Genomic DNA, 57,671 nt, shown 5'->3' with positions numbered 1-57,671 from the left:
TTAAAAAGTCTTATTTATAATTTGATATACGGATTACCGGCAACTTTTGGCGCCAATGGGCAGTGACGGACCGGTAATGACACAGCGGACAGGGCCGGGGAAAACCGGGCTCTGTCCTGTTTCCGCGTTTTGGGATGGGAGCTGCCGTAAGATTGCTTGGAGGGAGGATGGACAGCAGTGATATTCATAGGAGGAATCAGCCAGGGACAGAAAATCCTGGATTATGTAAAAACGGTTATCTGCGACAGGTGCGGGGCATACGGCCGCTACCAGGTCATGATGACCTATATGTATTTCAGCTTTTTCTTCATACCGCTGTTTAAGTGGAATAAGAAGTTTTATGTGAAAATGTCCTGCTGTGAAGCTGTCTATGAGCTGGATCCGGAAAAGGGAAAGGCGTTGGCCCGCGGGCAGCAGGCGGACATCACCCAGGCGGACCTGACCCTGGTCCAGGAGGGGAACAGAAGAAGTTCCTATGAAAACGGATCCTACAAGGTATGGAAGAAATGTGTGCGCTGCGGCTATGAGACAGAAGAGGATTTTGAGTACTGTCCAAAGTGCGGTGGCAGGCTCTAGGGGTTCCAGGCAGTATAGAATGAATGTGTGAGAGGAAGCAGGTATGAAAGCCAGTATCAGATACATAAGTGAATTAACGGGATTCTCACCGGCCACGGTGTCCAATGCCCTGAACCATAAAAAGGGCGTCAATGCCAAGACAGCGGCCGAGGTATTCAGGGTGGCAAAGGAAGTGGGATATATAAACGAAAATTCCATTTCCAAAATCAAGCTGGTGACCTTTAAGAAAAATGGTTCCATTATTGACGATACCCCCTTTTTCCCTACCTTGATCAGCGGTTTTGAGCAGGAATGCCGCCAATGCGGTTATGAGATGGTGCTGTGCAACCTGGATGAAAGGGATTCTGATTATGAACACCAGGTGAAGAATCTGGTCCAGGACAGTGAGTCTGCTTCGGTCATCCTGGGTACTGAGATGATGGGAGGGGAACTGAACCCGTTCCGCTACGCCAGAAGTCCTGTGGTCATACTGGATTACTGGCAGGACAGCATGGATTTCAGCGGTGTCCTGATCAATAACTTTGACTCGGCCAAAAAGGCAGTGGAGTATCTGATTGAGCAGGGACACAGGGAAATCGGCTATATCAGGGGAGCTTACCGCATCAATGGGTTCAAGGTAAGGGGACAGGGATACCAGTCCGCCATGCGCAAGTATAAGCTGGAGGTAAAGAATCATTACATCATCACCTTGTCCACTACGCTGAACGGGGCGTATCAGGACATGCTTGCCTATCTGGATAAGGAGCCAGGGCTTCCAACCGCATTTTTCGTGGACAACGACATGATTGCCCTGGGGGCCATGAAAGCGCTGCAGGAACGGGGGTATAAGGTTCCGGACGACGTGTCAATCATTGGATTTGACGACCTGCCCTTCAGTGAGATTTCATATCCTCCCCTGACCACGCTCAGGGTGCCCAATAAGGAGATGGGGCGGCTGGCCGTGAGAAGGCTGATTGATATGATCCAGAATCCGGGAGAGGTGGTTGTGACCAAGACAGAGGTATGTACGAAATTCATTGAACGGCAGACCGTGAAGAAACTGGTACAGACCGTGATATGACCCATATGGATTGATTAAGGATCTTGCATGCAGATTGAATCTGCAGGGCAGGGTCCTTTTTTGAGTTTTTTAATGCATTAAGAAATAAATTATTTATATAAAGTTTTATATATACGTTTATATGAATATTTACATGGAAGCAAGGAAAAAGTGCAAAATTGTAGCTCATATATGGTAATATTGTACATAAAATAATGAAATAAATCATCTAAATTATACAAAGAAACGTCGATTTCTATAAAAAATATTGCAAAATTATTTAAAATGTTTATAATAATGTTTATACAATCGGACAGGCAAAAAACAAAGGGACTTGAATCTATGAAAACAACAATCAGGCGAATCAGCGAAGCAACAGGGTTTTCAGCGGCAACCATATCCAATGCCCTGAACAGGAAAAAAGGAGTAAATCCCAGGACGGCAGAGGAAATCTTTAAGACTGCCAGCGAGATGGGATATCTGCAGGCGGCCCAGCAGAGGAAGATTCATTTTGTCATGTACCGCACCAATGGCCTGATTACGGATGACACCCCCTTTTTTACCATGATGATGGACGGATTCCAAAGCGAATGCCGGCGCCGTGGATATGATATGGTCATCAATTATCTGGACAGGAGGGCGGCTGATTTTAAGAGTCAGCTGGATGTCCTGCTGGAGGATAGGGATTCCCTGGTGGCCCTGATGGGGGCCGAGCTTATGGACCAGGACCTGCACTATTTTTCCAGGGCCAGATGCAGGATAGTGACACTGGACTACTGGAGTGAGGACCTGCCGTACAGCGGAATCATTACCAATAATTCGGAGTCGGCCAGGACTGCCGTGAATTATCTGGTTGAAAAGGGACACAGGCGCCTGGGATATCTGAGGGGGGATTTTCGGATTAAGGCATTTAAGCTCAGGGAGGCTGGGTACAGGGCGGCTCTGGCGGAACAGGGGATTCCCTATGACCCCGGATATACGGTAACAGTAAGCACCACCATGGACGGTGCTTACCGGGATATGCTGGCCTATCTGAAGAAAAAGCCGGGGCTTGCGGACGCTTATTTTGCGGATAATGACATGATTGCCCTTGGATGCATGAAGGCCCTTCAGGAATGCGGCATACAGATTCCCGGGGACGTATCGCTGATTGGGTTTGACGACCTACCCTTCTGCGATATCGTATCGCCCGGGCTTACAAGCCTTAGGGTCCCCAAACAGGAGTTGGGGCAGATGGCTGTCAGACGGCTTTTGGACATTGTGGAGGAGGGAATGGATACCAAGACCCAGACACTGGTCAGCACCCGGTTTGTGGAGCGGGACAGTGTAAGTGATGCAAACGGGTCAGACACCATACAATACGGTGCTGCCATGGGCAGCAGCTGATATATAAAAACCAATGGAGGAGAAAAAGATGGATAAGATTAAACTTGGATTTGCGCCAACCAGAAGAAGCATTTTCAGTGCGCCGGATGCAATTAAGTACAGAGGGCTTACAGCAGACCGCCTGACAGAACTGGGCATTGATTATGTGGATATCACGGATATAAATGAAGAAGGACTTCTCTACGATGACAGTGACATGAAGAGGATTGCAGAGAAGTTCAGGCAGGAGAAAATCGACGGACTGTTCCTTCCCCACTGCAACTTCGGCACCGAGTATGAATGTGCAAGGCTTGCCAAGGAACTGGGGGTCCCGGTGCTTTTATGGGGGCCGTTAGATGAAAGGCCCGATGAGGACGGGGTCCGTTTAAGGGATACGCAGTGCGGGCTTTTCGCCACGGGCAAGGTGCTCAGGCGGTTCCGGGTCCCATTTACATATATGACCAACTGCCGGCTGGATGACCCGGTATTCGAACGGGGCATAAGGGATTTCATGGCGGTGTGCAATGTGGTGAAGAAATTCAGGAACATGCGTATCCTTCAGATTTCCACCCGCCCATTTGACTTCTGGACCACCATGTGCAATGAGGGCGAACTCCTTGAGAAATTCAACATCCAGCTGTCACCCATTCCCATGCCGGAGCTGACCGACGCGGTGAAGGCTGCCAAGGAGGCGGGCACAGAGGTTGCGGCCGTGATGCAGTACTGCCGGGAGCACATGGACATCAAGATAAAGGATGATGAGCTGGAAAATGTGGCTGCCCTCAAGGTTGCCATGAAGGGACTGGTGGAAAAGTACGGCTGCCAGGCAGCTGCCATCCAGTGCTGGAACCAGCTGCAGTGCGAACTGGGAATCATGCCGTGTGCTGCCAACGCACTGATGAATGAGGAGGGAATCCCGGTTGTATGTGAGACCGACATCCACGGCGCCATCACCGCCCTTATGGTGGAGGCAGCGGGCATGGGTGAGACAAGAGGGTTTTTTGCGGACTGGACCATCCGCCATCCTGATATTGAAAACGGCGAACTGCTTCAGCACTGCGGTCCATGGCCCATCTCGGTTGCAAAGGAAAGGCCGGCCATCACCTATCCGCTGGCATTTGACCATCCCGGCAGCATCACGGCGGAGGCAAAGCACGGCAGCGTGACCCTGTGCCGGTTTGATGGGGACAATGGGGAGTATTCGCTGCTTCTTGGCAATGCAAAGGGAGTGGACGGCCCAAAGGGGATGGGCACCTATCTGTGGGTAGAGGTGGAGAACATCAAACGCCTGGAAGAAAAGATAGTGACCGGCCCGTATATCCACCACTGTGTGGGAATCCACAAGGATGTGGTCCCGGTATTATACGAGGCATGCAAATATATCGGTATTAAACCAGACCTGTACGACCCCATTGAGGAGGACGTGAAAGCATACCTGAGAGGGGAATGACCCTGTGGGAAGCGTTTTAATACATAGAACTGTGCCATGTGTTTGTAACGAGGAGGAAATTATGGACGATTTGAAAGTCAAGTCATTTGAGCTGCGCCGCCATGTGCTGGACATGATCATGAAAGCCAGGACAGGGCATATCGGCGGGGATTTCAGTGTGATGGATATACTGGTAAACCTGTATTTTAGGCAGATGGATATAGGACCTGGGAATATGGATGACCCGGACCGGGACATGTTTGTGCTGAGCAAGGGGCATTCGGTTGAAAGCTATTATGCGGTGCTGGCCGCTAAGGGATTTTTCCCAATAGAAAAGGTGATGGATGAGTTTTCAGCCTTTGGCTCTAAATTCATCGGACATCCCAACAATAAGCTTCCTGGGATTGAAATGAACTCAGGCTCCCTTGGGCATGGGCTTCCGGTGTGTATCGGCATGGCCTTAGCCAGCAGGATGGACGGCAGGAAGAACCGGATATATGTGGTCATGGGGGACGGCGAGCTGGCGGAAGGTTCGGTCTGGGAAGGTTTCATGGCAGGAGGACATTATAAACTGGATAACCTGTGCGCGATTATTGACAGGAACCGGCTCCAGATATCAGGCAGCACCGAGGATGTGATGCACCATGAGGACCTTGAGGATAGGATTAAAAGCTTTGGCTGGCATGTGGTACAGGTAAACGGCAATGACATGGATGAACTCGACCGGGCGTTTGAGGAGGCCAGGAATACATTGGGCCGGCCCACCGCGGTCATTGCCAACACAACAAAGGGCTTTGGCGGAGGCCCCGCCATGGAGGACAAGGCGGCATGGCATCACAAGGTCCCGACCGTGGAGGAGTATGAAGCCATTGCGGCAGAGCTGGACAGGAGAAGGGAGGAAGCGCTTCATGAATAAGATTGCAAACCGTCAGGTTATCTGTGAGGTACTTATGGAACACGCAAAGGAGGACAGGGATGTGGTTGTGTTATGCAGCGACTCCAGAGGCTCCGCATCCCTGGCGCCATTTGCATCTGCATTTCCGGAGCAGTTCGTGGAGGTTGGGATTGCGGAACAGAACCTGGTAAGCATTTCAGCGGGCATGGCCAAATGCGGCAAGAAACCATACGCTGCCTCACCGGCCAGCTTCATTTCCACCAGAAGCTTTGAACAGGCCAAGGTGGATGTGGCCTATTCCAATACCAATGTGAAATTAATCGGAATCAGCGGAGGGGTAAGCTACGGCGCCCTGGGCATGAGCCACCATTCCGCACAGGATATTGCTGCTTTTGCATCTGTTCCCAATATGAGGGTATATCTGCCCAGCGACCGGTTCCAGACAAGGCACCTCATGGAGGCGCTGTTAGAGGATGAAAAGCCTGCCTATATCCGGGTGGGGCGCAACCCGGTAGAGGATGTATATGAAGAGGGAAATGTTCCCTTTGTCATGGATAAGGCAACCGTAATTACCCAGGGGACGGATGTGGCAATCATTGCCTGCGGCGAAATGGTAAAACCTGCCATGGATGCGGCCAAAATCCTGAAGGAAAAGGGAATCAGCGCCTCTGTGGTGGATATGTACTGTGTAAAGCCTTTGGACGTGGAAACGGTAATCCAGGCAGCATCCGGGGCAAAGGCCGTCGTCACCGTGGAGGAACATGCGCCCTACGGCGGCCTGGGTTCCATGGTAAGCCAGGTGGTTGCAGGGGAATGCCCGAAAAAAGTGGTTAATATGTCCCTTCCGGACGCGCCTGTCATCACCGGGACATCCAGGGAAGTATTTGATTATTACGGACTGAATGCAGAAGGAATAGCCGGGACGGCTGAAAAAGCGCTGGGGCGTGGGTAGGAGGCCGGGATGGACTACATATTGGGGATAGACCAGAGCACCCAGGGAACCAAGGCATTGCTGTTTGACAATAGGGGGGAATTAATCTGCAGGACAGACCTTTCCCACCGCCAGATAGTGAATGGGAAAGGCTGGGTGGAGCATGACGGGGAAGAGATTTACAGGAATACGGTACAGGCGGTAAAGGACCTGGTGGAGAAAGCCGGGATTGACAAATCCCGGATTGCGGGCCTGGGTATCAGCAACCAGAGGGAAACCGCCATTGCCTGGAACCGGGAGACAGGAAGGCCCATATACAATGCAGTGGTATGGCAGTGCGCCAGAGGCGCGTACATTACCGATAGGGTGGAACAGGAAGGCCTGGCCGAGATGATACGGCTTCGCACGGGACTTAAGCTTTCGCCCTACTTCTCAGCCGCCAAGCTGGGCTGGGTGATGGAGCATGTGCCGGACGCCGCCCCTTTGGCAGCAGAGGGAAAACTGTGCTGCGGCACCATGGACAGCTGGCTGGTATGGCATCTGACCGGGGGAAAGGAATTCAGGACAGACTATTCCAATGCCTCCAGGACACAGCTTTTTAACATTGAAACCCTTGCATGGGACGTGGAGGTATGCGGGCTGTTCGGTATTCCGGTGGAAAGCCTGCCCCAGGTCACTGGCTCGGATGGATGTTACGGATATACGGATTTTGACGGATTCCTTCAGAAACCTATTCCCATCCACGGGGTGCTGGGGGACAGCCACGGCGCGCTGTTCGGCCAGGGGTGCCTGGAAAAGGGAATGATAAAGACCACCTACGGCACCGGATCGTCCGTGATGATGAATATCGGTGAAAAGCCTGTGCTCAGTGAAAAGGTGGTAACCTCGCTTGCATGGCATATGGATGGAAAGGCCGTCTACGTGCTGGAGGGCAATATCAATTACACGGGAGCAGTGATTACCTGGCTGAAGGACAGCCTTAAGCTGATTGAATCGCCAGGTGATACAGAGGAACTGGCAGAGGAAGCCAACCCGGACGACACCACCTATCTGATACCTGGTTTTACAGGACTGGGAGCACCTTACTGGGACAGCAGGGCGGTGGGGATGTACTATGGAATGACAAGACTGACCGGGAAGGCGGAGCTGGTAAAGGCGGGGCTGGAGAGCATTGCCTACCAGATTACAGATGTGGTCCTTGCCATGGAAGAGGAATCCGGTATCCCCATTGGGGAACTGAGGGCGGACGGAGGACCCACAAGGAACCGGTACCTGATGCAGTTCCAGAGCGATATGGCAGGGATTCCTGTCAGCGTCCCTCCGGCAGAAGAACTGTCCGGCATCGGGGCAGCCTATGCGGCCGGGATTGCCATGGGGATATATGACCGGGAGCAGTTATTTGCCAGGATGGGAAGAAGGACCTTCAGGCCGGCCATGGATCCGGGAACCAGGGATATGAAGTACGGCGGCTGGAAGCATGCGGTAGCAAAGGTACTGAATTAAACAGGGATTTACCGGGCAACCCGGTTATCTATACAAAACTATATAATTCATTTAAGGAGGAAACAAAAATGAAAAAAAGAATGATGAGTATGTTATTATGTACGGCCATGGCAGCCGGTCTGCTGATGGGATGCGGCTCCAAGCCTGCGGAAACCACGGCAGCAGCCACGGCAGCAACCGAGGCAGCTACTACGGCGGCAGCCGAGGCAGCATCAACGGAAGCAGCAACGGAGGCAGCGGCAACCGAAGCAGTTGCAGCAGCGGCGGAAGCACTTCCCGGAGGCGGTTCCAAAATCATGTATATCATTACCCCATCCCACTCAAATCCATTCTTTAAGACCGAGGCTGACCAGGCTGAGAAAAAGGCGGTTGAACTGGGCTATGAGGTTAAGAAGGTTTCCCATGACGATGATGCCACCAAGCAGTCCGAGCTGTTTGACAATGCCATTGCAGACAAGGCAGCAGCCATTATCTGTGACAATGCAGGGGCCGACGCAACCGTTGCAGCCGTACAGAAGGCAAGGGATGCAGGAATCCCCACATTCTTAATTGACCGTGAGATCAATGCAGAGGGCGTTGCCATTTCCCAGATTGTTGCCAATAACTATCAGGGCGCCAAGGCAATTGCGGAAGTATTTGTTGAGGCCATGGGCGAGGAAGGCAAGTACGCAGAGCTTTTAGGCAAGGAAAGCGATACCAACGCAGGTGTGCGCTCCAGCGCGTTCCATGAGGTCATTGACCAGTACGAGGACCTGGAGATGGTTGCACAGCAGACCGCGAACTGGGAGCAGACTGAGGCTTATGAAAAGGTTGAGACCATCTTACAGTCCAATCCTGACATCAAGGGTATTGTATGCGGCAACGACACCATGGCAGTGGGCGCAGCGGCAGCAATCAAGGCAGCAGGCTTAAAGGATATCTGCATCATTGGCGTGGATGGTTCTGACGAGGCCGCGGCTGAGATCAAGTCCGGTTACATGACAGGTACCGCGCTTCAGCAGTGTGCGCTGATTGCAGAGATGGCGGTTGAGCAGGCTGACAAGTACTTAAAGGAAGGCACCACGGGACTGGAAGAGAAACAGCTGGTTGACTGTGTGGCCATTACTTCTGAGAATGTTGACAAATTAAGCGCGTTCGTTTACAGCGAATAAGAAAATCCGGTTGCAGGAGGCCTTAAAACCTCCTGCAATTCCATAAGGGTAACGGTTAATGGAGTATTCCCCCAAGAATGAAGGTAGTTTTGAAGTGAAGTCAGGAACATATAAGTATGGAGATAGGAGTGTACTATGAAAAAACGTGTGATAAGTCTGGTAACAGCTCTTATATTGGCAGCATCTGCGTTAAGCATGACCGGATGTGTGAAGGTAGTTAAGATTGGTGAAGAAGGAAAATTAACAGGAGATGTGGAATTTAACGCCGGAGACAATGTGGCTAATATCTGGGATTCCAAGGCGCTTCCCGAACTGGAAGGCAAGGCCGTGGACATAACCCGGTTTTTGGAAGAATCCGGCGGGGATTTGAAGTCCCTGGTTGATAAATATGGAAAATACTCCATGGGCACATCGGGAGAGATTAACTATGTGGTAAAGGGCACGGCCGTGGTGGAGGAAGTCAACCAGGAAAAGAAGGCCGGGTACATGGTGGTGAAGCCTGAGGGTTATGACGGGGATGTGACCGTAAAGCTTCAGATCGGCAGTGTATATAAGGGGTCATCGGTCAGGGATTCCCTGGATTTCATCAAATTCGGGGATTACAAGAACCAGCAGGAGTGGGCCGCTGTTTCCCAGAGCCTTCATGACATTATTGATACCACCGTGGTAAAGGCGGCGGCGCCTGAGACCCTGCAGGGCAGGACCATTGAATTTACTGGAACATTTACCGCGAATAAGGATGATGAGATCCTCATCACGCCTGTGAAGCTGACTGTAAACTAGGAGGTGGCTTTATGGAGTCAACAGTTAAATGCCGGGAGGGCGTCTGCCTTCACGCAGAGCAGATTGACAAGATTTATCCGGGAACCAAGGCCCTGGACCACGTTTCCTTCGATGTGCTTGCCGGCAAGGTAAATGTGCTGATTGGGGAAAATGGGGCGGGCAAGTCTACCTTGATGAAAATCATTGCCGGAATTGAACAGCCCAGCGCAGGCACCCTGTATATGGGGGACAAGGAAGTGGCTTTTAAGAATACCACGGAAGCCAGGAAGCACGGTATCGGTATCATCCATCAGGAACTGAGCCTGTTTCCCAACCTGAACGTGTATCAGAACATTTTCATGGCCAAGGAGAAAAAGACCGGATTTGTGCTGGATAATAAGAAACATGCCCAACTGGCGGCCCAGATACTGGAGCGCCTGGAACATCCCATCAGCCCGGATACTCTGATTGGGGATCTGAGGGTGGGACAGCAGCAGATGATAGAAATTGCCAGGAACCTGATTGCGGACGACCTTAAGATACTGATCATGGATGAGCCTACCTCATCCTTAAGCCAGCAGGAGGTTAAGATCCTCTTTAAAATCATGAGGGAGCTTCTGGCCCAGGGTATTTCCATTGTATACATATCCCACCGTCTGGAGGAAATCATGGAAATCGGCGACCATGTGACGATTTTAAGGGACGGCAGGTATGTGGCTGACGCTGATGTAAGGGATATTGATGTGCCTTGGATTGTTAAGCAGATGACGGGTGAGGGCAAGTCTTATCCGAAAAAGGACAGGAACATTGACTGGGAGAAGCAGGAGACCGTGCTGGAGGTCAGGGACCTGACCCTTCCAAAGAGCGGTGGCGGGTATCTGTTGCATCATGTGGATTTTAACCTGAAAAGGGGTGAAATCCTGGGAATATACGGGCTAATGGGAGCGGGCCGCACCGAGGTCTTTGAATGCATCATGGGCCTGAGGCCGGAGCATACAGGCGATATCCTGCTGGAGGGGAAGAAGATGGAAATCCATTCCATCTCAGAGCAGATTGAACGGGGATTTGCCCTGGTGCCCGAGGACAGGCAGAGGGAAGGCCTGGTGCAGACCATGAGCATCCTTAAGAACATTTCCCTGTCCAGTATTAAAAAGTATGTAAAGGGATTCCTGCTGGATGATAAGCTGGAGGGCAGGAGGGCGGATGAACAGATTAAGGATATCCACATCAAGGTGGCTGACAAGAACCTGCCCATCCTCTCCCTTTCAGGGGGCAACCAGCAAAAGGTTGTCATTGGAAAGGGGCTTCTGACCAATCCGAAAATCCTGCTTCTGGATGAACCCAGCAGGGGCATTGACATCGGCGCCAAGACCGAGGTATTTGACATCATCAACCAGTATGCGGAAAAAGGGCTTTCCATCATTGTCATATCTTCTGAGTTAAAGGAAATCATCGCCATAGCGGACAGGGTCATGGTGCTGTCAAACGGCATCAAGACAGGGGAACTCATTGGGGACGAGATTCAGGAAGAAAGCCTGGTATTGTCATCATATAAAGGCCACCACGGCCAATGATTGGAAAAGGAGAGTATACATTATGAGTACGAATAAGAAATCTTCGAATAATGCCTTGGCCATGACGCTGTTAAAGGGCAGGACCTTTATTGTGCTGATTGTCCTGTTGATTTTTTTCAGTATCAAGGCCGCTAATTTCCTGAGCCTGAACACAGCCATGCTCATTGCCAAGCATGTGGCCCTGTACGGTATCCTGGGCATCGGAATGACCTATGTCATCATCACGGGAGGCATTGACCTTTCCGTGGGCGCAATCGTTGGACTGGCCGGAATGATTGCAGGCGGGCTTCTGGAAAAGGGGCTTACCCTTCAGATGTTTGGCGTAACCCTGTATTTTAATGTTCCGGCCGTGTTCATCATCACCATGCTGTTGGGCGTGGTAATCGGCACATTGAACGGTCTTGTGATTACCAGGTTCAACGTGGCCCCCTTTATCGCCACCCTGGGCATGATGTATGTGGCCCGCGGTTTTGCCATGATCCGCTCAGGCGGGGCCACCTATTCAAAAATCACTGGCAACGAGGCCCTGGGCAACACGGGCTGGGAGGTGTTCGGGCGCAATATCCCCGGGACCGTGATTCCTGTGGGCGTTGTAATCCTGGCAATCATTGCAGTGATTGCGGCTGTCATCCTGAGGAAAACCGCATTTGGCTGGCATGTGCTGTCCATTGGCGGCAATGAGAAGGCCGCCAGGCTGTCCGGCGTCAAGGTGAATAAGGTTAAGATCATGGTTTACGCTTTCTCCGGCCTGTGCGCGGCAGTGGTGGGCATCATCGCTTCCTCGCAGCTGGTGGCAGCGCATCCCGCAACCGGAGAGGGCTGGGAGATGAACGCCATTGCGGCAGCCGTACTGGGCGGAACCTCCATGGCAGGCGGCGTGGGGACCATTGGCGGAACCATTGTGGGGGCATTTGTAATCGGTGTCATCAATGACGGGATGGTCATGTGCGGCGTGTCCGAGTTCTGGCAGATGGTCATCAAGGGCCTGGTCATCGTACTGGCTGTCATCATTGACCAGTTCCAGAGGAATATGCAGGCTAAGATGGCGCTGCAGGCCAGGAATGAGAATAAATAGCTGATATAAAAGGATGATTGTGGTAAATCAGCCTCAAAGATAAGTGCCGGGGAGACTCCGGGAGAACACTTTTGGGGAAGGAGGAAATGGGATGAAGAAGTTTGGGATCATCAATGCCCGGCTGGCAGGGTACATAGCCGGGCTGGGACATATGGACCAGTTCATGATAGGGGATGGCGGAATGCCAATCCCGGCAGGGGTCCCGATTGTGGACCTGGCGTTATGCGGCGGGGTTCCCACCTTTAAGCAGGTAATGGATGCCGTGCTGAAGGAGACGGAGGTGGAGTTTTATACGGTGGCAGAGGAGATTAAGGAGTATAACCCGGAGCTGCTGGCTTATATAGAGGAAAGCCTTCCGGGGGTGGAGCGCCGGATGGTTCCCCATACCGGGCTTAAGGAACTGTCAAGGCAGGTTAAGTTTGCAATACGTACCGGCGAGTTTACACCGTATCCGAATATAATATTGAGGGCGGGAGTGGCGTTTCCAGTGTAGGGAATCCAATCCATATCGCGGTAAAAACCGTTGCCCCATGGATGGAAATATGGCTATGGGGTAGCGGGCTTATACGTATCTGTAAAAAAAGAGCAGCGATAACGCTGCTCTCAAAAAATAACTTTTTTTAAATCACTGGCTTTAAGCCAATAGATATAATGGCAAATTATCAAACCCATTATATCAAATCACTGTCTTAAGACAACTTGAATATATCATAAATCGTATTAATTGTCAATATTGCCTTTGGTAATTTTATTATATGTAATTTCAGAAATTTTGTCACAGACCATCTTCATCTGTTTATCTGTTACCTTAATTTGAAAGTAACCATCTTTTTTGTTGCCACATCTATCTAATCTTTTTTTGCTGACAGACTGAATCATGAACGTGCAAGCATAACATTCTTTACTGTCATCAGGATAACCCTCAATTTTTCCTATATCGACTATAACTTCTTTATTTTCCTCTATCCATTTTGGAGTATGGTCTTTTTTTGAGGTTAATGGAACCACAAGAGCTGTATATTTTGATTCGTATATGACTAATGCATAATGATAATCTTGAAACTCAGAACCGATATTTCTTCCGAAATTAATCCAATAAACATTTTGCCGATTCTTTTTATAGAGTTCCTGGTCCATCTTTTCTTTAGAGGATTTGCTGGCGTAAATAGATATATTCTTTAATACAACTTCATTAAACCAGTCAAGTAATTCTGAACAAAAATTATTATTTATGTCCAATTTTTTTAATTCTAAAATATTACTAAACAGAATTTTACTTTTTTCTAATAATTTTTTATTGTGCAATTCCTGCATTTCATATTACCCCTCACAAATCGGTCTTTTAAATCATATTATATACTAATTGATGGCAAAAATCTACAATAATTGACATATATAAGATGTCTAGTACTTTTCGACATAAATACGTCAAGAGACATTAGTATTACATTCTTTATTGTGATTAATATTTTTCGAAATGGATTTGGAATGGATTTTCGGGATAATAAAAAGTCAACCCTTGTAAACGGTATTTTGCCGTAGTATAATGTGTTTACAGTAAATTTCACTTGTGCTTGGAGAGGTATAAGGCGGGATATCATTTTTAGAAGCGGCTAGAAGTTTTCTGTATACCTATACTGTTTAGAAAGGGGAAGATTATGTCAGAAAACGAAAAACTGAATTTGATTCTCGAAGGCATTGGAGAAATCAAGGACGATGTGCGGGGCCTTAAGGAGGATGTGCAAGGCCTTAAGGAGGATGTGCAAGGCCTTAAGGAGGATGTGCAAGGCCTTAAGGAGGATGTGCAGGTACTTAAGGAGGATGTACAGGGCCTCAAGGAGGAAGTGCAGGTACTCAAGGAGGAAGTGCAGGTACTTAAGGAGGACGTACAGGGCCTTAAGGAGGAAGTGCAGGTACTCAAGGAGGATGTACAGGGCCTTAAGGAGGAAGTGCAGGTACTCAAGGAGGATGTACAGGGCCTTAAGGAGGAAGTGCAGGTACTTAAGGAGGATGTGCAGGTACTCAAGGAGGATGTACAGACACTTAAGGAGGATGTGCAGTCTGTTAAAGAGCGGGTAACCTTATTTGAAATTACCCTGGAAAACGAGACAAACCGGAACATTCAATTAATTGCGGAAGGCCATATGAACCTGGACCGGAAGCTGGACGAGGCTTTAAAAGAGCTTCATCCTAATACCATGTATCATCTGAAAGTCAACCATCTGGACGGAGAAGTGACAAAGATGAAACGGGTCTTGAACATGGCGTAGACCACAGAACAGATGAATAGGATAAAAGGGCTTTGCAAAGCGGATTCCGGTCCGCTTTGCAGGGCTTTTTTTATTTACAGCCAGATTCCCACCGGTTTTACCTCCATTTTACAGGACATTACTTTTTGTTTTTACACTGCCTGATTAAAATCTAAGAGTAGATTGTGAATGTGAAAGGAAAGTCCATGTCTGATATATCATTGGTAAATGTAAGTAAGACCTATAAAAACGGCTATAGCGCTGTAAAGAACTTCAATCTGGATATCCGGGAAGGGGAACTGATCATCTTCGTGGGTCCGTCGGGCTGCGGAAAGTCTACCACCCTCAGGATGATTGCGGGCCTGGAGGATATATCTTCAGGAGAACTGTGGATTGATAACTGTCTCATGAACATGGTTGAGCCAAAGGACAGGGACCTGTCCATGGTATTCCAGAACTACGCCCTGTATCCCCATATGACGGTATATGAAAATATGGCTTTTGGCCTGCGGGCCCATAAAACGCCCAAAGCAGAGATTGACAGGCGTGTCAGGGAAGCGGCCTCCACACTTGAAATAAGCCATCTTCTGGACAGAAAGCCCAGTGCCCTGTCAGGGGGGCAGAAGCAGAGGGTGGCAATCGGAAGCGTGATTGTGCGCAAGCCCAGGGCGTATCTTATGGATGAGCCCTTGTCCAACCTGGATGCAAAGCTGAGGAGCCAGATGCGGGTGGAGATAGCCAAGCTTCATAAACAGCTGGGTGCCACCATGATTTATGTGACCCATGACCAGGTGGAGGCAATGACTCTGGGGACAAGGATTGTTGTCATGAAAGAGGGGGCCATACAGCAGGTGGCGCCGCCCGCCGAACTGTACCAGAATCCGGTGAACCGGTTCGTGGCAGGCTTCATCGGCTCTCCGGCCATGAATTTCCTGGAGGGGAAGGTGGTGCTTAGTAATCAGGGACCGTGCCTGAAGGGAAATGGCTGGCAGCTTCCATTGACCTTGGCCCAGGGAAAAAAGCTTATGGATAAAGGGTATATGGATAAGATGGTTACCCTGGGAATCCGGGCGGAGGATTTTCATGAACAGCAATGGGGAGAAGCCTGGCTGGAGGTTTTGGCAGATGTAAGGGAAATGCTGGGAGCGGAGGTCCTTCTTCATGGCCGGGTATGCGGGGATGGCGGGGCTGCCCGGCATGGGACGGCACAGGGAGAACCTGTCCGGGACAGCCTTAACTGGGAAAATTCACCGCACATATGTGCCAAGCTGCCGCCATCCTGTTGTGTTAAGGCAGGGGGCCGGGTACGCCTTTATGTGGATATGGGCCGTATCAAGCTGTTTGACACAATAACAGAAGAAAATATCCTTTATGTATAGGAGCAGACGCATGAAAGAGAAATCATTTATAAAAAAGACAGGACCATACGCCTATACGGCGCCTGCGCTCCTGGTCTTTGCCGTATTCCTGTTTTATCCATTTTTTAAGACCATTTACCTGAGCCTGTTCAAGACGAATAAAATGGGGCAGGCCAAGCTGTTTGTGGGACTTGGGAATTATACGGACCTGTTCCGGTCCGGGTCGTTTTTTAACAGCCTGACGGTAACTCTGATATTCGTGGTGATTGTGGTATCGGCCAGCATGGCCCTTGGACTTCTGGCAGCCATGCTGTGCAACCGGGCATTTCCGGGTATCCGGGTGTTCAGCACGGCATATGCGCTGCCCATGGCCATTGCCTCCAGCTCCGCGGCCCTTATATTTAAAATCATGCTTCACCCGTCCATCGGGATTGTAAACAAGCTGCTGGGGCTTGACATCAACTGGGTCAATGACCCAAGATATGCCCTGGTATGTGTGGCCCTTCTGACCGCATGGCTGAACAGCGGCATCAACTTCCTGTATTTTTCCGCAGGGCTTGGCAATATTGATGAATCCATCTATGAACGGGCATCAGTGGACGGCGCGGGCGCGCTGCAGAAGTTCTTCCGCCTGACGCTGCCGGGCCTTAGTCCCATCATGTTTTATACGGTGGTGGTAAACATCATCCAGGCCTTCCAGGCATTTGGGCAGGTGAAGATCCTGACCAAGGGAGGACCGGGGGAGTCCACCAACCTGATTGTATATTCCATTTACAGGGACGCGTTCTTTAATTACCGTTTCGGCAGCGCGGCGGCCCAGTCCGTTATCCTGTTTGCCATTATCATGGTACTTACATTAATCATGTTCAAAGTAGAAAAGAAAGGGGTCAGCTATTAATGGAGCAGACACTTGTTATCAGAAGGACCGGGGAAATGAACCGGGAAGAAATCAGACGTGCCCAGGAAGCGGCCAACCGCAAGGCACTGTTGGTGAAAAGAGGGAGGACCGCCGTCCTTATAGGACTTAATGTACTTGTGGCCCTGTTTGTACTGCTTCCGCTTCTGTATGCGGTCAGCGTGGCGTTCATGCCCTCCAGCGAACTGTTCACCACGCAGATGAACCTGCTGCCCTCGTCCCCGACCCTGGAGAATTTCCGGCAGGCCCTGATTAAGGTGCCTTTGGCCCGGTTTGTGGCCAATTCCTTTATGGTGGCCGGGCTTATTACCCTGGGACAGATCATATCCTGCTCCCTGGCGGCATTTTCCTTTTCCTTCCTGGATTTTAAAGGCAGGGAGGCGCTTTTCATGCTTGTGATGGCAACCATGATGATACCGGGGGAGGCGACTATCATATCCAATTATCTGACCGTAAGCCGTTTTGGATGGCTGGATTCCTACCAGGTGCTGATTGTGCCGTACCTTACATCGGCCATGGGCATTTTCCTGTTCAGGCAGTTTTATAAATCCTTTCCCATCTCATTGTATGAATCCGCCAAAATAGACGGATGCGGGAACCTGCGGTTCATATTCAGGATACTCCTGCCCCTGACCAAGTCGGCTATCGGGGCCATGGCAGTGTATACCTTCATCAATGCATGGAATATGTATATGTGGCCGCTGCTCGTGACTGGCTCCAATGAGATGCGGACCGTGCAGATTGGTATCAGTATGCTGAATAATGAGGACGCCCAGTCCATAACCCTGATGATTGCAGGGGTAATCCTGGTAATCATACCGTCCATAGCCATCTTTATCGCGGGACAGAAGCAGCTGATCCGGGGGATGTTCTCAGGCGCTGTCAAGGGATGACCTAGTGCTCCATCCAGTCAGAAACCGTACTGCCAGCACAGCCTATTTTGCCATCTGCCGCGTTGTCGTCAGTCAGCGGAGGACCAACTCCGCTTCCCTCCTCCGCCTTGCAGGCTGACAAAATATTCAGCACTGGCAGTACAGTTTCTAACTGGATGGAGCACTAGCCCTTTACATATAAAAAGACCACAAATAAAATATCGGAGGAATGAACGATTATGAAGAAACCATGGATGACAACAATGACAGCTTTCGCGGCAGCCGCAGTACTGGCCGCGTCCATGACAGGATGCGGGGCCAAGGAACCTTCTGCGGATACGTCTGCACAGGGAAGCCTGGAAGGGAATGGGCAGGATGGCACCGGACAGAATCTGGACGGACAGGGCCAGGCAGGAGGGGATTTAGGCGGCACCGAACAGACCGGGGCCATGCCGCTTAAGGGTACAACCATTACGTTCTGGCATTCCATGGGCGGAGTGAACGGGGAAGCCCTGGATTATCTGGTTAACCGTTTTAATACGGAAAACACCTTTGGGATTCAGGTGGATGCACAGTACCAGGGGGAATACGACGATGCAATCAACAAGTTAAAAAGCGCCCAGATTGGCAACATGGGGGCGGATCTGGTTCAGATATATGACATCGGCACCCGGTTCATGATTGATTCCGGCTGGGTGGTGCCCATGCAGGAGCTGATGGATGCGGATGGCTGGGATAAATCAGTGATTGAACCAAATATTGCTGCGTATTATACTGTAGATGATAAGCTGTATTCCATGCCGTTTAATTCCTCCACCCCAATCCTTTATTACAACAAGGACATGTTTGAAAAGGCAGGCGTGACACAGGTGCCTTCAAGCCTTATGGAGATTGCCGATGTGGCGGATGCCCTGGTACAGAAGGGCGGGGCGGGCGAGCCGGTTTCCCTTGGAATCTACGGCTGGTTTTTCGAGCAGTTTACTTGTAAACAGGGGCTGCCCTATGTGAATAATGGAAATGGGAGACAGGCAGCTGCAACCGCTGTGGATTTTGACCAGAACGGTGCGGCCGTGAACACACTGACGGCCTGGAAAGAACTGTATGACAAGGGGTATGCACCGATAGTTGGGCGCGGAGGCGACTCCGGACTGGCTGACTTCAGTTCCGGGAAATCTGCCATAACCCTTGGTTCCACGGCTTCCCTGAAGCAGATATTAGGAGATGTAAACGGCAAATTTGAAGTGGGGACCGCTTATTTCCCAAAGGTAAATGCAGATGACAAAGGCGGTGTCTCCATTGGCGGCGCTTCCCTGTGGGCGCTGGATAACCAGGACGATACGAAAAAGGCAGCCACATGGGAGTTCGTGAAATTCCTTGTATCGCCTGAAAGCCAGGCATACTGGAATGCCCAGACCGGATATTTCCCGGTGACAACAGCCGCACATGACGAGCCGGTCTTTAAGGAAAATATGGCCCGCTATCCCCAGTTCGGGACTGCCATTGACCAGCTTCATGATTCCACGCCGGAGTCCGCGGGCGCGCTTTTAAGTGTGTTCCCTGAAGCCAGACAGGTGGTGGAGACGGAAATCGAGAATATGCTGAACAACAATATAAGCCCTGAAGATACGGCTGCCAATATGGCAGAACAGATTAATAAGGCAATTGAGGAATATAATCTTTTAAATGAGTGATAATGATAAGTGAGGGATGGGACATGAAGACACAGGTATGGGCACACAGAGGCGCGTCCGCTTATGCGCCGGAGAACACGCTGGAGGCATTTAAGCTGGCGGCCGGACAGGGCGCTGACGGCGTGGAGCTGGATGTACAGCTGAGCCGGGATAATGAGCTGGTAGTGGCACACGATGAAACCATAGACAGGGTCAGCAACGGTTCAGGGTACATTAAGGACCATACCTTAAGGGAACTTAAGAAACTGCGGTTTAACCGTCTGTTCCCTGAGTACAGGGACGCAGCCATCCCCACGCTGAGAGAGGTTTATGAGCTGTTAAAACCCACAGGGCTTGTTATTAATGTTGAACTGAAAACAGGGATTGTGCCCTATGAGGGGATAGAGGAAAGGGCGCTTTGTCTGGCATCTGAAATGGGGATGGGTAACCGGGTCATCTACTCTTCCTTCCATCACCCAAGCCTTGTGAAGCTGAAAATGCTGGATGCCTCGGTAAAGACAGGGCTTCTCTACTCAGACGGATGGATAGATGCTGCCTCCTATGGACGGTACACGGCCCGGGTGGATGCGCTCCACCCCGCGCTCTACCACATGCAGGATAAGGAGCTGATTCCCTCCGCCAGGTCCCTTGGCCTGGCCCTGCATGTGTGGACGGTGGACGATGAGGAGTACATGGAAGCTCTGGTCAGACAGGGAGTGGAGGCCATCATCACCAATAAACCGGATGTATGCAGAAACGTGGCTGACCAGCTGAATCCCTTTGGCTAGGTGCTGTATGCATAAGGACTTGCTATGCGCTGTACTGGTTATATTAGGTCATGCCCAGGAAAGGATTGATGGAATGATAAGACTTGTGGCGGTGGATATGGACGGCACATTGCTGGGACCTGACGGGCGCGTGTCGGACCGGAATGCACATGTGATACGGTGTATGCAGGATATGGGGGTGGAACTTCTCATATGTACGGGAAGAAGCTATGAAGACGCCCTGCTTCCCCTAGAAGAGGCGGGACTTAAGGCCCCGGTGGTATGTATGAACGGGGCGTCCACCTATGACTCTCTGGGCAGGCGGCTGGACAAGGTAGGGCTTGCCACGACACAGGTGGAACGTATTGTGGAAAGCTGTAAGGATGAGGGCGTCATCTTTGATTTCATGACAGATAAGGGAAGCTGCACCATTGCTTTAGAGGAAGAATTCAAGGATTATTTTAACCGCAACGTATTGCTGCCAATGGCTGAATTTTCCTATGAAAGCGTGCGCAGCCGTTTTACCTTCCTGCCTCCCGGGGAACTGTTTAGGCGGGGGATGGAATTCTATAAGGTTTCAGTCATCCATGAATCCCCCCTTGTGCTGGGAAAACTCAGGGAAAGGCTTGGGCTGGTGCCTGACCTGGCCATTGCGTCCTCGGCTGCGACCAACCTGGAACTGACCCACCAGGATGCCCAGAAAGGCAAGGCCCTGGCAGGATATGCCGCAATGAGGAACATAGGATGGAATGAAATCATGGCAGTGGGTGACAGTGAGAACGACTATTCCATGCTGTCCATGGACCTTAAGTACACGGTGGCCATGGGGAATGCCATGGAACGTATCAAAAAGACCGCCAAATGCCAGACGCGTACCAATAGCCAGGACGGGGTGGCATACGCTATTGAGAACCTGGTGTTTGAGGGGCGGTCTTGCAGGAACCTGGGTTCAATTTAAATAAATACGGAATAAAGCTTGGAGTGCACTGTAATATGGTCATGATACGGACTATAATGCAGTGCTTATTTTATATTGCATCAATGTATACTATCTGCTATGCTTATTGCTATCCGCAGAATATCTTCTGCCAAATTGGATAATAGACCCTATCCGGCAGATGATTACAGCGTATGATTTTAGGATGGACGAGGTGGGACCGTTTACCTTTGCCGACCGCGTTAAAATGTGTGTTTTTAAGGATTATTCCGTCGGCTTCAAAGCGCCGGATTGACAAAACTGATTGCCGGTGCTATGCTAAAGAACAGCAGGGAGCTTGTGGAGCAGGCTGAGAGGAAGTAATCGAACTTCGACCTATCGTACCTGATTTGGGTAATGCCAACGTAGGGAAATATGAAGCGCTTCATTGTGCATATCAAGGTTCATATCCCACGGGGGTATGGACTTTTTTCATTCATAAGGAGGGAAATGGATATGAAAGTGAATAGTAAGAAACTGGCTGTAAGTGCAATGCTGGTGGCGGTGACAGTATCCCTGTCCGGTTTTTCCATCCCCATAGGGGCATCCAGATGTTTTCCGGCACAGCACCTGGCCAATGTGGTGGCCGGCGTGTTCCTGGGGCCGTGGTACGGGGCGGCAATGGCTTTTTGCACCTCCCTTATCCGCAACCTGATGGGAACCGGAAGCCTGCTGGCATTTCCGGGAAGCATGATAGGCGCCCTGGTATGCGGCATGCTGTACCGGTCTACAGGCAAGCTGGCGCCGGCCTATGCAGGCGAGGTTGTGGGCACAGGAATCCTTGGCGGAATCTTGTGTTATCCGGTCGCAACCCTGGTAATGGGCAAGGAGGCAGCCATATTTGCCTATGTGATGCCGTTCCTTATGAGTACGCTGTGCGGCACCGTGATTGCCGCGTTCCTCATAGGCGTGCTGTGTAAATCAGGAGCATTTAAGTACATGAAGCAGCTGCTGGATGCCAATGTCCAGCCATCCGTGGCAGTAAAGCGGCAGGGGAAATAGGGGCTGCAGATACAACCCGGAAGGAACTGACAGATGAAACAGATAGAATGGATAAAAGTAATAAGGGATATGTCACCCCGTGTCCACTGCATCACCAACTACGTGACGGCGGGGGATGTGGCCAACATAGTGCTGGCCATAGGCGGTTCCCCAATCATGGCCCAGGGAATCAGGGAGGTGGAGGACGTCACCTCCATCTGCCAAAGCCTTGTGCTGAACATGGGAACCCTTGAGGAAGAACGGGTTGAGGCCATGATCCTGGCCGGGAAAAAGGCGGTACAGCTGGGACATCCCGTCATCCTGGACCCGGTGGGGGTGACTGCGTCAGCCTTTCGGAGGGAGTCGGCCCTTAGGATACTTAAGGGAGTCAGGCCGTCGGTGATACGGGGAAATGCATCCGAGATCCATATGCTGGAACAGGTGCTCAGTGGTGCTAAGACAGGGAATCTGTGCGGGGTGGATGCCGTGCCGGGCAGATGGATGGACCTGACTGCAAAAGCCGCCGTATCCCTTGAAAAACGCACGGGCGCTGTTGTGGTGATGACAGGGACAACGGATGTGGTGGCCGGGCCGGGAAGGGTCATGAAGATAATGAACGGGCATCCATGGATGGGACGCATTACGGGCAGCGGGTGCATGCTGGATGGGATTATCGGGGCTTTCTGCGCATTGTGCGCACCTGTACAGGGAAGGACTCCGGCAGGATGCGGCGGGAAGGAAGCGTTAGGGCGCAGCGGGGATGCTCCAGGATGCGGCGGGACGCAGGCGGCTATAACGGAAGCAGCTGCCATGGCTGTGTGCGCCCATGGCCTGTGCGGGGAACTGGCTGCCGGAAAGGCAATCAGGACCGGAGGCGGAACAGGAAGCTTTAGGATGTACCTGACGGACTATATGAGCATGCTGGATGACGGGATGCTGGAAAGAGGGAAAAGGATTGAAATTTCATAGGAACCAGCTTTTGATATATGCGGTGACGGACAGGGCGTGGACAAAGGGCAGGAGTCTGTGCGGACAGGTGGAGGAAGCCCTGAAAGGAGGAGCCACCATGGTCCAGTTCAGGGAAAAGGGCCTGGACCGGGGGAATTATGACCAGATGCTGGCCGAAGCAATGGAACTCCGGGAATTGACAGGGCGTTTTCATGTCCCGCTGATTATTGACGATAACATAGAACTGGCCCTGGCCTGCGGCGCGGACGGGCTCCATGTGGGGCAGGATGACATGGATGCAGGGCTGGCCAGGAAGCTGCTGGGACCTGACCGGATCCTTGGGGTAACTGCCAAGACCGTGGAGCAGGCCAGAAAGGCATGCGCCCAGGGCGCGGATTACCTGGGCAGCGGGGCTGTTTTCGGCACAACCACCAAATCCGATGCCAGACCCATGACCATGGAGACCCTGCGGGCCATATGCGATTGTTCAGACATTCCCGTCGTGGCTATCGGCGGGATTAACCTGGATAACATCGGGCTTTTGGAAGGCAGCCACGTGGCCGGGGCAGCGATTGTTTCCGGTATTTTTGCAGCCCAGGACATATGCCTGACCACAGGACGGCTAAAAGAGGCCATGATAAAAATTTGCAGCAGTTCAAGAAATTTCCAAAAAACAGTTGACAATTAATTGCCATGTGATTATAATAAGCTCAACATTCAACAAAACATAAAAAACTGTTGAGCAGGAGTAAGTAAGATTGTAATGCCAGGCACAGAGAGCTTCCGGTTGGTGTAAGGGAGCGTTGGATTAGAGTCTGAATGGACCTGCGAGGGCAGCTGGAAACCAACCGCGTGAAGCAGATGGGAGTATGGGCTGACGGGTATCCCACCGTTACCAGGGAGGACGCATGATGGTGCGTTACAGAGCGGGCGTATTACAATTCTTGTTCGATGACACAGCATCAGGTTAATTATAACTTGATGCTTTTTTATATCCATGGAATGGACTCCATGGGACAGGAATACGCCAACAAGGGTGGTACCGCAGAAGTTTTCAGAAGCTTTTGTCCCTGCTGACATATGGTCAGCTTAGGGATGGAGGCTTCTTTTTTTGAACCCATAACCGGCCCCAAAGCCAGACTAAGAGCCAACCCTGCATCCAGACTTACAGCTAATCCTTCAGCCAGACTTACAGCCAACCCCGAAGCCAGAAAGGAGACATTCCCATATGATTATCCCAACCTGTGAAGAAATACTGAATCTTTCCCGCCAATACGATATCATCCCAATCTGCCGCGAGGTATACGCAGACATCGTCACACCCATCACCCTGCTGCGGCGCATCGCAGGGAGGAGCCGCCGCTTTTACCTTCTGGAGAGCATTGAAGGCGGGGAAAAATGGGCGCGCTATTCCTTCCTGGGATATGACCCTGTCATGCGGGTGACCTGCAGAAACGGTCTGGTAACCATTGAAAGCAGCATGCAGGAGATACCGTCCCAGACCATCACCACCAGCCAGCCCCTTCAGGTCCTAAGGGAAATCCTGAACCGTTACCAGTCCCCGCGGCTTGAGGGGGAACCTCCTTTTACGGGCGGCTTCGTAGGATATTTTGCATATGCCATGATTGGATATGCGGAACCCACCCTTCATATCTCCAGGGGGGAAGCCAATGATTACGACCTGATGCTGTTTGACAAGGTGATTGCCTACGACCACCTGAAGCAGAAAATCGGGATTGTGGTAAATATGAGGACCGGAAGGCCCGCCCTTAATCAATCCGGTTCCCGGGGACTGGTAACCATAAATCCCCCGTCCCCGGATTCACGCCCCAAGGAGACCCAGTACCTGGAATATCTGATGAAGGAGTATGGAAGGGCGTGCGGGGAGATTGAGGCCATCGCATCCCTGATTCATGAGACGGCCCCACTGAAAAAACTTACATCCGGGCCAAAACCCGTTTTCGCCTGTAATGTATCTAAGAAAGCCTATTGTGACATCGTTAAAAAGACAAAGGAATACATCCTGGAGGGCGACATTTTCCAGGCAGTCATCTCCAGGCAGTTTGCCAGTCCCTGCAGCGGCAGCCTGTTAAACGCCTACCGGGTCCTGCGTACCACCAATCCTTCGCCCTACATGGTGTACATGAACATAGATGACGATGAAATCATAAGCACGTCCCCGGAAACATTAATCCGCCTTAAGGACGGACGCCTGACCACCTTCCCGGTAGCCGGATCAAGGCCCAGGGGAGCCACGGATGAAGAGGACCGGAGACTGGAAAAGGAACTGCTTGCAGATGAAAAGGAACTGTCAGAGCACAACATGCTGGTGGATTTGGGAAGGAATGATATCGGACGGATTGCATCCTTTGATTCCGTGGAAGTGACAGAGTACAAAATGATACACCGCTATTCTAAAATCATGCACATCTGCTCCCAGGTGGAAGGGGATATAAAACCCGGATATGACGGCTGTTCTGCAATTGAAGCCCTGCTGCCCGCAGGAACCCTGTCAGGGGCGCCCAAAATCAGGGCCTGCCAGATTATCGAAGAATTGGAGCAGACGCCCAGGGGAATATACGGAGGAGCCCTTGGCTACCTTGATTTTACCGGGAACCTGGATACATGCATTGCCATCCGCATGGCAGTCAAGCAGAACGGGACAGTCATTGTCCAGTCCGGAGGGGGCATTGTGGCGGACAGCGTACCTGAAAAGGAATATGAGGAATCCGAGAACAAGGCAATGGCAGTGATGAACGCCATAGAGAACGCAGGGGAGGTAGATGATAAATGATACTTCTGATTGATAACTACGACAGCTTTTCCTACAACCTGGTACAGATGATTGGAAGCATCAGCCCGGATATCAGGGTGGTGCGCAACGATAAGGTCACCGTGGAGGACATTAAGGAAATGTCCCCCAGCCATCTGGTCCTGTCCCCGGGACCCGGATATCCAAAGGATGCCGGTATCCTGGAACAGGCGGTGCGCGAGCTGAAGGGCAGGATGCCTATCCTGGGAGTATGCCTTGGGCATCAGGGAATCTGTGAAGCCTTCGGAGGGACCATCGTACACGCAGGGAAGCTGATGCACGGAAAGCAGGGCAGCATTGAGGTGAACAGACAATCCCCCTTGTTTAAAGGGCTGGCGTCCAGGATACAGGCCGCCAGATACCACTCCCTGGCAGCAGAGGAAGACAGCCTGCCCCGGGAACTTGAAATCATTGCAAAGGATTGGGAGGATGGGGAAGTGATGGCCGTGCAGCACAGGGAGTACCCGGTTTACGGACTTCAGTTCCATCCGGAATCCATCCTGACACCGGACGGGAAAACAATATTAGAGAATTTCCTCTCACTGGTTTCCCCGGCGTAAACACGATGATATGGGCAGCCATATATGACATGGCAGCCGAATTTTTATAAAAAAGGAGAATGATTATGATTCAGAAGGCAATCCATCAGTTAGTAGAAAGGGCAGACCTGGATTTTGATACAACAAAGGCGGTCATGGATGAGATCATGAGCGGGGAGGCAACCCAGGCACAGATATCCTCGTTCCTCACGGCACTCAGGATGAAGGGGGAGACCATTGACGAGATTACGGCCTGTGCAACGGTCATGAGGGATAAAGCAGTAAAGCTGACCCCGGCCTTCCCGGTCATGGATATTGTAGGAACGGGAGGGGATGAAGTGGGAACCTTCAATATTTCCACTACAAGTGCATTCGTGGCAGCGGCCGGAGGAATCCGTGTGGCAAAACACGGAAACCGCAGCGTATCCAGTAAGAGCGGCGCCGCAGACGTGCTGGAGTGTCTGGGAGTAAAACTTGCCCTGACAGCGGACCAGGCAGGGGCGGTGCTGGAACAGACAGGCATGTGTTTTCTTTTCGCCCCGGCCTACCACTCATCCATGAAATACGCTGCGCCGGTGAGGAAGGAAATAGGAATCAGAAGCATTTTCAATATATTAGGTCCCCTGTCCAATCCTGCGGGGGCGTCCATGCAGCTTCTGGGCGTCTACAGCAGGGAATTGGTGGAGCCCCTGGCACAGGTACTGGCTAACCTGGGAGTGAAACGGGGCATGGTGGTCTGCGGCGGCGATGGCCTGGACGAGGCAACCTTAACAGGACCTACCCATGTGTGTGAGATACGGTTCGGACAGCTGTCATCCTACGACATGACGCCGGAAGAACTGGGCCTTACAGCCTGTAAGCTGGAGGAGCTTATCGGAGGCACGCCCCAGGAAAATGCAGCCATCACAAGGGATATACTTTCCGGCAGGCTGACCGGGCCAAAGCGGGATGTGGTGGTGCTCAACGCAGCCCTCAGCCTATATCTGGGCATTGATGACTGCACGGTTAAGGACTGTATAAAGAAGGCCCGTGACATCATTGATTCAGGCGCGGCCATTGGGAAGATGGAGGAATTCATAAGGGCCACCGGCCAGGCGTCAGGAACCGCAATGGATGGGGCGGGTAAAAAGGAGAAGGCCTCATGATACTGGACAGGATTGCAGGGGCTGCCCGCAGGCGGGTGGAGGAGAAAAAGCGTATAAAACCGCTGGACCTGGTAATGATGGAGGCACTTGCATGTGCAGAAAGCCTTAAGGGCAGAGGATGCGGTAAGGGGGATTCCAACAGCCCTGGGGACTTTGAACAGGCGCTGTCCGGTCCGGGTATATCATTTATCTGTGAAGTAAAAAAGGCCTCCCCGTCCAAGGGCCTGATCGCGCCGGACTTCCCATATGTGGACATTGCAGAAGAATATATGGAAGCTGGCGCAGACGCTATTTCCGTGCTGACCGAACCGGAATTTTTCCTGGGAAATGACAGGTATCTGGAGGAAATACACCAGGCGGTCCGGCTTCCCCTCCTGAGGAAGGATTTTACGGTTGACCCCTACCAGATATATGAGGCCAGGCTGCTGGGGGCATCGGCCGTGCTTCTCATCTGTTCCCTTCTGGGCAGGGAACAGCTGAAGCAGTATATACGCATCAGCCGGGAGCTGGGGCTATCCGCCCTTGTGGAAGCCCACTCAGAGGAGGAGGTTTCCATGGCGGCGGACGCCGGGGCCGGTATCATTGGGATTAATAACAGGAACTTAAAAACCTTTGAGGTGGACTTCTCCAATGCGTTAAAGCTCAGGAGACTGGTGGGGCCTGACACCATATTCGTGGCTGAGAGCGGCATCAGGACAGCCCGGGACATAGAGGCCCTGGCAGAGGCAGAGGTGGACGCGGTCCTGATTGGCGAGACGCTTATGAGGGCGCCGGACAGGAAAGCGGCTTTGGCGGAGCTGAAGCGCGGATGCAGATAAAACGCGGAGGCGATTAAACAGGAAAAGTTAGTAAATGAAGGAGCCATCAAATGAAACCATGTAAAATCAAAATCTGCGGCCTCAGCCGCTTCAGTGATATTCTGGCGGTCAACCAGGCGGGGCCGGATTATATCGGCTTTGTATTTGCAAAGAGCAGCCGCCAGGTATCGGCGGATAAGGCGAGGCAGCTTAAGAGCGAGCTGGACACACGGATTAAGGCAGTGGGGGTATTTGTCAATGCGCCGTTGGAGGAGATCCTTTATCTGACAGGCCAGGGAAATGGCCGGGAGCCTGTGATTGACATGATTCAGCTTCACGGTGATGAGGACAGCAGCTATATCAGGAAACTAAAGGACCATACGGACCTGCCGGTCATAAAAGCGTTAAGGGTCAGGGATACGGAGCAGATTCTGAGGGCGCAGGAGCTTCCCTGTGAATATCTGCTTCTGGATACCTATACTGCCAATGCATACGGAGGGGCTGGCGCCGGGTTTGACTGGAGCATGATTCCTGAACTGACAAAGCCGTTTTTCCTGGCAGGAGGGATCAGCACGGATAATCTGGTTCAGGCAGCATCCTGCCAACCGTACTGCATTGATGTGAGCAGCGGCGCTGAGACACAGGGGCGTAAGGACCGGATGAGGATTGCACAGCTGGTGGCCATGGTAAGGACCATCAATGAATATAATGAATGCAAAGGAGCTTAAGACAATGTCAAATGGAAGATTCGGAATCCACGGCGGCCAGTTCATACCGGAAACACTGATGAGCGCCGTGGCAGAGCTGGAAACAGCATATGAACATTACAAAAATGACCCTCAGTTCACGGCAGAGCTTAAATATCTGCTGGAGGAATATACGGGCAGGCCGTCGCGCCTGTATTATGCAGAGAAGATGACAAAAGACCTGGGCGGGGCAAGGATCTACCTGAAAAGGGAGGATTTAAACCACACGGGTTCCCATAAGATAAACAATGCCCTGGGCCAGGTGCTGCTGGCCAAAAAGATGGGAAAGACCAGGGTGATTGCGGAGACCGGAGCAGGGCAGCACGGCGTGGCTACTGCAACCGCGGCAGCCCTTCTGGGACTGGAATGTGAAGTGTTCATGGGCAAGGAGGACACGGACCGCCAGGCCCTTAACGTATACCGTATGGAGCTTCTGGGGGCAAAGGTGCACCCGGTGACAAACGGCACCCAGACATTAAAGGATGCTGTCAATGAAACACTGAGGGAGTGGACCAACCGGATATCCGATACCCACTATGTCATCGGTTCCGTCATGGGTCCTCATCCGTTTCCGATGATGGTCCGGGATTTCCAGAGCGTGATTGGCAGGGAAATCAAGGCGCAGCTGATGGAGAAGGAAGGAAAGCTTCCGGACATGGTGATTGCTTGTGTGGGCGGAGGCAGCAATGCCATGGGGGCATTTTATGAATTCATCGGTGACGAGGGAGTAAAGCTGGTGGGCTGCGAGGCGGCCGGGCTGGGTGTGGGGACGGAGAAGACCGCTGCCACCATCGCAACCGGGAAGCTGGGCATTTTCCATGGGATGAAATCCTACTTCTGCCAGGATGAATATGGGCAGATAGCGCCTGTCTACTCCATATCCGCTGGTTTGGACTATCCGGGAATCGGGCCTGAGCATGCGGCCCTCCATGATAAAGGAAGGGCGCAGTATGTTCCCGTGACAGACGATGAGGCGGTGGATTCATTTGAGTATCTTTCACGGATGGAAGGCATAATCCCGGCAGTGGAAAGCGCACATGCGGTGGCATATGCCAGGAAGGCGGCAAAAACCATGGATAAGGATCAGATTATAGTGATTAATCTTTCGGGCAGGGGAGATAAGGATGTTGCGGCAATTGCAAGATACAAGGGGGTGGAACTCTATGAATAGGATACAGGAAGTGTTTAGGAATAAGAAGGCATTCATACCGTTCATAACAGCAGGCGACCCGGATCTTAAGGTGACCGAGGAACTGGTTGCTGCCATGGCTGAGGCCGGGGCGGACCTGATTGAGCTTGGCATACCGTTTTCCGACCCGGTGGCAGAGGGAATTGTAATCCAGGAAGCGGATATGCGCGCCCTGGCTTCCGGCACCACCACGGATAAGATTTTTGACAGCGTCAGGCGGATACGGCAGAAGACAGATGTGCCGCTGGCGTTCATGACATATATCAACCCTGTTTTTGCCTATGGTGTGGATAAGTTCATGAAAAAAGCCTCGGATTGTGGAATTGATGCCTTGATTGTGCCGGATATGCCTTTCGAGGAGCGGGAGGAGCTGCTTCCTGCCTGTAAAAAATACGGCATGGTCCTGATATACCTGGTGGCCCCCACCTCTAAGGAGCGGGCCCAGGCCATTGCCAGGGAATCAGAAGGGTTCGTGTACTGCGTATCCTCCCTGGGCGTTACCGGTGTCCGCAGCCAGATTACGACCAATATAAAGGAAATGGTGGACACGGTAAAACAGGCAAGGCAAGTGCCCTGCGCAGTAGGGTTTGGAATCTCTACACCGGAGCAGGCCAGGGAAATGGCGGCCCAGTCAGACGGGGTGATTGTGGGAAGCGCGATTGTAAAGATGGTTGCCCAATATGGCAGTGAATGCGTGGAGCCTGTGTGCAGCTATGTACGGCAGATGAAGGCGGCCGTGGGAGGATGAGGTGTCCCAATAAGCAAAAATAAATAAAAATGAACCGATTACCCGGCAGACTCCTCTATATAACAGGTGCACCGATAAAACAGGCAATACTGATAACAGATAAATTGAATAAAAATGATGGAAGGAGGAGATGCATATGGAGCAGTCAGTGACATATCTTGTGCGCAGGATGACGGAAGGCGACAGCCAGGCATTTGACCAGCTTATGGGCTATTATTACCCCAAAGTGCTTCGTATGGCATATCTCATATCCGGAAATCATGCAGACAGCGAGGATATTGTGCAGGAAACCTTTGTGCTGTGCTGGATGAACCGAAAAAAGATAAAAGAACCGGAACGTTTTTCCAGCTGGCTTTACAGGACGCTTACCAGGGAGGCCTGGCGCATATGCAGGAAGAGCCGGAGGGAACAGCCGGTGGAGGAGGTATATGGGGAGGAGGAACCCCAGGTATCCTCGGTTCTGGATGAAGTTCTGGCCCATTATAGGGATGATGAGCTGTACCGGGCCATTAGAAATCTTCCGGTCAAACAGAGGACGGTTGTGGTCTTCTATTATTTTAGCCAGATGTCAACAAAGGAAATTGCAGGTATCATGGGCTGTATGGAGGGAACTGTCAAGTCAAGGCTGTATACGGCCAGGACAAACCTAAAGAGGGAACTGACCAGTCAGCAGGATGCAGGAAAGGAGGCAGCCTTTTGAACAGACAGCAGGGAAACAGGAAAATGGCAGGCTTTGAGGAGCAGATAAGCCATGCCCTTATGAAGCAGGCCGGGTCTTTACAGGTAACTTTTGCAGATGAAGAGAGGATGCGGTGCTCTGTCCACCGGAAAATAGAGGAGGAAACAGGAATGAGGAAATGGAGTCCTAGAAAAATCATGGTGATGGCGGCAGCGGTATGTGTTATAGGAAGCATGACGGCAGTGGCGGCGGGAAAGGTGACGCAAATCAGTTCCCACAGCTCCCATGCAAATGATTTCACATATGATAAGCTTGGAGAGATGGAGGCAAAACTTGGTTTTACCACAAAAGCCCCGGAAACATTTAGCAGCGGTTTTTGTTTTAGCACAGGGGTCCCGGTGGAGCGCAGCGATATGGATGAGGCGTCAAATGTGGTGCAGAAGGGGGAAGAGGTGAACCTGACCTACAAAAAGTCAGGTATGCCGGATATCCATCTTAGCGTAAGCAATATGGAAAACTACGGGGAATCGGGGAATCCTGGCCAGGCCTTTGACCATAATGGGATAACGGTCATGTACAGGGCCGACCAGTACCTTTTCGTACCTCCTGACTACCAGGTATCAGAGGAGGAGCAGGCCAGGGCGGACGCTGGCGAGCTTTTTATCTCCTACGGCACCGACCAGGTAGAGAATCAGGTGATTAAAGGCGTGACATGGACGGATGGGGGGATTTCTTATAGTATGATAACATTTGACAGCTCCCTGACACCGGAAGAGATGGTGCAGATGGCGGGAGAGGTAATTGACAATCAGTAAGTAAATAATAGATGCAGATTAAAGGGTTTGAGGTACTTGATTAGCAGGTGCCTCAAACCCTTTTGACGATAATATCATAGTGTGTTATAGTAGTATTATGATAGACAATTGTGAAATGAATTTGCTGGATATTGTTTTTTCAGAGTGAATGACGTGACAGATGAGTTCATCAAGATTAAAGGATTTTTATATTTCTGAGAGCATAGCGGTTTATAAAAATCAAGGCTTTTGGCGTTTTGCAAACGTCTAGTGTACTGAAACAAATGAGGAGAGCAAATATGAAACTACAAGAATATCTTGACTCGATTAAACTAACAGAAAAACTTAATCCGCTTCCATTTATTCATTCATGCGAAGGATTTTTGGGTGAGGAGATTGTTAAGGAGGATGAGTTAAAGACAACGGTGTGTCCTGTATTCAAAAAAGAACTGCTATATTTTTTTTATGGTAAACCTGCTTATTATGTTGCTGATAAAGAGACAAATAGTAGAACGGATGAATTGTATTGTCCGTGTTGTTTTATCTTAGATGAAACTAAGATTAAAATAAATACAGTATATCCATTTGATTCTGGTGGATTTATGGGAAAGAGGTATCATGATTTCTTTCATGATAGGATGAATATAGATAATTATGCATTAAACACTGACTTAGAGTCCATTCAAAAATTTGTTGATGTTTTTTTTAATGATAATGATAATTATATAAATGGAATATCGAAGACACCAAGTTGTATTAATGATACCTATATAGATTCACTGATTAATTTATTTAATGCAACTGGGTCATTTGCAATTGATGAAAGAGCAAGGACGATAGAGATTATATCAGATGAATCTGTAAAATTAAAGGATACCGTAATTGGTATTGTTGTGCCATATAATTTATATAGAAAAGATTCAGTAAGGGAATTTATCGAGACTAATCATATCGATTTTAGAACCTATTTTTTTAGACCCCTTACAAAGCCATCAGGATATAATCAAGTGGTTTTTGAACGTGCTATTGATTTGTTAAGACAGAAAGGGAAATTATGAAAACATTCTGTGGATTTTTGAATATGTTTGATAATATACCGGATTTTGTAATACCGGTATTTACCAGCGGAAATAATTTTTATTATCAAACATACAATGATAAGGATGACATACAATATTTTAAATTGAAACAGAATCCAAGGCTTTATAATGGCATAGCGCTAAGTATTGTTGGCGGTTTTATATATAATGGAAAAATGCTGAAATCTAACTGTATCAGCAGCATTAAGAATAAAAGAAATCTTCAAAATATTCCGATTTGCGGTATAATGTATTCGGATGAAATTATATGGGGAAAGCTTATAGATTTTTATTACTATGTTAAAGCAAACATGAAAGATAATAGCAATGATTTATTTAGAGAGCAGATAAATGACTTTATAGAGAGTGAACAGTATTATATCTATAACTATCCAAATTTGAATGTGTTAAATTCTATGGGTGAGTTGCATGAATGTGTGGGAGATTATATCTGTCCCGCATATGCACTGAGTGATAAGAAACGGTTTTGTAGTATGATTAAAAAAATTACAGATGAGTATTTAGATTATTGTGATAATAGGGGCATTATAATTGGTCTTGATAATAAACCTAAGTCTCTGGATTATTTTTATAACTATCTGAGAAATTTTAATTGGGAAAGACTTAATCAAAGTGAGATTTCTTATTTATTATTCGTGTTAAATAAATTTAGTACAGATAATAAAAGACATAATGAATATACCGGCATATATGATGTATTAAAAGAAATCTATAAAGATTAAAGTGCTAATTAAATCTTCCAAATTATCAAAAATGACCGCCTGTTTTCTGATGATAGACAGGACGGTCATTTTGTACTTTGCTTATCTGCAGGCTTCCACAAAACTCTTAAATATATTGGCAGCCGCCTGGTCCTTTGGCCACATGTGCTCCGGATGCCACTGCACTCCCAGCAGATAAGGATAATCCGGCATTTCCACGGCCTCTATGATGGTGTCCGGCGCCAGGCCGCTGGCAACAAGGCCGGGGGCCGGTTCCCGCACGGCCTGATGGTGGAAGCTGTTGACCGCGATTTCCATCCTGCCGCCGCATATCCTGGACAGCAGGGTATCCTTAATGATATGCACGTGATGGGAAGGGACAGGATATGCGAAAGGCTGCCTGTGGGCAATGGGGAAACTTTGGTCTGTCTGGCTGGGTATATCCTGGTAGATATCCCCGCCAAGGCCCACATTGATGATCTGTGCGCCGCGGCAGATGCCAAGAATGGGTTTCCTTACATTCATCACAGCCTTTAAAAGGGCCAGTTCCATGGTATCCCTGGGAATGGACGCATTGCCGCAGTTTGCCTGTGTCTCCTCCCCAAACAGGAACGGATGGGGATCCGGCCCGCCGGAAAACAGGAATCCGTCAAACATATGCGCAAACATTTTCAAATCATCGTCCCCGGCCTCTAAGGGGAGGACCACAGGAACGCCCCCGGCTGCCAGGATAGCCCTGAGATAGGTGGGACGCAGGCTGATATCATCATTTTCAGTATTATGGGAAGGGGTAATTCCAATTACTGGTTTTTTAATAATCATTGATTTCCTCCGGATAACTTATGTATTTCTTATTAATAGATTCTATGCGGCGTTCTGCCTTGCGGTGTTTTCCGTAAACTGAAAAAGAGCCCCTTCCCTCAGGAAGAAGCTCTTATGTAACTCAATTAGCCTTCAATAGCTCCGGTTGGGCAGGTAGCTGCACAGGTTCCGCAGTCGATGCAGGTATCAGCGTCGATAACGTACTTTCCGTCTCCCTCAGAAATAGCGCCTACTGGACATTCCCCAGCACAGCTGCCGCAGCTTACACAAGCGTCGTTAATTACATATGCCATGATTAAGTACCTCCTTAGATTTGTCTACATTGTTATTTTATTTTATACTATAAAGTGTAATTATTCAAGAGGAAAATGCTGCCTCCATGTGCTAATATTGTATAAATTCAAGAGCAATCAAACAGACCCTGGTACAATACGCCGGGGGGCACTAGGAACGGCCCGCGTCCGTTAAGGCAGCACGGGCATCCCGCATTCCCTTAAGGATGACCTTCCGGCATTCCGCTGCTTTGCCGGCCTCCATGGGAGCCACATCCTCAAGGGCGTAAGGGATTCCCAGTTCGTGGTATTTTGCCTTACCCATATCGTGGTAGGGAAGTACGTCCAGGGCCTTTATGTTCTTAAGGGTCCCCAGATATCTCCCAAGCCGGTACAGGTATGTTTCATTGTCCGTGATCCCGGGCACCGCCACATGACGGATCCACACCGGTATTTTTTTCTGTTCCAGGTATCTGGCAAAGGCCAGTATATTGTCCTGAGGCTGCGCGCACAGCTTTATATGCTCTTCAGGGTCAATATGCTTGATATCAAGCATTACCAGGTCGGTGACGGCCATGAGACGGTCAAACATGGCCATGACTCCTTCGGAAGAAGGGTTAAACGTAATGCCCGAGGTGTCCAGGCAGGTATGGATTTTCCTGGCCCTGGCCGCCTCAAAAAGTTCGGTAACAAAGGGTATCTGCATCAATGGCTCGCCGCCGCTGACCGTGATGCCGCCTTTTTTATAAAATGGGCGGGCCTGTTCAAACTGCGCCAGGATTTCTTCCACAGTCATAGGTTTTCCCCCTTTGGGATCCCATGTATCGGGATTGTGGCAGTAAATACATCTCATGGGGCAGCCGCTTAAGAAAATGACCATGCGGATGCCGGGTCCGTCAACCGTGCCAAAACTTTCTACCGAATGTACACGCCCTATCATGTGCAGCCCTCCTCTCGTATCTTTACTTTACCACAATCCCATGGATTTAGATGGCTCCGTGGAAGGTCCTGGAAATGACCTCATCCTGCTGCTGTTTTGTGAGTTTATTAAAGTTTACCGCGTAGCCTGATACCCGGACTGTTAACTGAGGATATTTCTCAGGATGGGCCTGGGCGTCCAAAAGGGTTTCCTTGCTGAATACATTTACATTAAGATGGTGTCCGCCTTCCTGGGCATAGCCGTCCAGCAGTGCCACCAGGTTATCAATCTGGGATTCGCTTGCTTTTACCATAATATTGTCCTCGCTTTCTTGATGTCATTTACATTGTTATCAGTTTATGATTGTCACACGCCCATGATGGCCATCTGCCCATGACTGTTATCTGCCCGCGTTTGCCAACGTCTCATGATTCCTCAATGTCGGCTTCCGTGTCCAGGCCGCCGAACAGGTTGCCGCCCACTTCGCAGCCGCCGCAGCCGGACAGTTCCACTTCCAGGTCCCCCATGAACACCTGGTCGTCCTTGCCAAGGGCGCCCGGTATGATGGAGAAAGTATTGGAGATACCGTCCTGGGCATCCCTGAAGGGAAGCTTGGCAACAGAGGCAAGGGAGGCGATTGCGCCGTGGCTGTCCCTGTGGTGCATCGGGTTTGCGCCGGGGGCAAACGGTTGTCCGCCCTTACGTCCGTCCGGTGTGGAGCCGGTATTCTGGCCATACACCACGTTGGAGGTGATGGTAAGGATGGAGGTGGTGGGGATTCCGCCCCGGTAGGTATGGTTGCCCTTGATGAAACTCATGAAGGTGTGTACCAGGTCAGCTGCCAGCTGGTCCACGCGGTCATCGTTATTTCCATATTTAGGGAAATCTCCCTCTACAATATAGTCTGTCACAATACCCTTCTCATTGCGCACGGTCTTAACCTTTGCGTACTTGATGGCGGACAGGGAGTCAGCCACAACGGAAAGTCCGGCAATACCGGTTGCAAACCATCTGGTCACCTTTTTATCATGAAGGGCCATCTGAAGTCTTTCATAGCTGTATTTGTCGTGGTTGTAGTGGATGATGTTAAGGGCGTTGACATATACCTTTGCAAGCCATTTCATCATGTCCTTATATTTATCCATGACCTCGTCGTAATCCAGGTATTCAGAAGTGATGGGGCGGTATTTGGGTCCTACCTGTTTGCCGGAAATCTCGTCCACGCCGCCATTGATGGCGTATAACAGGCACTTTGCCAGGTTGGCCCTTGCGCCGAAGAACTGCATTTCCTTGCCCAGCCTCATGCTGGATACGCAGCAGGCAATGGCATAGTCGTCCCCGTGGGTTACCCGCATCAGGTCATCGTTCTCATACTGGATGGAGGAGGACTCAATGGAGGTTTTTGCGCAGAACCGTTTAAAGTTCTCAGGCAGTCTGGTGGACCAGAGCACGGTCAGGTTCGGCTCAGGCGCAGTGCCCAGGTTCTTGAGGGTGTGTAGGTAACGGTAGGACATCTTGGTCACCATATGGCGTCCGTCAATGCCGATTCCGCCGATGGACTCCGTAACCCATGTGGGATCGCCGGAGAACAGGTCATTGTATTCAGGTGTCCTTGCAAACTTCACAAGGCGCAGCTTCATGATGAAATGGTCCACGAACTCCTGAATCTGGGATTCGGTGTATCTGCCCTCACGTAAGTCACGCTCCGCGTAAATGTCAATAAAGGTGGAGGTGCGGCCAAGGGACATGGCAGCGCCGTTCTGTTCCTTTACAGCTGCCAGGTATCCGAAATAGGTCCACTGGATTGCTTCCTTTACATCTGCCGCGGGCCTGGAAATGTCAAAACCGTAAATCTTTCCCAAGGTCTTTAAATCCTCCAGCGCACGGATCTGCTCGGACAGCTCTTCCCGCTCCCGGATGACATCGGAGTACATGATGGTGCGGGTGGAATCCTTTTCTTCCTTCTTTTCCTGAATCAGGGCATCCACGCCGTAAAGGGCAATACGGCGGTAATCGCCGATGATGCGGCCCCGTCCATAAGCATCGGGGAGGCCGGTTATGATATGGCTGGACCGGCATGCACGCATCTCATCCGTATATGCATCAAACACACCTGCATTGTGGGTCTTCCTATGTTTTGTGAAGAATTCCACTATTTCAGGGTCTACCTCATAGCCGTTGTCCTGGCACGCCTTTACAGCCATGCGGATGCCGCCGTAAGGCTGAAGGGAACGCTTAAAAGGCTTATCGGTCTGGAAGCCCACTATGGTTTCCTTTTCCTTATTTAAATATCCCGGGCCATGGGAAGTGATGGTGGATATGATTTTTGTATCCATATCCAGGACGCCGCCGGCTTCCAGTTCCTTCTTCGTAAGCTCCATGACCTGGTCCCAAAGCTCGGTGGTGTTCTGGGTAGGCCCTTCCAGGAATCCGTCATTGCCGTCATAGGGGGTATAGTTTTTCTGTATAAAATCGCGGACATTAATTTCCCGCTGCCATACACCGCCGTTAAAAGTGTTCCATTCTGTTCTCATAGACTTTTCCTCCTGTGGAATGCGTGTGCTGATAGTATCATAGTAGAATTATTATTAGCCATATGAATGACAGCCATACTGCTCAGAAATATTTACCGATTCTTCCGGCACCCATAGTGTACTAAAAATAAATGGTTTATGCTGTTGCTTTTGCAACATTTATTATAAGATGTACATTGTATACACGTCAATAGGTTTTAATGATAATATTTTTTAACAATCCTTGATAATTCTGGTTAATATGAAGAAAATGTAAGTGGATCCAGGGCTTGTCAAAAACACGAAATCGTATTATGATGATTAAAGCACTGGTATCCGTTATTATGGGAATACTAAAAGCAGAAATATAAGGAGGTACAATAGTCATGACAATTGATAAGAGCATGCTGATTGGCGAACTGATACAGATGGACGAGCTGGTTGCACCTATGCTGATGCGTGCAGGAATGCACTGCCTTGGTTGTCCTGCTTCCCAGGGCGAGTCCCTGGAAGAAGCCTGCATGGTTCACGGAATTGACTGTGATGAGCTGGTTGCAGGGATGAACGAAGTCCTGGCCAGCAGATAAGGTTTATTTGGCATTAACCGGATTGTGGATGAAATGGCGTCTGCCGTATCTAGTGCTTAATTCGGCCATGTTTGAAAATTGCTTTCTGCCAGATGGCAGGAATGCGTTTTCAAACAGGCCCTAAGGGATGCGGCAGACGTTTTTTCTGTTTATTTTTCTGTTTAAATTATGAAATATGGTGTCATTTCTGTATTGACAAAGGGGGCGGCAAATAGTAATATATTAGTATACTAAAATATTTAATACTGCATGTCACTGCAGGACCATTTAAAACCTATGAAACAATTAAGGAGGACAAGGATTATGGATATGACATTGCGTTGGTTTGGTGAAGGGGTTGACTCAGTTTCCCTGGAGCAGATCCGCCAGATTCCCGGTGTAAAGGGCGTCATCACCACACTGTACGACATCCCGGCCGGCGAGGCATGGCCCATGGAGCGTATTCTTCAGATGAAGGAGTACGTGGAATCCAAAGGCTTAAAGGTAATGGGAATCGAGAGTGTGAACATCCACGACGCCATCAAGGTGGGCGCGCCTGAAAGGGAGCAGTACATTGCCAATTATATTACAACGCTGGAGCGCCTGGGACAGGCAGATATCCATATTGTCTGCTATAACTTCATGCCTGTATTTGACTGGACCCGTTCCGACCTTGCAAAGGTACGCCCGGACGGTTCCACGGTCCTGGCCTATGACCAGAAGGAGATTGACCGGATTGATCCTGAGAACATGTTTGAATCCATGGGTGAGAAGTCCAATGGCTTTGAACTTCCGGGATGGGAGCCTGAGCGCATGGCCAGGATTAAGGAATTATTTGAAATGTACAGGGATGTGGATGCTGACAGGCTGTTTGACAACCTGGTGTATTTCTTAAAGGCAATCCAGCCCGTATGTGAGAAATACGATATCAGGATGGCAATCCATCCGGACGATCCGGCATGGCCCGTATTCGGACTGGCAAGGATCATGACCGGTAAGGAGCAGCTGTTAAAGCTTATGAAGGCAGTGGACGCGCCCTTTAACGGCGTTACCCTGTGCACCGGTTCCCTGGGAAGCAATCCGGAAAATGATATCCCCGACATCATCCGTTCCCTTAAAGGAAGGATTCCATTTGCCCATGTGCGCAATCTGCAGTACAATGCGCCTGGGGATTTCCAGGAAGCAGCCCATCTGTCAGCGGACGGCAGCATGGACATGTATGAAATCATGAAAGCGCTCCACGATATCGGATTTGGCGGAATCATGCGTCCTGACCACGGCAGGGCTATATGGGGCGAGGTATCCATGCCGGGATACGGTCTTTATGACAGGGCCCTTGGGGCATGTTACCTGAACGGGCTCTGGGAGGCCATTGAAAAGCAGGATAGATAACCCCGCATCCTTATTTTTCAGACACGTTCTAAAAACAGGAGACTGTACCCATGAAGATAGAAGAAAAGAAATCAGGCGAGACCGCAAGGGAATATGCCTACCATACCATCCGTGACAATATTATCTCCCTGGAACTGGAACCCGGGGCCCCCTTTAATGATATTGAGGTGTCACAGCAGATTGGAATCAGCCGTACACCCGTGCGCGAGGCGGTCATCCAGCTCAGCGAGGAATCCCGCATCATCCAGATATTTCCCCAGAGGGGTATGCGCATTGCCCTGATTGATGTGGAGCTGGTGGAAGAGGCAAGGTTCCTGCGCCTGCTTTTGGAAAAGGCAGCCGTGGAGCTGGTATGCGGCATGGCATGTGAGGACGACCTTAATTGGCTGGACGAGAATATCCGGCTTCAGGAGTTCTATCTGGAAGGCGGTTCTCCTGAAAAGCTGCTGGAACTGGACAATGAGATGCACAAAAAGCTTTTTTCCATATGCAGGAAGGAGCTTACCTACAACATGTGCCAGCGCCTGGCCATCCACTATGACAGGATACGGAGCCTTTCCGTGACAACGGTCAAGGATTACAAGATTATCGGGGAGCACCGGGAACTTCTCGATGCAATCCGGTCAAAGGATACGAAGCGGGCAGTGGAAACCATGGACAGGCATCTGAATAACTGGATGCTGAATGAGAAGCTGTTCAGGGAGCAGTATCCCCAGTATTTTAAATAATGGTGCAATCAGCAATAAAGAAATCCCCCTATGGCAGGATATCCGCCATGGGGGGATTTGTTTTATACACGGGTCATCAGATCTTAGCCAGGTTCTGCAGCGCACGGTTCTCAATCATCACTTCATAATGTTCTTTAAAATAAGCCTCGCTGGCAGATTCATGGGGAAGCTTTGCAGCATATTCCGCCAGGATATTGCACACCCTTGAAAAGTCCAGGTCCTCGCAGTCCTGGCGCTTGACAATCAGATAGTACTGGCGGGTATCCGGTTTTTTATAAAGGGTATTGACACCATTATAGATGCCGTCAACCGCCCTGGCGGCTTCACTGATCCGGTCCAGGCTGCCGAAACGGAATATACGGGCGCTGCTGACAGCACCCTTTTTCTTCTTGGCATTGTCCGGTCCCTGGACGGCGGAGTCCGTGTTATTCTGTGCCTCCTCCACTGTATCCGGTTCCAGATAATTAAGGGGATTCTCAGCGCCTTCCAGGAATTCACTGGCCAGCTGGGACAGCAGCGGGTTCTGGTTATCCTCTGTAAACGGCGAGAACTTGGCAAAGCGTGTATCCAGCTCCTCCGGATCCTCTATCTTGGTAATCACCAGCATGATGCTTTCGCTGGACAGGGGGATGGCTTCCACCATAAGGGGAATGTCCTCCGCCTCAAACCCAACCTCGTTGGATGCCTTCTGGATCATCTCCCGGAACAGCTTCCTGGCCTTCTCCGTGCCATAGGCAAGTTCTACAAGGTTAATGTTGCGCACACTTAAGTCAAAACTGGTCAGAGTGCAGCGGATCTGATTATCATTAATGCGTTCTATCTTCATAGGATCACTTCCTGTTCTATATCAACTGTGGTTTGTCTACTTGCGTCTGTAGCGATAGATAGACTTCTACACTTTAAATATACTACATTACATGGGAAAATATCAATTACTCTTTTAAATTTTAAGAAAAATTTTTGGAAAAAATACTTAGGAATAAGATAGAGGATATATCGACCATAGACGAATGACAGAAAATGGGTTAAAATCATGGGGTGAGATGAATCTGTGACAAAGGAGGGAAGGAAAAGGAATAGGATATTGTTTGGCAAATACCGCCTGCTGCATAGACTTGGATCTGGGCGGTCGGGAACGGTCTGGCTGGCAGTCCATCTGGGCCTGGAAGAATACAGGGCAATCAAGTGCGTATCCAGGAAGTGTGCGGATTATGAGACCTTCCGCCGGGAGGCATTGATCCTGAAGGAACTGCAGCATCCGGGAATCCCACAGATTTATGACCTGGAAGAAGATTCTGAATATTTTTATTTAATCGAGGAATTCCTGCAGGGGAATTCTCTTTACACCCTGGTTAAACATCAGGGCGCTCTTCAAGAGGCAGATGCGGTCCGTTATGGGATGCAGATCTGCGGACTTGTGGAATATATGCACTCTGCATATAAATTACCCATATTATACTTAGATTTACAACCGAACAATCTGATTATCTGTGACGGCGCGGTAAAACTGATTGATTTTGACCATGCTGCGCGTTTTCCGGATGCCAACCAGGAACGGTTAAGGTACGGCACGGCGGGATGCGCTGCCCCTGAGCAATATTCTTCTGACCATATATTGGATCAAAGGACTGATATTTATGCCATTGGTGCGGTCCTCCGTTTCATGTTATGCGGAACCCTGAAGCAGGAGGCAGGTATTTCCGGGTCCATATCAGGACCGCTGCAGCGGATAATCAGAAAGTGTATGGATCCTGACATGGACAAGCGGTACGGTTCTGCCAAGGAAGCAGAGGCCGCACTGCGTATGCTTTGTGTCAGGGAAACGGCTGGGAATCAGGAAGGAATACCAGACTCATCTCTCATTATATATCTGGCAGGAATGAGACCAGGGGCAGGAGTGACCCATCTGGCATTTGGGCTGCTGCATTTCCTTACAAAACAGGGATGGAGCCCATTGTATGAAGAGCATAACCATTCCCGGGCAGTCCGGGAGCTTTCTGCCCACGAAAGTGCACGCCCGGATGAAAAGGGTATTTATACCATTAAAGGCAGCCGTATGAAACCATGGTACGGACCCGCGGTCCGGTTGGACAGGCCTTTGGGATACCGCGTCATCCTCAGGGATTACGGAACAGACTGGAACCAGCTTGCAAAGGACGCGGCGGACGGAAGGGGAGTACTGATTGCCGTGGCCGCGGCCAGTCCTTGGGAAAGCTGTTTTATGGATCCCATGGTTTCCTTCATACAAACTGTCTGGAACCGGGATAAGAACCGGAAAACAGTGGTTGTGTTCCGCCACACCCAGGGCGGATATTGGAAATGGCCCCTTAAGGACAGGCGCCTGCATCATTCCAGGCAGTCATTGGATTGGGACAGGCTGCTGAAGCAGGCCATGGTGTTTGCTTCGCCGGAATATAATAATCCTTTTATGCAGCAGAAGGAAACGGAAACATTTCTCAGGTCATTATGGAAGGTTGTGTCCGGCGGCAGGCCAGGGAAGGCAGGAAAAAGCTGGACAGACGCATGGAAAAAAATAAAAGAAGCCTTTTTAAACGCAGGAACGGCCCCGCAGGAAGATGCAGGGTCACAGGTATTGCCGGAGCAGGGCGCGGGACAGGGGTAACCCATCTTAGTGTACTGATGGCTAATTATCTGGCCAGCTCCCTGCAGCACAGGACAGCTGTCCTGGATTGGAGCGGTCATGGGGACCTTATGTCCATGGCCTGCGCGTCAGGGAGGAAGAATGAAAAAAACGCAGATGCTGCGGTGTACGGATTCAGGATTCTCGGGGTGACATATTATACCCAGGGATCGTCAGACACCCTGGCCCGGTGCATGGAAGGCGGTTTTGAAGACATCATCATTGATTTTGGGGAGATGAGGCCTTCCATACGGAATGAGTGGCTCAGGAGTACGGTTAAAATCATGGCAGCGTCACTTAGCGAGTGGAAATTAGAGGCATTTATGGAACTTTTAACAGGGGAAGAAGAGTGCGGTGCAGGGTGGATATATACGGCTGCCTTTGGCAGTGAGGACACCAGAAGGGAAATCGAAAGGCAGTTCGGCATTCCCCTCAGAAGGGTTCCTCTTTCAGTGGATGCCTTTTCCGTGGACTACAGGACAATGAAGTGGTTTGAGGGAATTCTGTAAAGATAAAGAAGCAGGCCGTTAAGCATGGGATATGTCACGAACAGCCTCCTGAAATAACGGCCTGTCTTTTAAATGCAGCTGGTGGAGGGTATTTTATGGTTGGAAATATAGAATATGCGGACCGCAGGGAACATCAGAAGGTCTATCTGGATGGATTAAGGCGGTATAAAAACAAAGGGGTCCGTATACTGATTGATGGAAGAGAATGCCCTGAGACAGAATGGGAACGCATATTTGAGATGGGGGAAGACGGCGGTTTCTATATGGGTGACTACATAGGGGCCGAACAGGGATGCCTGAAAGAAATACGGTTTGATAAAGTATATCTTTGTGACCCTCCCCAAAAGAAAAAAGGTAATTAACATGAAGAAGGGAGTTTTACCGGTACGCTGCCAGGGGTATCATCCCAAGCCTGTGTAGCCAAAGCCGGCAGCGTGCCCGTAGGACTCTTTCATCTGGGGCAAAGGGAGACGCTGGTAATCCGCAGTGACCGTAAATTGTAAATATTTAAATGTCCCATTCCTAATATTTTGTGATAAAATAAAACCAATTATATGAGAACTGGAGGACAGGATGGGCAGAAGAAGAAAAGGTCATGGATGTGCGGTTACGGTATTGGTCCTGATGCTCCTTTTGATGGCAGCAGGCGGTGCCGGCGGATATATTTATATGCGCAAATATATGCCGTCCGATGAACTGTCAGATAAGGCCAAGGTGTTTGGGATTAAGGGCAGCCAGGTTGCCTTGCTTTTAGATAATGAACTGCAGGAAGAAAAGGGTATTTACGAGGATGGACAGGTATATCTGCCGGTGGGATGGGTGAATGAATATCTGAACCAGCGTTTTTACTGGGATGAGGGAGAGAAGCTCCTGGTCTATGCCCTTCCGGAGTCCATTGTTTATGCGGATGAGGATGCACAGGGGGAAAAGGGACCTCTTTTTAAGGTGACGGATGACGGCATGTACCTGTCCCTGGGCCTGGTGGTCAACTACACGGACATACGGACCCGGTCCTTTGCCACAAGCCAGATTAAGCGCGTGTTCATTGACACCCTATGGGAGCCTTACGATACCGCTGAAGTAAAAAAAGCAGGGCATGTAAGGGAAAAGGGAGGGGTGAAAAGCCCAATCCTCACAGAACTTGAGCAGGGAGAGCAGGTGGATGTGCTGGAAACCATGGAGAAGTGGTCCAGGGTGCGTACCGAAGACGGCTATATTGGTTACATTGAGAACCGCAGGCTGGATGGCCGGGAACAGGTCACGCCTGAGAGTTCCTTTGAGGCGCCGGTATATACAAGCATTTCCATGGATGAAAAGGTCCGCCTTGGATTCCATCAGGTGACGCGCCAGGAGGCCAACAATACCCTGGAAAGCTATGTGTCTGTTACAAAGGACATGAATGTGATTGTGCCTACCTGGTTCAATGTGATATCGGACGATGGAACCTATAATTCCCTTGCCAGCAAGGAGTACGTGGACAAAGCCCATGAGATGGGGCTTCAGGTATGGGCCATGGTGGAAAACGTAAGCACGCAGGAAAGCGTGAAGAACCTTAATACCAAGACACTTATGTCCTCCACCAGCACGCGCAGGAAACTGATTGAAAACCTTATGAAGGAAGCCGATACCTATGGATTTGACGGATTCAATCTGGATTTTGAGAGCCTGAAGGCAGAGGCCGGCCCCCACTATGTACAGTTCATCCGGGAGCTGTCCGTGTCCTGCAGACAGAAGGGGCTGGTGCTGTCCGTTGATAATTACGTCCCTTCCCCGTATTCTGCCTTTTATAACAGACGGGAGCAGGGGATTGTGGCGGATTATGTAATCGTCATGGGATATGATGAACATTACGCGGGCGGGGACGCTGGTTCGGTTGCATCCATTTCCTATGTAAAAGACGGGATAGAGAACACCCTGAAGGAGGTTCCCAAGGAAAAGGTCATTAACGCCGTGCCTTTCTACACAAGGGTATGGACGGTCAATGAAGGAAAGACCACATCCAAGGCTTACGGCATTGCGGACGCCAGGCAATGGGTTGCGGACAATCATGTGGATCTGACCTGGGACCAGGAGCTTGGACAGTTTTATGGAAGCACGGTTAACGGCAATGGGGAGCAATATATATGGATGGAAGATGAGAAATCCATGGCCCTCAAGATTGGCCTGGTGAAGGATTTTGACCTGGCAGGCGTGGCGTGCTGGAAGCTTGGATTTGAATCATCTGACATATGGGACATTGTGTCAACAGTGAAATAGATAATATGGACCGGGGGATGGAAATGGGAAACAGGAAGTGGATTGCAGGGATTGTGACAGCAGTACTGATGGGGATGGCAGCCGGGTGCAGCAGCCGGCCAGCTGTGGAGGAAAGCGTACAAACATCTGCCGAAAGGACAGAAGCCCCCTCCGCCGAGGAGCAAATCGTGAAGCCCACGGCGCCCAGCCCGTCGGAGATAGAGCCTTTTCCGGGAGCGGAAAAGGAGACAAAGGCCGAACCTCTGGAAGGCGGCAAACGGATTGTGGTAATGACGGATATCCATTACCTGGCTGAATCCCTTACTGATGGAGGGGATATGTTCCAGTCCATGGTGGAACACGGGGACGGTAAGCTGACCAATTATGTGCGGGAGATAACGGATGCAGCGTTTGAGGAAATCCAGCTTCTGAACCCGGATGTGCTGATCATCAGCGGGGATTTAAGCCTGCAGGGCGAAAAGAGGAGCCATGAGGAACTGGCCGGCAGGCTGGATGCACTGGAGCGGGCAGGGATAGCCGTCGTGGTAATTCCGGGCAACCATGATATCAATAACCCCAGTGCGGCCGTGTATTCCGGTATGGACCGGTATCCGGCGGAACCCACTACGCCGGCGGACTTTGTGAGTATTTATAGTGAATTCGGTTACTCTGAGGCCAACAGCCGGGACATCCATTCCCTGAGCTATACCTATGACCTGGGCCCGTCCATGCGGCTTTTGATGCTGGATACCTGTCAGTATGAGCCGCGCAACCGTGTGGGAGGGATGATTAAGACCGAGACCTATGAATGGATTGACAAAGAGCTGAAGGCGGCTGATGAGGACGGTGTCATCCTTTTGCCCGTGGCCCACCATAACCTGCTGGAGGAAAGCAAGGTATATGTGGATGACTGTACCATTGAGCACAGTGAGGAACTGATACAGAAGCTGGAAGGGGAGAACATCCCGCTGTTCCTGAGCGGACATCTTCATGTGCAGCATTTCATGCGCAACAACAGTTTTGGCATCCATGAAATCGTAACCAGTTCCCTGAGTACGCCGCCCTGTCAGTATGGCGTGCTGGAGTATATGGAAGATGAATCATTTTCCTACCATACCAGGCAGGTGGATATGGAAAAGTGGGCCAGGAGGCACAGGAGCAAGGATGAGAACCTGTTGAACTTCAATACATACAGTCCTCCTATCCTGAACCGGATTTTCTACAATCAGGCATATGACGCCATGAAGGATTCGGCTGAGGAGGAAACAGGAAGCCTGTTCGTGAAGCTGTCAGAGACCCAGAAGCAGCAGATGTCCAAGGTCTATGCGGATATCAATGCGGCCTGCTATGCGGGCAGGGCCTACGAGGTGGTGGAGGAGGCTGTGAAGCAGCCGGGATATGGGATGTGGCAGGAATATTGCTATCCGGCCATCCTGTATGAATATCTGGAATATATAGTGGAAGACGCGGTTAAGGATTATAACAGTCTGAGCGCGGAGTAAAAACAGGTCTTTTTCAGGTAGATGGGTGAATATACTGGATTAAAGGTTATGAAGGAGCACCCATTGATGAAGCAATCAGCATGGCAGACCGTGATGGGGATTCTCCTGCTGGGAATCGTGGCGCTTGTATCGTGGCAGGCCGGTACTCTGGTGGCGGTCCAGAATGATAAGGCGGACGCTGATAAGGCAAGGCCCGTGGTGGTAATAGACGCGGGGCACGGCGGCAACGACCCCGGTAAGGTGGGAATTGACGGGCAGTTGGAAAAAGACATTAATCTAAAGATTGCAGAGCGGTTGAAAGCTTATCTGGAAGCATCCGATGTAAAGGTGGTGCTGACCAGGGATTCAGATCAGGGCCTTTACAGTTCCGGTGACAGCCATAAGAAGATGGCGGATATGAGGAAGCGCTGCGACGTGATTAATGAGGCGGTTCCTGACCTGGTTGTAAGCATACATCAGAACAGCTATCATGAGGAGTATGTGAACGGCGGTCAGGTGTTCTATTATAAAACATCAGAGAAGGGGAAATATCTGGCGGAAATCCTGCAGAAACGGTTTGATTACGTGCTGGGGGACGCCAATAAGCGCATGGCAAAGGCCAATGATAATTATTACCTTCTTCTCCATGTAAAACAACCCATTGTCATAGTGGAATGCGGTTTCCTGAGCAATAAGAAGGAGGCGGCCAAACTGGAGCAGGAGGATTATCAGGACCAGATGGCATGGACCATCCATATGGGTATCATGGAATACCTGAATACGGTGGGGAACCGGAAAGCAAATGGGCAGTAGGCGTATGGTCAGGGTATGGCGTGGTTTTGCGCCATGCCCTTTTTGTAAATAAAAGGCGCCTCCTCCTTGCCATTATCTTTACCGCCACATATAATAGAAACAAGGATTCTGCGGCACAGGCAGCGCATGCCGCCACAGATGACGGACCATGGGACCCGGGATATCATAATAAGCATGCGGGAACGGAGGGAATATGGCTCAGGAAAACAGTAGGATTCATTCAGGACAGGAAATGGGGGAATGTCCCCAGGTCAAGGAAGCCCTTGTGGGGGCGGAAGGTGCCATCCATCTGGTTGCCATGGACCACATAGGCGGGTATGCGGTGCGTCCTGGATTTTACGACATATACGGTGCCACGGCAATACCGGGCGGGGTGAACTTTACCATTCATTCACACCATGCCACGGGGGTGGAACTGCTTTTATTCAGGCGGACAGAGGATAAGCCCTATGCTGTCCTGCCATTCCCATCCCATTACCGGATTGGGAATGTGTATTCCATGATTGTATTTAAGCTGGATATTGGGGAATTTGAATATGCCTACCGGGTGGAAGGGCCTTATGAGCCGGAGAAGGGGCTTATTTTCAACAAGGATAAATACCTTCTGGACCCCTATGCCAAGGCCGTGACCGGACAGAGCCTGTGGGGCCAGCCTTCCACACTGGGGCAGCGTTATAAAGCCAGGGTGGTGAAGGATGATTTTGACTGGGGCGACAATCAGCAGCCCCTGCTTCCCATGCAGGACCTGATTATCTATGAACTGCACGTAAGGGGATATACAAAGCATGGTTCATCCGGGGTGAAATTCCCGGGCACATTCGAGGGGCTAAAGGAGAAGATTCCTTATCTGGTGGAACTGGGAGTTAACGCAGTGGAGCTGATGCCTATCTTTGAGTTTGACGAGATGCTGGATTACCGGGAGGTGGATGGGGAAAAGCTGTATAATTACTGGGGGTATAACACGGTCAGCTTTTTTTCGCCCAATACAAGCTACACGGCCAGCAAGGAGTACAACCGGGAGGGAAATGAATTAAAGCGGCTGATCCATCTGCTGAATGCCCATGGAATTGAGGTTTACCTGGATGTGGTGTTCAACCACACGGCCGAGGGCAATGAAAATGGACCGTTTTTCTCATTTAAGGGCTTTGACAATAACATCTATTATATGCTGACCCCGGAAGGATTTTACTATAACTTCAGCGGCTGCGGCAATACACTGAACTGTAACCATCCCATTGTGCAGCAGCTGATCGTAAGCTGCCTGCGCTACTGGGTAACGGCTTACCGGGTGGATGGGTTCCGCTTTGACCTGGCGTCTATCCTGGGGCGCAATGAGGACGGATCCCCCATGGAAAAGCCGCCGCTCCTGCAGCAGCTGGCATTTGACCCTATCCTGGGGGATGTGAAGCTGATTGCAGAAGCATGGGACGCAGGAGGATTGTACCAGGTGGGGAAGTTTCCTTCCTGGAACCGTTGGGCGGAGTGGAATGGACGCTACCGGGACGATATCCGAAGGTATCTGAAAGGAGATGAAGGCACGGCAGGCGCGGCCGCCCTCCGTATTGCAGGATCCAGCGACATATATGACCCTTCTGTCCGTGACAATGCATCCGTGAATTTCATTACCTGTCATGATGGGTTTACCCTGTATGATTTATATTCTTACAATGTAAAGCACAATGAAAGCAATGGATGGAATAATACAGACGGCAGCAATGACAACCACAGCTGGAACTGCGGGGCGGAAGGGGAGACAGAGGATAAGGCGGTCAATACATTGAGGCGGCGCATGATACGCAATGCCTGTGCAGTCCTGATGTGCAGCAGGGGAATCCCCATGTTTTTGGCAGGGGATGAGTTTGGCAATACGCAGTTTGGAAACAATAATCCTTATTGCCACGATGATGAGGTGTCCTGGCTGGATTGGGGGCTTTTGGAGAAGAACCAGGATATATTCAGGTTTTTCAAGTCCATGATACATTTCCGGAAGGAACATCCGGTGCTGCGTTCCAATGTAAGCAATGGTTTTGGAGGACTTCCGGATATCAGCTTCCATGGCACAAGACCGTGGGCCATGGGATTTTCCGGCTCTGACAGGTACATCGGTGTCATGATGGCCGGCCAGGAGGAAGGGAAACAGCCTGAGGCAGTCTATATAGCCAGCAATGCGTACTGGGAACAGCTGGAGGCAGTGCTTCCAAAACTGCCAGATGGCATGGAGTGGTTCCGGGCCGTCAATACATGGGACGCGCAGGTCAGTGAATCCGGGCCCGTGGGATCAGGCTTCACAATTCCGCCCAGGACAGTGATGGTCTTTTGCGGCCGGTGAGGATTGACTGTCTGCAGACAGATGCAGGCAGTCCCAAAGACCTGTCCTGCCCCGGCAGGAGCATGGGAAGGAAGCTAAAAAAGGCCGGAGCCCCTAACCTATGCAAACGAAATATTGTATTCAAGTGTCTTCAATTTCCGGAAAATACAAAAGGCTGGAACCCCTTATAAATCAAGGGAATTCCAGCCAATAAAAAAGCGCGAGACGGGATTCGAACCCGCGACCCTCTCCTTGGCAAGGCGATACTCCACCACTGAGCCACTCGCGCATATATAACTTATTCAGTTAAAAGCAGGTGATGGGAATCGAACCCACGTATCTAGCTTGGAAGGCTAGTGTTCTACCATTGAACTACACCTGCATTCTGCTGTCATGATTTCAGCAGTGCCCAGAGCCGGAATCGAACCAGCGACACGAGGATTTTCAGTCCTCTGCTCTACCAACTGAGCTATCTGGGCATTTATCTGCAGATTCTGAGGAACAATCCTGTCCTTCGTTATCATGCCGACAACGCTAATATTTTACCCAGTTTTTGCCCAATTGTCAAGTGGATTTGGAAAAAATATTTATTATTTTCTCCCGGCCTATTTTCACCTGGGCGGATTGAAGCCTCGGCTTCCGCTTGGATGGGAGGCCGCTAAAACCACGGGGAAGCCATGATTTTCCTTAAGACAGCGGGAAAGCCATGGATTTCCCCAGGGCAGAGGACATGTCCGCAGGGCCTGACTCCGGACAGGCGTCACATATATTCCTTCCGGCCGCTGGCATCTGCAATCCCTTCGTCTTCACGGTATTTGGCAACCGTCCTTCTGGAGATGGAGATACCGCGCTCAGCCAGTTTTTCGCCCAGCAGGCGGTCGCTGTAGGGCCTTTTCTTATCTTCGGCATCTATGATTTCCCGAAGCGCCCGTTTGATGTCCGCTGCAGTGACGGCAGAGGAGTTATCCGGGTCAGCGGTATTTTCCTGGACAGAGACCTTTCGGGAGAAGAAAAAGTTCATGGGATATACGCCCCAGGAACACTGGAGGTACTTCTTGCTTACAGCTCTGCTGACCGTGGACTCATGGATGTCCAGTTCCTGTGCAATGTCGGCCAGCTTGAGGGGGGCCAGGTGGGAGGGGCCGTAGGTAAAGAAGCCTTCCTGATGTTCCAGTATGGATTTGGATACCTGCATCAGGGTCTTTCCTCTCTGGGTCACGCACTGCCGCACCCATTCCGCCTGGCGTATTTTGTTGCTCAGGTATTCCTTCAGCTCGGCAGAATCAGGGTTGCGGTTCATCTGGCTGTAGTAACTGTTAATCTCTATATTTGGGTACATGGACTCATTGAGCAGTATGTCAAAATGTTCCTTGAATTTAACAATGGTTACGTCCGGTATGATGTATCGGAGTTTTTCCCTGCTGCTGAAGGAGACGCCGGGTTTGGGGTTCAGTGATTTGATGATCTGGCAGTATCCCGCGGCCTCGGCCTGGGACAGGTGCAGCTTCCTTGCAATGGCGGGGATCTGGTTCCTGGCCACCATTTCCAGGCAGCCGTCAATGATGGAACTGAGGATGGGGGTCAGCATCTGGCGCCGGTCCAGCTGAAGCGACAGACATTCTTCCAGGTTCCTGGCACAGACGCCTGCCGGGTCCAGCTGCTGTAGGGTATATAAAAGTCTTTCCACCACAGACAGGTCAGTCTGAAAATAGGAGGCGATATCCTCTGCGCTTTCGCCCAGGTAGCCTTTGTTGTCCAGGGACTCCAGCATGAATTTAATCATGTCGGTCTCCAGGCTTGAGAAGTCCTCGGTAACCAGCTGGGACCACAGGTAATCCTGTAAGGTCTCGCCGTCGTCCGTGTTAATGTTCCAGCTGCTCTTGAAATCATAATCATCATCATTATTCTGTCTCTGATAGAGGTAATAATTCTCTTCATTAAAGGAATTCAGCCACTGCTGTTCCTCAATTGACTCCTTCTGCTGATTCCCGGCAGGAGGTTCCACGATATCAATCACAGGATTTTCCAATGCCAATTCATTGATGTAGGTATTCAGCTCCTGAGAGGTCATCTGCAGAATCTCAGCCGACTGTATCATCCGCTGGGACAGGGCCTGTGTCTGCTTAACCTGCAGTTTTAAATCCATAACACTTCCTTCTTTCATCTTAAGTCCAATGTTTTTTTGACCATACAATTATATCACAGAAGCCTGTCCAGCACAATCAAAGACTTTTGACGTCCCTGCCTCATTTTTGGGCCTCATTTTTGAGGGGAGCCATGGTTTTAAGATCTCCGTTGATTGGAACAGGATCATATGATAGGATAATAACATGGATTCCTCCCCGCCCTTCTGGATGGGGAATTTATGTACGCACACTAAAACAGGAGGATTCTCCCGCCATGCTGTTCAGTTCAATGATATTTTTATGGCTCTTTCTGCCATGTGTCCTGATCCTCAACCTGATACTGCCCCGCGGGGCCGCAAACTGGTTCCTGATTGCAGCCGGTTTTATATTCTATGCCTGGGGTGAGCAGGAGTATATCTGGGTCCTGCTCTTATCCCTTCTGGTCAATTACCTTGGTGCGCGGCTTATGGGGAAGGCTGGAGAATCACGGACCCAATGCCCCGGATACACCTTTGCCATCCTGGTACTGCTCCTGGCATTCAACCTGGGCCTTCTGGGATATTTTAAATATTTTGATTTCATCACGGGCCTTCTGGGCAAGCTGTCCGGCAGGCAGTTCATGGAGCCCAGGAACCTGCTTCTGCCCATTGGAATATCCTTTTATACCTTTCAGATGATTTCTTATGTCATCGATGTATACAGGGGGGACATACCGGCGGAGACCCGCCTGTCCCATCTGGCGCTGTATATTTCATTTTTTCCGAAAATGATCCAGGGGCCGATTGTCCGTTACGGAGGCTTTGACGCATGTATCCATGACCGCCATGTCACGCCGGAGCTATTTGCCTATGGGGCCAGGCGTTTTATCTACGGCCTTTCCAAGAAACTGATTCTTGCCAACCAGTTTGGAAGCGTGGTGGATAAGGTACTGTCCCATCCCATGGAGGAAATCAGCGGAGGGCTGGGCTGGTACATAGGGATTCTCTACACCCTTCAGATTTACTTTGATTTTTCAGGGTATTCCGATATGGCGGTGGGTCTGGGGAAAATGCTTGGCTTTCATATACCGGAGAATTTCAATTACCCGTACCTGGCGCGGAATGTGGGGGAGTTCTGGCGCAGGTGGCATATTTCCCTGTCCGGCTGGTTTAAGGACTACCTGTATATTCCGCTGGGAGGAAGCAGGAAGAGGACCCTGCGTACTTGTCTGAACCTGATGATTGTGTTCCTGTGCACTGGTTTCTGGCATGGGGCAGGGCTGTCCTTTATTGCCTGGGGCCTGTACTATGGCGTCCTTCAGGCCGCGGAACGGCTTTTCCTCAAAAAACGCCTGGAGCACCTGCCGGGGGCCGTAAGCTTCCTGTACATGTTTTTTGTCACGGTAACCGGATGGACCATGTTCCGCGCGGATTCCCTAACAAGAGGAATCATGCTTCTTGGGCAGATGCTTGCCATGAGGCCCGGGGTTTATGACAGTTCCATGTTCATCACACATAAAACAACGGTATTCATGATAATCGGGGTCCTGCTCTGCGGTCCGGTCCAGGCCATGGCACCGGGGGTCAGGCATCATATGACGGATAAGGATGGCATTTCCCTAATGGAGGGGGCATGGTTAATCCTGCTATTTGCATACAGTATCGCAGTGGCTGTGGGAAGTACGTATAATCCATTCATTTATTTCAGGTTTTAGGGTGTGTTTGGCCCAATCCGGCAGGGAGGTTGGCATTGGATGAATAAACGGATAAAAGCATACATATTTTCAGGCATGTTCCTGGCAATGCTGGTGCTGCCCCGTATCCTGTTCATTCCCTTAAAGGGATATGTGGACACAAAGAATTATGAGAACCGGGTATATCAGGAGAAACCTGTGTTAAGCATACAGGGGATTTCGCAGTATCCCGGGCTTTACGATGCTTATTTTAACGACCATCTGGCTTTTAAGAACCCTCTTGTGGCATTTGTGAAGCTGGCGGATATCCGGGTGTTTGGCGAGGTTTCCTCAGATGCGGTGCTTATGGGCAAGGACGGATGGATGTTTTATAAGCTAAAAGGGGAAAGGGAAGACAGTCTGGCGGATTACCAGGGGACGAATCACTATCCTCAGGAACAGCTGGAGCGGTTTGCCGGTTTCCTGCGGTCGGCGGACAGCCATCTTGGCAGCAGGGGAATAAAATTCATTTTATATATTGTCCCCAACAAGGAGCAGGTGTATAGTGAATACATGCCGTCCTCGGTGAAGGTGGTTAATGAAGGATCCAAGGCAGACCTTTTATACGCCTATCTGAAGGAACATACGGATGCGGATGTGTTTTATCCGTTGGGGCTATTCAGGCAGGCCAGCCAGGACTGGTGCCAGATTTACCGCAAATACGATACCCACTGGAATGATATGGGCGCGTTCCTGGCAGCGCGGATGGTGATTGCGGATATCAACCATGAAAAATTCGGTCCGGAGTCTTATATGGAATATACCATAAAGGATAAGGGTACCTTCAGCGGCGATCTGGCAGCCATGCTGAATCTTCAGGACTATTATGATGACGACCCGTTTTTGAAGGTGGCGGACTACCGGGAGGATGTCACCTATGCCATGGACTATCAAAACCAAAGGGAGACCATAACACGCTACATATCCGATGCGCAGGACCAGGAGCGGAATGTGCTTATGCTGAGGGATTCATTTGGCGTCCATATGGCGGAATATCTTGCAAAGGAATATCCCCAGGTGACCCTGATGGATTACCGTACGGAAGACTGCGCTGCCTCTGTCAGGGAACTTAAGCCGGATGTGGTGGTAGTTGAGGTGGCGGAGCGGTATACGGATTACATGTTTGGACTGCTGGAAAGCCTGGGGACCATGGAGTGGGAATGACGCACTATAATTAGGAGGATTTAATCATGCAATACAGGACAATGAGGTTTCAGAAGACGGAAGACAGGGTGTCCCTGCTTGGGTTTGGATGCATGCGCTTCCCCAAAACGGAAAGCGGGGCCATTGACCGGGAGAGGGCCGGGAAAATGCTGGACACGGCCCTGAAGGCCGGCGTGAATTACATCGACACAGCGTATCCCTATCACGACGGGGAAAGCGAGCCGTTCCTGGGCCGGATACTGGCAAAGTATGCAAGGGATTCTTATTATCTGGCAACCAAGCTGCCGGTATGGCTTGTTAATACGGCCAAAGAGGCCCAGGCTGTGTTTGACGGGCAGCTGGACCGCCTGCAGGTCAGCTATGTGGATTATTACCTGTTCCACGCCCTGAACCGTGAACGCTGGGAGAAGCTTAAAGGTTCCGGTATCATTGAGTGGGCGGAGCAGTTAAAACAGGAAGGGAAGATCCGGCATCTTGGATTCTCGTTCCATGATGATTATGAGGTTTTCAGGGAAATCATCACCTACAGGCAGTGGGATTTCTGTCAGATTCAGTACAATTATATGGACCGGGATATACAGGCAGGAGACAGGGGATATGAGCTGGCAAGGAAAATGGGCATTCCCATGATTGTCATGGAACCCGTAAAAGGCGGGATGCTGTCCGGGCTTCCCAAGGAGGCGCAGGCAATCCTGGAGGAAGCGGACCCGGAGCGTTCACCTGCATCCTGGGCCCTGCGCTGGGTGGGCAGCCATCCTGGGGTGAAGCTGGTTTTAAGCGGCATGTCTTCTGAGGAACAGCTGGAGGATAATATCAGGACCTTCAGCCCATTCGTACCACTTGGTACGCAGGAGGAGGAAGTCATTGGCCAGGCTGCAAAGGCTATCCGGGCCCGGCTTAAGAACAGCTGCACGGCCTGCCGCTACTGCATGCCCTGTCCGGCAGGAGTGGACATACCTGGCAATTTTGCCATATGGAACGAGGGCGCCATGTATGACATTGAGGAGAAGGCCAGGAAGGCATTTAAAGAAAAGCAGGAAGCCGGCGCCGATGCCGGCCTGTGCATCCAGTGCGGGAAATGTGAGAAGGTCTGTCCCCAGGGCATTGGGATAAGGAAGGACCTGGCAGATGTGGTGAAGGATCTGTCAGCCCTTTAAAGCCACGGTTTTCCCCTGGGGGGGGGG

At 50.4% G+C, this 57,671-nt stretch carries 55 protein-coding genes, 3 tRNA genes and 1 riboswitch (1 of these 59 running past the window's edge); of the genes, 47 read left to right on the top strand and 11 right to left on the bottom strand.

Features of this window, described 5'->3' with window-relative positions; genetic code table 11:
• The 13 genes from DWX59_RS22195 to rbsD form a co-directional block, all read left to right on the top strand.
• On the top strand, positions 1-20 hold the 3' end of the coding sequence (locus DWX59_RS22195; RefSeq protein ID WP_117561533.1) for an oleate hydratase. The gene continues 1,762 nt to the left of window position 1, outside the view; 20 of the gene's 1,782 nt are visible here — the last part of the coding sequence; the start codon falls outside the window, past its left edge; its stop codon occupies positions 18-20.
• Positions 21-177: 157 nt separating this feature from the next.
• A complete protein-coding gene (locus tag DWX59_RS22190; protein ID WP_117561529.1) occupies positions 178-576 on the top strand; it encodes a zinc ribbon domain-containing protein in 399 nt (132 codons plus the stop codon).
• 43 nt (positions 577-619) lie between these two features.
• Positions 620-1,636, top strand: a complete 1,017-nt coding sequence (locus DWX59_RS22185; RefSeq protein WP_117561527.1) for a LacI family DNA-binding transcriptional regulator — start codon at positions 620-622, stop codon at positions 1,634-1,636.
• 321 nt (positions 1,637-1,957) lie between these two features.
• Positions 1,958-3,001, top strand: a complete 1,044-nt coding sequence (locus DWX59_RS22180) for a LacI family DNA-binding transcriptional regulator (RefSeq protein WP_117561525.1) — start codon at positions 1,958-1,960, stop codon at positions 2,999-3,001.
• A 28-nt stretch (positions 3,002-3,029) separates the two neighbouring features.
• Positions 3,030-4,430: an L-fucose/L-arabinose isomerase family protein gene (locus DWX59_RS22175; protein ID WP_117561522.1), complete on the top strand. Its 1,401-nt coding sequence runs from the start codon at positions 3,030-3,032 to the stop codon at positions 4,428-4,430.
• Between the two features lie 61 nt (positions 4,431-4,491).
• Complete coding sequence (locus DWX59_RS22170; RefSeq protein WP_117561520.1) at positions 4,492-5,325, top strand: transketolase; 834 nt, start codon at positions 4,492-4,494, stop codon at positions 5,323-5,325.
• Positions 5,318-6,256, top strand: a complete 939-nt coding sequence (locus DWX59_RS22165; protein WP_117561518.1) for a transketolase family protein — start codon at positions 5,318-5,320, stop codon at positions 6,254-6,256. The genes DWX59_RS22170 and DWX59_RS22165 overlap by 8 nt, the downstream gene beginning before the upstream one ends.
• 9 nt (positions 6,257-6,265) lie before the next feature.
• Positions 6,266-7,738, top strand: coding sequence for an FGGY-family carbohydrate kinase (locus DWX59_RS22160; RefSeq protein ID WP_117561516.1), 1,473 nt, complete (start codon positions 6,266-6,268; stop codon positions 7,736-7,738).
• Positions 7,739-7,806: 68 nt separating this feature from the next.
• Positions 7,807-8,889: a D-ribose ABC transporter substrate-binding protein gene (locus DWX59_RS22155; protein WP_117561513.1), complete on the top strand. Its 1,083-nt coding sequence runs from the start codon at positions 7,807-7,809 to the stop codon at positions 8,887-8,889.
• 135 nt (positions 8,890-9,024) lie between these two features.
• Entirely contained in the window at positions 9,025-9,672 is a 648-nt protein-coding gene (locus DWX59_RS22150) for a DUF2291 domain-containing protein (RefSeq protein ID WP_117561510.1), read from the top strand.
• A gap of 11 nt (positions 9,673-9,683) precedes the next feature.
• Positions 9,684-11,225, top strand: a complete 1,542-nt coding sequence (locus DWX59_RS22145; protein WP_117561507.1) for a sugar ABC transporter ATP-binding protein — start codon at positions 9,684-9,686, stop codon at positions 11,223-11,225.
• A 22-nt stretch (positions 11,226-11,247) separates the two neighbouring features.
• Entirely contained in the window at positions 11,248-12,300 is a 1,053-nt protein-coding gene (locus DWX59_RS22140) for an ABC transporter permease (RefSeq protein ID WP_117561505.1), read from the top strand.
• Positions 12,301-12,391: 91 nt separating this feature from the next.
• Complete coding sequence (rbsD, locus tag DWX59_RS22135) at positions 12,392-12,793, top strand: D-ribose pyranase (RefSeq protein WP_117561502.1); 402 nt, start codon at positions 12,392-12,394, stop codon at positions 12,791-12,793.
• Positions 12,794-13,020: 227 nt separating this feature from the next.
• On the opposite strand, the gene DWX59_RS22130 is transcribed toward rbsD, so the two are convergent.
• Positions 13,021-13,614 (bottom strand): type II toxin-antitoxin system PemK/MazF family toxin, encoded by a 594-nt coding sequence (locus DWX59_RS22130; protein ID WP_117561500.1) that lies wholly within the window; start codon positions 13,612-13,614, stop codon positions 13,021-13,023.
• A gap of 635 nt (positions 13,615-14,249) precedes the next feature.
• Between DWX59_RS22130 and DWX59_RS30105 the strand changes: the two genes are divergently transcribed.
• From DWX59_RS30105 to DWX59_RS22020, 21 genes are all read left to right on the top strand, one after another.
• Positions 14,250-14,570 (top strand): hypothetical protein, encoded by a 321-nt coding sequence (locus tag DWX59_RS30105; protein ID WP_353626782.1) that lies wholly within the window; start codon positions 14,250-14,252, stop codon positions 14,568-14,570.
• A 185-nt stretch (positions 14,571-14,755) separates the two neighbouring features.
• Positions 14,756-15,928, top strand: coding sequence for an ABC transporter ATP-binding protein (locus tag DWX59_RS22120; protein WP_117561495.1), 1,173 nt, complete (start codon positions 14,756-14,758; stop codon positions 15,926-15,928).
• 10 nt (positions 15,929-15,938) lie between these two features.
• Positions 15,939-16,805, top strand: coding sequence for a carbohydrate ABC transporter permease (locus DWX59_RS22115; RefSeq protein WP_117561492.1), 867 nt, complete (start codon positions 15,939-15,941; stop codon positions 16,803-16,805).
• Positions 16,805-17,716, top strand: a complete 912-nt coding sequence (locus DWX59_RS22110; protein WP_117561489.1) for a carbohydrate ABC transporter permease — start codon at positions 16,805-16,807, stop codon at positions 17,714-17,716. Before DWX59_RS22115 ends, DWX59_RS22110 begins: the two co-directional genes overlap by 1 nt.
• Before the next feature lie 218 nt (positions 17,717-17,934).
• The gene (locus tag DWX59_RS22100) at positions 17,935-19,386 is read left to right on the top strand and encodes an ABC transporter substrate-binding protein (RefSeq protein ID WP_235845135.1); all 1,452 of its coding nucleotides are present in this window, start codon (positions 17,935-17,937) and stop codon (positions 19,384-19,386) included.
• Positions 19,387-19,409: 23 nt separating this feature from the next.
• Positions 19,410-20,153 carry a glycerophosphodiester phosphodiesterase gene (locus DWX59_RS22095; protein ID WP_117561706.1) on the top strand — a complete coding sequence of 248 codons (744 nt, stop codon included), beginning with the start codon at positions 19,410-19,412 and terminating at the stop codon, positions 20,151-20,153.
• A gap of 73 nt (positions 20,154-20,226) precedes the next feature.
• The gene (locus DWX59_RS22090; RefSeq protein WP_117561487.1) at positions 20,227-21,090 is read left to right on the top strand and encodes a Cof-type HAD-IIB family hydrolase; all 864 of its coding nucleotides are present in this window, start codon (positions 20,227-20,229) and stop codon (positions 21,088-21,090) included.
• A 298-nt stretch (positions 21,091-21,388) separates the two neighbouring features.
• Positions 21,389-21,498, top strand: a riboswitch (TPP riboswitch).
• 66 nt (positions 21,499-21,564) lie between these two features.
• Positions 21,565-22,110: an energy coupling factor transporter S component ThiW gene (thiW, locus tag DWX59_RS22085; protein WP_117561703.1), complete on the top strand. Its 546-nt coding sequence runs from the start codon at positions 21,565-21,567 to the stop codon at positions 22,108-22,110.
• A 33-nt stretch (positions 22,111-22,143) separates the two neighbouring features.
• A complete protein-coding gene (thiM, locus tag DWX59_RS22080) occupies positions 22,144-23,058 on the top strand; it encodes a hydroxyethylthiazole kinase (RefSeq protein WP_117561485.1) in 915 nt (304 codons plus the stop codon).
• Positions 23,045-23,725, top strand: coding sequence for a thiamine phosphate synthase (gene thiE, locus DWX59_RS22075; protein WP_117561483.1), 681 nt, complete (start codon positions 23,045-23,047; stop codon positions 23,723-23,725). Before thiM ends, thiE begins: the two co-directional genes overlap by 14 nt.
• Positions 23,726-24,265: 540 nt before the next feature.
• A complete protein-coding gene (locus tag DWX59_RS22070; RefSeq protein WP_117561481.1) occupies positions 24,266-25,831 on the top strand; it encodes an anthranilate synthase component I family protein in 1,566 nt (521 codons plus the stop codon).
• Positions 25,828-26,409: an anthranilate synthase component II gene (locus DWX59_RS22065; RefSeq protein WP_117561479.1), complete on the top strand. Its 582-nt coding sequence runs from the start codon at positions 25,828-25,830 to the stop codon at positions 26,407-26,409. Before DWX59_RS22070 ends, DWX59_RS22065 begins: the two co-directional genes overlap by 4 nt.
• 65 nt (positions 26,410-26,474) lie before the next feature.
• Positions 26,475-27,533, top strand: a complete 1,059-nt coding sequence (gene trpD, locus DWX59_RS22060) for an anthranilate phosphoribosyltransferase (protein WP_117561477.1) — start codon at positions 26,475-26,477, stop codon at positions 27,531-27,533.
• Positions 27,530-28,351, top strand: coding sequence for an indole-3-glycerol phosphate synthase TrpC (gene trpC, locus DWX59_RS22055; protein ID WP_117561475.1), 822 nt, complete (start codon positions 27,530-27,532; stop codon positions 28,349-28,351). The genes trpD and trpC overlap by 4 nt, the downstream gene beginning before the upstream one ends.
• A gap of 50 nt (positions 28,352-28,401) precedes the next feature.
• Positions 28,402-29,058 carry a phosphoribosylanthranilate isomerase gene (locus DWX59_RS22050; RefSeq protein ID WP_117561472.1) on the top strand — a complete coding sequence of 219 codons (657 nt, stop codon included), beginning with the start codon at positions 28,402-28,404 and terminating at the stop codon, positions 29,056-29,058.
• Positions 29,059-29,062: 4 nt separating this feature from the next.
• On the top strand, positions 29,063-30,247 hold the full coding sequence (trpB, locus tag DWX59_RS22045; protein WP_117561469.1) for a tryptophan synthase subunit beta: 1,185 nt from the start codon (positions 29,063-29,065) through the stop codon (positions 30,245-30,247).
• A complete protein-coding gene (gene trpA / locus DWX59_RS22040) occupies positions 30,240-31,013 on the top strand; it encodes a tryptophan synthase subunit alpha (protein ID WP_117561467.1) in 774 nt (257 codons plus the stop codon). The genes trpB and trpA overlap by 8 nt, the downstream gene beginning before the upstream one ends.
• Positions 31,014-31,149: 136 nt before the next feature.
• The gene (locus tag DWX59_RS22035; protein ID WP_117561465.1) at positions 31,150-31,713 is read left to right on the top strand and encodes an RNA polymerase sigma factor; all 564 of its coding nucleotides are present in this window, start codon (positions 31,150-31,152) and stop codon (positions 31,711-31,713) included.
• Entirely contained in the window at positions 31,710-32,507 is a 798-nt protein-coding gene (locus DWX59_RS22030; protein WP_227116917.1) for a hypothetical protein, read from the top strand. The genes DWX59_RS22035 and DWX59_RS22030 overlap by 4 nt, the downstream gene beginning before the upstream one ends.
• Before the next feature lie 278 nt (positions 32,508-32,785).
• Positions 32,786-33,544 carry a hypothetical protein gene (locus tag DWX59_RS22025; protein WP_117561462.1) on the top strand — a complete coding sequence of 253 codons (759 nt, stop codon included), beginning with the start codon at positions 32,786-32,788 and terminating at the stop codon, positions 33,542-33,544.
• A 23-nt stretch (positions 33,545-33,567) separates the two neighbouring features.
• Entirely contained in the window at positions 33,568-34,308 is a 741-nt protein-coding gene (locus tag DWX59_RS22020) for a hypothetical protein (RefSeq protein ID WP_147325848.1), read from the top strand.
• 81 nt (positions 34,309-34,389) lie between these two features.
• Here the strand turns inward: DWX59_RS22020 and DWX59_RS22015 are convergent, their stop codons facing one another.
• From DWX59_RS22015 to pflB, 5 genes are all read right to left on the bottom strand, one after another.
• A complete protein-coding gene (locus DWX59_RS22015) occupies positions 34,390-35,103 on the bottom strand; it encodes a gamma-glutamyl-gamma-aminobutyrate hydrolase family protein (protein ID WP_117561698.1) in 714 nt (237 codons plus the stop codon).
• A 131-nt stretch (positions 35,104-35,234) separates the two neighbouring features.
• Positions 35,235-35,402, bottom strand: a complete 168-nt coding sequence (locus tag DWX59_RS22010; RefSeq protein WP_117561457.1) for a 4Fe-4S ferredoxin — start codon at positions 35,400-35,402, stop codon at positions 35,235-35,237.
• A 151-nt stretch (positions 35,403-35,553) separates the two neighbouring features.
• On the bottom strand, positions 35,554-36,321 hold the full coding sequence (pflA, locus tag DWX59_RS22005; RefSeq protein WP_117561454.1) for a pyruvate formate-lyase-activating protein: 768 nt from the start codon (positions 36,319-36,321) through the stop codon (positions 35,554-35,556).
• Positions 36,322-36,367: 46 nt separating this feature from the next.
• Positions 36,368-36,613: an autonomous glycyl radical cofactor GrcA3 gene (gene grcA3, locus DWX59_RS22000; RefSeq protein WP_008720332.1), complete on the bottom strand. Its 246-nt coding sequence runs from the start codon at positions 36,611-36,613 to the stop codon at positions 36,368-36,370.
• A gap of 112 nt (positions 36,614-36,725) precedes the next feature.
• Entirely contained in the window at positions 36,726-38,834 is a 2,109-nt protein-coding gene (gene pflB / locus DWX59_RS21995) for a formate C-acetyltransferase (RefSeq protein WP_117561452.1), read from the bottom strand.
• A gap of 365 nt (positions 38,835-39,199) precedes the next feature.
• On the opposite strand from pflB, the gene DWX59_RS21990 reads away from it, so the two are divergent.
• The 3 genes from DWX59_RS21990 to DWX59_RS21980 all read left to right on the top strand — a co-directional run bounded on the left by DWX59_RS21990 (position 39,200) and on the right by DWX59_RS21980 (position 41,499).
• The gene (locus DWX59_RS21990; protein WP_117561449.1) at positions 39,200-39,400 is read left to right on the top strand and encodes a DUF1858 domain-containing protein; all 201 of its coding nucleotides are present in this window, start codon (positions 39,200-39,202) and stop codon (positions 39,398-39,400) included.
• Positions 39,401-39,703: 303 nt separating this feature from the next.
• A complete protein-coding gene (gene uxuA / locus DWX59_RS21985; RefSeq protein WP_117561447.1) occupies positions 39,704-40,771 on the top strand; it encodes a mannonate dehydratase in 1,068 nt (355 codons plus the stop codon).
• 50 nt (positions 40,772-40,821) lie between these two features.
• Positions 40,822-41,499: a GntR family transcriptional regulator gene (locus tag DWX59_RS21980; RefSeq protein ID WP_117561444.1), complete on the top strand. Its 678-nt coding sequence runs from the start codon at positions 40,822-40,824 to the stop codon at positions 41,497-41,499.
• Between the two features lie 76 nt (positions 41,500-41,575).
• Here DWX59_RS21980 and DWX59_RS21975 read toward each other — a convergent pair whose 3' ends face one another.
• Positions 41,576-42,325, bottom strand: a complete 750-nt coding sequence (locus tag DWX59_RS21975; protein WP_117561442.1) for an adaptor protein MecA — start codon at positions 42,323-42,325, stop codon at positions 41,576-41,578.
• Positions 42,326-42,550: 225 nt separating this feature from the next.
• Here DWX59_RS21975 and DWX59_RS21970 point away from each other — a divergent pair, with 225 nt between their 5' ends.
• The 7 genes from DWX59_RS21970 to glgX all read left to right on the top strand — a co-directional run bounded on the left by DWX59_RS21970 (position 42,551) and on the right by glgX (position 51,507).
• Positions 42,551-44,122: a serine/threonine protein kinase gene (locus tag DWX59_RS21970; RefSeq protein ID WP_117561440.1), complete on the top strand. Its 1,572-nt coding sequence runs from the start codon at positions 42,551-42,553 to the stop codon at positions 44,120-44,122.
• Positions 44,023-44,649 carry a hypothetical protein gene (locus DWX59_RS21965; protein ID WP_235845134.1) on the top strand — a complete coding sequence of 209 codons (627 nt, stop codon included), beginning with the start codon at positions 44,023-44,025 and terminating at the stop codon, positions 44,647-44,649. Before DWX59_RS21970 ends, DWX59_RS21965 begins: the two co-directional genes overlap by 100 nt.
• 95 nt (positions 44,650-44,744) lie before the next feature.
• On the top strand, positions 44,745-45,011 hold the full coding sequence (locus tag DWX59_RS21960; protein WP_117561436.1) for a hypothetical protein: 267 nt from the start codon (positions 44,745-44,747) through the stop codon (positions 45,009-45,011).
• A 211-nt stretch (positions 45,012-45,222) separates the two neighbouring features.
• Positions 45,223-46,905, top strand: coding sequence for a glycosyl hydrolase family 18 protein (locus tag DWX59_RS21955; RefSeq protein WP_117561433.1), 1,683 nt, complete (start codon positions 45,223-45,225; stop codon positions 46,903-46,905).
• A gap of 23 nt (positions 46,906-46,928) precedes the next feature.
• The gene (locus DWX59_RS21950) at positions 46,929-48,386 is read left to right on the top strand and encodes a metallophosphoesterase (protein ID WP_117561696.1); all 1,458 of its coding nucleotides are present in this window, start codon (positions 46,929-46,931) and stop codon (positions 48,384-48,386) included.
• Positions 48,387-48,452: 66 nt separating this feature from the next.
• Positions 48,453-49,178 (top strand): N-acetylmuramoyl-L-alanine amidase, encoded by a 726-nt coding sequence (locus DWX59_RS21945; RefSeq protein ID WP_117561431.1) that lies wholly within the window; start codon positions 48,453-48,455, stop codon positions 49,176-49,178.
• A 232-nt stretch (positions 49,179-49,410) separates the two neighbouring features.
• Positions 49,411-51,507 carry a glycogen debranching protein GlgX gene (gene glgX, locus DWX59_RS21940; protein ID WP_166460283.1) on the top strand — a complete coding sequence of 699 codons (2,097 nt, stop codon included), beginning with the start codon at positions 49,411-49,413 and terminating at the stop codon, positions 51,505-51,507.
• Positions 51,508-51,703: 196 nt separating this feature from the next.
• Here glgX and DWX59_RS21935 read toward each other — a convergent pair.
• The 4 genes from DWX59_RS21935 to rpoN all read right to left on the bottom strand — a co-directional run bounded on the left by DWX59_RS21935 (position 51,704) and on the right by rpoN (position 53,632).
• Positions 51,704-51,775, bottom strand: a tRNA-Gly gene (locus DWX59_RS21935).
• A gap of 22 nt (positions 51,776-51,797) precedes the next feature.
• A tRNA-Gly gene (locus DWX59_RS21930) sits at positions 51,798-51,868 on the bottom strand.
• A gap of 24 nt (positions 51,869-51,892) precedes the next feature.
• A tRNA-Phe gene (locus DWX59_RS21925) sits at positions 51,893-51,965 on the bottom strand.
• A 281-nt stretch (positions 51,966-52,246) separates the two neighbouring features.
• On the bottom strand, positions 52,247-53,632 hold the full coding sequence (rpoN, locus tag DWX59_RS21920; RefSeq protein ID WP_117561426.1) for an RNA polymerase factor sigma-54: 1,386 nt from the start codon (positions 53,630-53,632) through the stop codon (positions 52,247-52,249).
• A 254-nt stretch (positions 53,633-53,886) separates the two neighbouring features.
• Here rpoN and DWX59_RS21910 point away from each other — a divergent pair, with 254 nt between their 5' ends.
• Genes DWX59_RS21910 through DWX59_RS21900 form a run of 3 tightly spaced genes read left to right on the top strand, consistent with a single transcriptional unit; the run spans position 53,887 to position 57,644 of the window.
• Complete coding sequence (locus DWX59_RS21910) at positions 53,887-55,305, top strand: MBOAT family O-acyltransferase (protein ID WP_117561421.1); 1,419 nt, start codon at positions 53,887-53,889, stop codon at positions 55,303-55,305.
• A 39-nt stretch (positions 55,306-55,344) separates the two neighbouring features.
• Complete coding sequence (locus DWX59_RS21905; protein WP_117561418.1) at positions 55,345-56,487, top strand: alginate O-acetyltransferase AlgX-related protein; 1,143 nt, start codon at positions 55,345-55,347, stop codon at positions 56,485-56,487.
• Positions 56,488-56,513: 26 nt separating this feature from the next.
• Positions 56,514-57,644, top strand: coding sequence for an aldo/keto reductase (locus tag DWX59_RS21900; RefSeq protein ID WP_117561416.1), 1,131 nt, complete (start codon positions 56,514-56,516; stop codon positions 57,642-57,644).
• The last annotated feature ends 27 nt before the right edge of the window (positions 57,645-57,671 follow it).

The organism is Enterocloster aldenensis, assembly GCF_003434055.1.
GTDB classification, from domain to species: Bacteria; Bacillota; Clostridia; order Lachnospirales; family Lachnospiraceae; genus Enterocloster; species Enterocloster aldenensis.
This window is presented reverse-complemented; position numbering and strand designations above follow the sequence as displayed.

Bases quoted from the DNA above. Each gene is read 5' to 3' on its own strand.
- DWX59_RS22185 (WP_117561527.1), top strand. From the start codon at position 620: ATGAAAGCCAGTATCAGATACATAAGTGAATTAACGGGATTCTCACCG.
- DWX59_RS22180 (WP_117561525.1), top strand. From the start codon at position 1,958: ATGAAAACAACAATCAGGCGAATCAGCGAAGCAACAGGGTTTTCAGCG.
- DWX59_RS22175 (WP_117561522.1), top strand. From the start codon at position 3,030: ATGGATAAGATTAAACTTGGATTTGCGCCAACCAGAAGAAGCATTTTC.
- DWX59_RS22170 (WP_117561520.1), top strand. From the start codon at position 4,492: ATGGACGATTTGAAAGTCAAGTCATTTGAGCTGCGCCGCCATGTGCTG.
- DWX59_RS22165 (WP_117561518.1), top strand. From the start codon at position 5,318: ATGAATAAGATTGCAAACCGTCAGGTTATCTGTGAGGTACTTATGGAA.
- DWX59_RS22160 (WP_117561516.1), top strand. From the start codon at position 6,266: ATGGACTACATATTGGGGATAGACCAGAGCACCCAGGGAACCAAGGCA.
- DWX59_RS22155 (WP_117561513.1), top strand. From the start codon at position 7,807: ATGAAAAAAAGAATGATGAGTATGTTATTATGTACGGCCATGGCAGCC.
- DWX59_RS22150 (WP_117561510.1), top strand. From the start codon at position 9,025: ATGAAAAAACGTGTGATAAGTCTGGTAACAGCTCTTATATTGGCAGCA.
- DWX59_RS22145 (WP_117561507.1), top strand. From the start codon at position 9,684: ATGGAGTCAACAGTTAAATGCCGGGAGGGCGTCTGCCTTCACGCAGAG.
- DWX59_RS22140 (WP_117561505.1), top strand. From the start codon at position 11,248: ATGAGTACGAATAAGAAATCTTCGAATAATGCCTTGGCCATGACGCTG.
- rbsD (WP_117561502.1), top strand. From the start codon at position 12,392: ATGAAGAAGTTTGGGATCATCAATGCCCGGCTGGCAGGGTACATAGCC.
- DWX59_RS22130 (WP_117561500.1), bottom strand. From the start codon at position 13,614: ATGCAGGAATTGCACAATAAAAAATTATTAGAAAAAAGTAAAATTCTG.
- DWX59_RS22120 (WP_117561495.1), top strand. From the start codon at position 14,756: ATGTCTGATATATCATTGGTAAATGTAAGTAAGACCTATAAAAACGGC.
- DWX59_RS22115 (WP_117561492.1), top strand. From the start codon at position 15,939: ATGAAAGAGAAATCATTTATAAAAAAGACAGGACCATACGCCTATACG.
- DWX59_RS22110 (WP_117561489.1), top strand. From the start codon at position 16,805: ATGGAGCAGACACTTGTTATCAGAAGGACCGGGGAAATGAACCGGGAA.
- DWX59_RS22100 (WP_235845135.1), top strand. From the start codon at position 17,935: ATGAAGAAACCATGGATGACAACAATGACAGCTTTCGCGGCAGCCGCA.
- DWX59_RS22095 (WP_117561706.1), top strand. From the start codon at position 19,410: ATGAAGACACAGGTATGGGCACACAGAGGCGCGTCCGCTTATGCGCCG.
- DWX59_RS22090 (WP_117561487.1), top strand. From the start codon at position 20,227: ATGATAAGACTTGTGGCGGTGGATATGGACGGCACATTGCTGGGACCT.
- thiW (WP_117561703.1), top strand. From the start codon at position 21,565: ATGAAAGTGAATAGTAAGAAACTGGCTGTAAGTGCAATGCTGGTGGCG.
- thiM (WP_117561485.1), top strand. From the start codon at position 22,144: ATGAAACAGATAGAATGGATAAAAGTAATAAGGGATATGTCACCCCGT.
- DWX59_RS22070 (WP_117561481.1), top strand. From the start codon at position 24,266: ATGATTATCCCAACCTGTGAAGAAATACTGAATCTTTCCCGCCAATAC.
- DWX59_RS22065 (WP_117561479.1), top strand. From the start codon at position 25,828: ATGATACTTCTGATTGATAACTACGACAGCTTTTCCTACAACCTGGTA.
- trpD (WP_117561477.1), top strand. From the start codon at position 26,475: ATGATTCAGAAGGCAATCCATCAGTTAGTAGAAAGGGCAGACCTGGAT.
- trpC (WP_117561475.1), top strand. From the start codon at position 27,530: ATGATACTGGACAGGATTGCAGGGGCTGCCCGCAGGCGGGTGGAGGAG.
- DWX59_RS22050 (WP_117561472.1), top strand. From the start codon at position 28,402: ATGAAACCATGTAAAATCAAAATCTGCGGCCTCAGCCGCTTCAGTGAT.
- trpB (WP_117561469.1), top strand. From the start codon at position 29,063: ATGTCAAATGGAAGATTCGGAATCCACGGCGGCCAGTTCATACCGGAA.
- trpA (WP_117561467.1), top strand. From the start codon at position 30,240: ATGAATAGGATACAGGAAGTGTTTAGGAATAAGAAGGCATTCATACCG.
- DWX59_RS22035 (WP_117561465.1), top strand. From the start codon at position 31,150: ATGGAGCAGTCAGTGACATATCTTGTGCGCAGGATGACGGAAGGCGAC.
- DWX59_RS22025 (WP_117561462.1), top strand. From the start codon at position 32,786: ATGAAACTACAAGAATATCTTGACTCGATTAAACTAACAGAAAAACTT.
- DWX59_RS22020 (WP_147325848.1), top strand. From the start codon at position 33,568: ATGTTTGATAATATACCGGATTTTGTAATACCGGTATTTACCAGCGGA.
- DWX59_RS22010 (WP_117561457.1), bottom strand. From the start codon at position 35,402: ATGGCATATGTAATTAACGACGCTTGTGTAAGCTGCGGCAGCTGTGCT.
- pflA (WP_117561454.1), bottom strand. From the start codon at position 36,321: ATGATAGGGCGTGTACATTCGGTAGAAAGTTTTGGCACGGTTGACGGA.
- grcA3 (WP_008720332.1), bottom strand. From the start codon at position 36,613: ATGGTAAAAGCAAGCGAATCCCAGATTGATAACCTGGTGGCACTGCTG.
- pflB (WP_117561452.1), bottom strand. From the start codon at position 38,834: ATGAGAACAGAATGGAACACTTTTAACGGCGGTGTATGGCAGCGGGAA.
- DWX59_RS21990 (WP_117561449.1), top strand. From the start codon at position 39,200: ATGACAATTGATAAGAGCATGCTGATTGGCGAACTGATACAGATGGAC.
- uxuA (WP_117561447.1), top strand. From the start codon at position 39,704: ATGGATATGACATTGCGTTGGTTTGGTGAAGGGGTTGACTCAGTTTCC.
- DWX59_RS21980 (WP_117561444.1), top strand. From the start codon at position 40,822: ATGAAGATAGAAGAAAAGAAATCAGGCGAGACCGCAAGGGAATATGCC.
- DWX59_RS21975 (WP_117561442.1), bottom strand. From the start codon at position 42,325: ATGAAGATAGAACGCATTAATGATAATCAGATCCGCTGCACTCTGACC.
- DWX59_RS21965 (WP_235845134.1), top strand. From the start codon at position 44,023: ATGGAAAAAAATAAAAGAAGCCTTTTTAAACGCAGGAACGGCCCCGCA.
- DWX59_RS21960 (WP_117561436.1), top strand. From the start codon at position 44,745: ATGGTTGGAAATATAGAATATGCGGACCGCAGGGAACATCAGAAGGTC.
- DWX59_RS21955 (WP_117561433.1), top strand. From the start codon at position 45,223: ATGGGCAGAAGAAGAAAAGGTCATGGATGTGCGGTTACGGTATTGGTC.
- DWX59_RS21950 (WP_117561696.1), top strand. From the start codon at position 46,929: ATGGGAAACAGGAAGTGGATTGCAGGGATTGTGACAGCAGTACTGATG.
- DWX59_RS21945 (WP_117561431.1), top strand. From the start codon at position 48,453: ATGAAGCAATCAGCATGGCAGACCGTGATGGGGATTCTCCTGCTGGGA.
- glgX (WP_166460283.1), top strand. From the start codon at position 49,411: ATGGGGGAATGTCCCCAGGTCAAGGAAGCCCTTGTGGGGGCGGAAGGT.
- rpoN (WP_117561426.1), bottom strand. From the start codon at position 53,632: ATGGATTTAAAACTGCAGGTTAAGCAGACACAGGCCCTGTCCCAGCGG.
- DWX59_RS21910 (WP_117561421.1), top strand. From the start codon at position 53,887: ATGCTGTTCAGTTCAATGATATTTTTATGGCTCTTTCTGCCATGTGTC.
- DWX59_RS21905 (WP_117561418.1), top strand. From the start codon at position 55,345: ATGAATAAACGGATAAAAGCATACATATTTTCAGGCATGTTCCTGGCA.
- DWX59_RS21900 (WP_117561416.1), top strand. From the start codon at position 56,514: ATGCAATACAGGACAATGAGGTTTCAGAAGACGGAAGACAGGGTGTCC.